Origin of the sequence: Nocardia sp. NPDC052001 (assembly GCF_040680615.1) — a bacterium.
GTDB lineage: Bacteria > Actinomycetota > Actinomycetes > Mycobacteriales > Mycobacteriaceae > Nocardia.
This window is the reverse complement of the sequence record NZ_JBFAXC010000011.1, coordinates 114,266-171,936: the sequence shown is the minus strand read 5'-3', so window position 1 is coordinate 171,936 and position 57,671 is coordinate 114,266. Positions and strand designations below refer to the sequence as shown.

The 57,671-nt window shown below is 63.4% G+C and carries 51 protein-coding genes and 1 pseudogene (1 of these 52 cut by a window edge); 22 read left to right on the top strand and 30 right to left on the bottom strand.

Going from position 1 to position 57,671, the window contains the following annotated elements; genetic code table 11:
• From AB0L82_RS35940 to AB0L82_RS35910, 7 genes are all read right to left on the bottom strand, one after another.
• Positions 1-3: the 5' end (the start) of a hypothetical protein gene (locus AB0L82_RS35940; protein WP_364646993.1), read on the bottom strand. 294 nt of this gene lie to the left of the window's left edge; 3 of the gene's 297 nt are visible here — the first part of the coding sequence; it begins with the start codon at positions 1-3; its stop codon lies off the left edge, out of view.
• A gap of 193 nt (positions 4-196) precedes the next feature.
• On the bottom strand, positions 197-1,378 hold the full coding sequence (locus AB0L82_RS35935) for a hypothetical protein (RefSeq protein WP_364646990.1): 1,182 nt from the start codon (positions 1,376-1,378) through the stop codon (positions 197-199).
• Positions 1,379-1,420: 42 nt separating this feature from the next.
• Positions 1,421-2,284 carry a glycosyltransferase family 2 protein gene (locus tag AB0L82_RS35930; protein WP_364646987.1) on the bottom strand — a complete coding sequence of 288 codons (864 nt, stop codon included), beginning with the start codon at positions 2,282-2,284 and terminating at the stop codon, positions 1,421-1,423.
• Positions 2,281-2,898: a hypothetical protein gene (locus tag AB0L82_RS35925; RefSeq protein WP_364646984.1), complete on the bottom strand. Its 618-nt coding sequence runs from the start codon at positions 2,896-2,898 to the stop codon at positions 2,281-2,283. Before AB0L82_RS35925 ends, AB0L82_RS35930 begins: the two co-directional genes overlap by 4 nt.
• A complete protein-coding gene (locus AB0L82_RS35920) occupies positions 2,892-3,443 on the bottom strand; it encodes an ATP-binding protein (protein WP_364646981.1) in 552 nt (183 codons plus the stop codon). The genes AB0L82_RS35925 and AB0L82_RS35920 overlap by 7 nt, the downstream gene beginning before the upstream one ends.
• Positions 3,440-5,902, bottom strand: a complete 2,463-nt coding sequence (locus AB0L82_RS35915) for a PEP/pyruvate-binding domain-containing protein (protein ID WP_364646978.1) — start codon at positions 5,900-5,902, stop codon at positions 3,440-3,442. Before AB0L82_RS35915 ends, AB0L82_RS35920 begins: the two co-directional genes overlap by 4 nt.
• Positions 5,899-6,540, bottom strand: coding sequence for an aspartyl/asparaginyl beta-hydroxylase domain-containing protein (locus AB0L82_RS35910; RefSeq protein WP_364646975.1), 642 nt, complete (start codon positions 6,538-6,540; stop codon positions 5,899-5,901). The genes AB0L82_RS35915 and AB0L82_RS35910 overlap by 4 nt, the downstream gene beginning before the upstream one ends.
• A gap of 188 nt (positions 6,541-6,728) precedes the next feature.
• On the opposite strand from AB0L82_RS35910, the gene AB0L82_RS35905 reads away from it, so the two are divergent.
• Both AB0L82_RS35905 and AB0L82_RS35900 read left to right on the top strand, forming a co-directional pair.
• Positions 6,729-8,135 carry a helix-turn-helix domain-containing protein gene (locus AB0L82_RS35905; RefSeq protein WP_364646972.1) on the top strand — a complete coding sequence of 469 codons (1,407 nt, stop codon included), beginning with the start codon at positions 6,729-6,731 and terminating at the stop codon, positions 8,133-8,135.
• A 4-nt stretch (positions 8,136-8,139) separates the two neighbouring features.
• Positions 8,140-8,673 (top strand): NUDIX hydrolase, encoded by a 534-nt coding sequence (locus AB0L82_RS35900; protein ID WP_364646969.1) that lies wholly within the window; start codon positions 8,140-8,142, stop codon positions 8,671-8,673.
• A gap of 178 nt (positions 8,674-8,851) precedes the next feature.
• Here AB0L82_RS35900 and AB0L82_RS35895 read toward each other — a convergent pair whose 3' ends face one another.
• Positions 8,852-9,259: a DUF4254 domain-containing protein gene (locus AB0L82_RS35895; protein WP_364646966.1), complete on the bottom strand. Its 408-nt coding sequence runs from the start codon at positions 9,257-9,259 to the stop codon at positions 8,852-8,854.
• Between the two features lie 380 nt (positions 9,260-9,639).
• On the opposite strand from AB0L82_RS35895, the gene AB0L82_RS35890 reads away from it, so the two are divergent.
• From AB0L82_RS35890 to AB0L82_RS35880, 3 genes are all read left to right on the top strand, one after another.
• On the top strand, positions 9,640-10,941 hold the full coding sequence (locus tag AB0L82_RS35890; RefSeq protein ID WP_364646963.1) for a hypothetical protein: 1,302 nt from the start codon (positions 9,640-9,642) through the stop codon (positions 10,939-10,941).
• A gap of 14 nt (positions 10,942-10,955) precedes the next feature.
• A complete protein-coding gene (locus AB0L82_RS35885) occupies positions 10,956-11,591 on the top strand; it encodes a 2'-5' RNA ligase family protein (RefSeq protein ID WP_364646960.1) in 636 nt (211 codons plus the stop codon).
• Positions 11,592-11,887: 296 nt separating this feature from the next.
• Positions 11,888-12,454 carry a hypothetical protein gene (locus AB0L82_RS35880; protein ID WP_364646957.1) on the top strand — a complete coding sequence of 189 codons (567 nt, stop codon included), beginning with the start codon at positions 11,888-11,890 and terminating at the stop codon, positions 12,452-12,454.
• 147 nt (positions 12,455-12,601) lie between these two features.
• Here the strand turns inward: AB0L82_RS35880 and AB0L82_RS35875 are convergent, their stop codons facing one another.
• Entirely contained in the window at positions 12,602-12,931 is a 330-nt protein-coding gene (locus AB0L82_RS35875) for a hypothetical protein (protein ID WP_364646954.1), read from the bottom strand.
• A gap of 21 nt (positions 12,932-12,952) precedes the next feature.
• On the opposite strand from AB0L82_RS35875, the gene AB0L82_RS35870 reads away from it, so the two are divergent.
• Entirely contained in the window at positions 12,953-13,162 is a 210-nt protein-coding gene (locus AB0L82_RS35870) for a hypothetical protein (RefSeq protein WP_364646951.1), read from the top strand.
• Positions 13,163-13,220: 58 nt separating this feature from the next.
• Here the strand turns inward: AB0L82_RS35870 and AB0L82_RS35865 are convergent, their stop codons facing one another.
• The gene (locus AB0L82_RS35865) at positions 13,221-13,538 is read right to left on the bottom strand and encodes a hypothetical protein (RefSeq protein WP_364646948.1); all 318 of its coding nucleotides are present in this window, start codon (positions 13,536-13,538) and stop codon (positions 13,221-13,223) included.
• Positions 13,535-13,693, bottom strand: a complete 159-nt coding sequence (locus AB0L82_RS35860) for a hypothetical protein (RefSeq protein ID WP_364646945.1) — start codon at positions 13,691-13,693, stop codon at positions 13,535-13,537. Before AB0L82_RS35860 ends, AB0L82_RS35865 begins: the two co-directional genes overlap by 4 nt.
• 447 nt (positions 13,694-14,140) lie before the next feature.
• Between AB0L82_RS35860 and AB0L82_RS35855 the strand changes: the two genes are divergently transcribed.
• Complete coding sequence (locus AB0L82_RS35855; protein ID WP_364646942.1) at positions 14,141-14,494, top strand: hypothetical protein; 354 nt, start codon at positions 14,141-14,143, stop codon at positions 14,492-14,494.
• A 443-nt stretch (positions 14,495-14,937) separates the two neighbouring features.
• On the opposite strand, the gene AB0L82_RS35850 is transcribed toward AB0L82_RS35855, so the two are convergent.
• Complete coding sequence (locus tag AB0L82_RS35850; RefSeq protein ID WP_364646939.1) at positions 14,938-15,798, bottom strand: hypothetical protein; 861 nt, start codon at positions 15,796-15,798, stop codon at positions 14,938-14,940.
• 330 nt (positions 15,799-16,128) lie between these two features.
• On the opposite strand from AB0L82_RS35850, the gene AB0L82_RS35845 reads away from it, so the two are divergent.
• Positions 16,129-16,410: a hypothetical protein gene (locus tag AB0L82_RS35845; RefSeq protein ID WP_364646936.1), complete on the top strand. Its 282-nt coding sequence runs from the start codon at positions 16,129-16,131 to the stop codon at positions 16,408-16,410.
• Between the two features lie 312 nt (positions 16,411-16,722).
• Here AB0L82_RS35845 and AB0L82_RS35840 read toward each other — a convergent pair whose 3' ends face one another.
• The 5 genes from AB0L82_RS35840 to AB0L82_RS35820 form a co-directional block, all read right to left on the bottom strand.
• Positions 16,723-17,034, bottom strand: a complete 312-nt coding sequence (locus tag AB0L82_RS35840; RefSeq protein ID WP_355126990.1) for a GreA/GreB family elongation factor — start codon at positions 17,032-17,034, stop codon at positions 16,723-16,725.
• A gap of 394 nt (positions 17,035-17,428) precedes the next feature.
• Positions 17,429-18,319, bottom strand: a complete 891-nt coding sequence (locus tag AB0L82_RS35835) for an alpha/beta fold hydrolase (protein ID WP_364646932.1) — start codon at positions 18,317-18,319, stop codon at positions 17,429-17,431.
• A 178-nt stretch (positions 18,320-18,497) separates the two neighbouring features.
• Positions 18,498-18,725 (bottom strand): hypothetical protein, encoded by a 228-nt coding sequence (locus tag AB0L82_RS35830; protein WP_364646929.1) that lies wholly within the window; start codon positions 18,723-18,725, stop codon positions 18,498-18,500.
• Positions 18,726-18,753: 28 nt separating this feature from the next.
• A complete protein-coding gene (locus AB0L82_RS35825) occupies positions 18,754-19,317 on the bottom strand; it encodes a hypothetical protein (protein WP_364646926.1) in 564 nt (187 codons plus the stop codon).
• A 57-nt stretch (positions 19,318-19,374) separates the two neighbouring features.
• Entirely contained in the window at positions 19,375-20,412 is a 1,038-nt protein-coding gene (locus AB0L82_RS35820) for a hypothetical protein (RefSeq protein WP_364646923.1), read from the bottom strand.
• Positions 20,413-20,607: 195 nt separating this feature from the next.
• On the opposite strand from AB0L82_RS35820, the gene AB0L82_RS35815 reads away from it, so the two are divergent.
• Complete coding sequence (locus AB0L82_RS35815; protein ID WP_364646920.1) at positions 20,608-21,486, top strand: winged helix-turn-helix domain-containing protein; 879 nt, start codon at positions 20,608-20,610, stop codon at positions 21,484-21,486.
• Between the two features lie 190 nt (positions 21,487-21,676).
• Here the strand turns inward: AB0L82_RS35815 and AB0L82_RS35810 are convergent.
• From AB0L82_RS35810 to AB0L82_RS35790, 5 genes and pseudogenes are all read right to left on the bottom strand, one after another.
• A pseudogene (locus tag AB0L82_RS35810) lies at positions 21,677-22,010 on the bottom strand (IS3 family transposase); the annotation flags it as partial.
• 605 nt (positions 22,011-22,615) lie between these two features.
• Positions 22,616-23,191, bottom strand: a complete 576-nt coding sequence (locus tag AB0L82_RS35805; protein ID WP_364646917.1) for a hypothetical protein — start codon at positions 23,189-23,191, stop codon at positions 22,616-22,618.
• A gap of 54 nt (positions 23,192-23,245) precedes the next feature.
• The gene (locus AB0L82_RS35800; protein ID WP_364646914.1) at positions 23,246-29,689 is read right to left on the bottom strand and encodes a PA14 domain-containing protein; all 6,444 of its coding nucleotides are present in this window, start codon (positions 29,687-29,689) and stop codon (positions 23,246-23,248) included.
• A 308-nt stretch (positions 29,690-29,997) separates the two neighbouring features.
• Entirely contained in the window at positions 29,998-30,804 is an 807-nt protein-coding gene (locus tag AB0L82_RS35795; protein WP_364646911.1) for a murein transglycosylase, read from the bottom strand.
• A gap of 43 nt (positions 30,805-30,847) precedes the next feature.
• Positions 30,848-32,050 (bottom strand): hypothetical protein, encoded by a 1,203-nt coding sequence (locus tag AB0L82_RS35790; protein ID WP_364646908.1) that lies wholly within the window; start codon positions 32,048-32,050, stop codon positions 30,848-30,850.
• Positions 32,051-33,740: 1,690 nt separating this feature from the next.
• On the opposite strand from AB0L82_RS35790, the gene AB0L82_RS35785 reads away from it, so the two are divergent.
• Positions 33,741-34,502 carry a helix-turn-helix domain-containing protein gene (locus AB0L82_RS35785; protein WP_364647085.1) on the top strand — a complete coding sequence of 254 codons (762 nt, stop codon included), beginning with the start codon at positions 33,741-33,743 and terminating at the stop codon, positions 34,500-34,502.
• Between the two features lie 343 nt (positions 34,503-34,845).
• Positions 34,846-35,196, top strand: a complete 351-nt coding sequence (locus AB0L82_RS35780; RefSeq protein ID WP_364646905.1) for a hypothetical protein — start codon at positions 34,846-34,848, stop codon at positions 35,194-35,196.
• 200 nt (positions 35,197-35,396) lie between these two features.
• Here AB0L82_RS35780 and AB0L82_RS35775 read toward each other — a convergent pair whose 3' ends face one another.
• Positions 35,397-35,543, bottom strand: a complete 147-nt coding sequence (locus AB0L82_RS35775) for a hypothetical protein (RefSeq protein ID WP_364646902.1) — start codon at positions 35,541-35,543, stop codon at positions 35,397-35,399.
• Positions 35,540-36,358, bottom strand: coding sequence for an MBL fold metallo-hydrolase (locus AB0L82_RS35770; RefSeq protein ID WP_364647082.1), 819 nt, complete (start codon positions 36,356-36,358; stop codon positions 35,540-35,542). Before AB0L82_RS35770 ends, AB0L82_RS35775 begins: the two co-directional genes overlap by 4 nt.
• Before the next feature lie 413 nt (positions 36,359-36,771).
• On the opposite strand from AB0L82_RS35770, the gene AB0L82_RS35765 reads away from it, so the two are divergent.
• The 3 genes from AB0L82_RS35765 (at position 36,772) to AB0L82_RS35755 (ending at position 38,831) form a co-directional block, all read left to right on the top strand.
• Positions 36,772-37,728 (top strand): helix-turn-helix domain-containing protein, encoded by a 957-nt coding sequence (locus AB0L82_RS35765; RefSeq protein ID WP_364646899.1) that lies wholly within the window; start codon positions 36,772-36,774, stop codon positions 37,726-37,728.
• A 282-nt stretch (positions 37,729-38,010) separates the two neighbouring features.
• On the top strand, positions 38,011-38,226 hold the full coding sequence (locus tag AB0L82_RS35760; RefSeq protein ID WP_364646896.1) for a hypothetical protein: 216 nt from the start codon (positions 38,011-38,013) through the stop codon (positions 38,224-38,226).
• 326 nt (positions 38,227-38,552) lie between these two features.
• Positions 38,553-38,831 carry a helix-turn-helix transcriptional regulator gene (locus AB0L82_RS35755; RefSeq protein ID WP_364646893.1) on the top strand — a complete coding sequence of 93 codons (279 nt, stop codon included), beginning with the start codon at positions 38,553-38,555 and terminating at the stop codon, positions 38,829-38,831.
• An 888-nt stretch (positions 38,832-39,719) separates the two neighbouring features.
• Here the strand turns inward: AB0L82_RS35755 and AB0L82_RS35750 are convergent.
• From AB0L82_RS35750 to AB0L82_RS35740, 3 genes are all read right to left on the bottom strand, one after another.
• Complete coding sequence (locus tag AB0L82_RS35750; RefSeq protein ID WP_364646890.1) at positions 39,720-41,024, bottom strand: PIN domain-containing protein; 1,305 nt, start codon at positions 41,022-41,024, stop codon at positions 39,720-39,722.
• 836 nt (positions 41,025-41,860) lie between these two features.
• The gene (locus AB0L82_RS35745; RefSeq protein WP_364646887.1) at positions 41,861-42,544 is read right to left on the bottom strand and encodes an IS5 family transposase; all 684 of its coding nucleotides are present in this window, start codon (positions 42,542-42,544) and stop codon (positions 41,861-41,863) included.
• A gap of 88 nt (positions 42,545-42,632) precedes the next feature.
• Positions 42,633-43,544 (bottom strand): hypothetical protein, encoded by a 912-nt coding sequence (locus tag AB0L82_RS35740; RefSeq protein WP_364646884.1) that lies wholly within the window; start codon positions 43,542-43,544, stop codon positions 42,633-42,635.
• 470 nt (positions 43,545-44,014) lie between these two features.
• On the opposite strand from AB0L82_RS35740, the gene AB0L82_RS35735 reads away from it, so the two are divergent.
• From AB0L82_RS35735 to AB0L82_RS35725, 3 genes are all read left to right on the top strand, one after another.
• Positions 44,015-47,107 carry a CHAT domain-containing tetratricopeptide repeat protein gene (locus AB0L82_RS35735; RefSeq protein ID WP_364646881.1) on the top strand — a complete coding sequence of 1,031 codons (3,093 nt, stop codon included), beginning with the start codon at positions 44,015-44,017 and terminating at the stop codon, positions 47,105-47,107.
• Between the two features lie 225 nt (positions 47,108-47,332).
• Positions 47,333-47,761, top strand: a complete 429-nt coding sequence (locus AB0L82_RS35730) for an LppA family lipoprotein (RefSeq protein WP_364647079.1) — start codon at positions 47,333-47,335, stop codon at positions 47,759-47,761.
• A gap of 226 nt (positions 47,762-47,987) precedes the next feature.
• On the top strand, positions 47,988-48,383 hold the full coding sequence (locus AB0L82_RS35725; RefSeq protein ID WP_364646878.1) for a hypothetical protein: 396 nt from the start codon (positions 47,988-47,990) through the stop codon (positions 48,381-48,383).
• 60 nt (positions 48,384-48,443) lie between these two features.
• Here the strand turns inward: AB0L82_RS35725 and AB0L82_RS35720 are convergent, their stop codons facing one another.
• Together AB0L82_RS35720 and AB0L82_RS35715 are read right to left on the bottom strand one after the other, a co-directional pair.
• Complete coding sequence (locus AB0L82_RS35720; protein ID WP_364646875.1) at positions 48,444-48,683, bottom strand: hypothetical protein; 240 nt, start codon at positions 48,681-48,683, stop codon at positions 48,444-48,446.
• 322 nt (positions 48,684-49,005) lie between these two features.
• Entirely contained in the window at positions 49,006-49,332 is a 327-nt protein-coding gene (locus AB0L82_RS35715; protein WP_364646872.1) for a hypothetical protein, read from the bottom strand.
• A gap of 937 nt (positions 49,333-50,269) precedes the next feature.
• On the opposite strand from AB0L82_RS35715, the gene AB0L82_RS35710 reads away from it, so the two are divergent.
• Positions 50,270-50,644: a DUF4189 domain-containing protein gene (locus AB0L82_RS35710; RefSeq protein ID WP_364646869.1), complete on the top strand. Its 375-nt coding sequence runs from the start codon at positions 50,270-50,272 to the stop codon at positions 50,642-50,644.
• Positions 50,645-50,778: 134 nt separating this feature from the next.
• A complete protein-coding gene (locus AB0L82_RS35705; RefSeq protein WP_364646867.1) occupies positions 50,779-51,900 on the top strand; it encodes a serine hydrolase domain-containing protein in 1,122 nt (373 codons plus the stop codon).
• Here the strand turns inward: AB0L82_RS35705 and AB0L82_RS35700 are convergent.
• Positions 51,882-55,799 carry a hypothetical protein gene (locus tag AB0L82_RS35700; RefSeq protein ID WP_364646864.1) on the bottom strand — a complete coding sequence of 1,306 codons (3,918 nt, stop codon included), beginning with the start codon at positions 55,797-55,799 and terminating at the stop codon, positions 51,882-51,884. The genes AB0L82_RS35705 and AB0L82_RS35700 overlap by 19 nt on opposite strands.
• 314 nt (positions 55,800-56,113) lie before the next feature.
• Here AB0L82_RS35700 and AB0L82_RS35695 point away from each other — a divergent pair, with 314 nt between their 5' ends.
• The 3 genes from AB0L82_RS35695 to AB0L82_RS35685 all read left to right on the top strand — a co-directional run bounded on the left by AB0L82_RS35695 (position 56,114) and on the right by AB0L82_RS35685 (position 57,380).
• The gene (locus AB0L82_RS35695; protein ID WP_364646861.1) at positions 56,114-56,317 is read left to right on the top strand and encodes a hypothetical protein; all 204 of its coding nucleotides are present in this window, start codon (positions 56,114-56,116) and stop codon (positions 56,315-56,317) included.
• 4 nt (positions 56,318-56,321) lie between these two features.
• A complete protein-coding gene (locus AB0L82_RS35690) occupies positions 56,322-56,525 on the top strand; it encodes a hypothetical protein (RefSeq protein ID WP_364646858.1) in 204 nt (67 codons plus the stop codon).
• Positions 56,526-56,696: 171 nt separating this feature from the next.
• Entirely contained in the window at positions 56,697-57,380 is a 684-nt protein-coding gene (locus AB0L82_RS35685) for a hypothetical protein (RefSeq protein ID WP_364646856.1), read from the top strand.
• The last annotated feature ends 291 nt before the right edge of the window (positions 57,381-57,671 follow it).

Sequence of the window (57,671 nt, the reverse complement as noted above, 5' to 3'; positions counted from 1 at the left end):
CATGCCGCTGATCATCCTCGATCTCGTGCGGCTTCGTGAGGTCGTCGCGTTCGTGGCTCTGCGATTCGATCACCCAGGGCGGCTATCGCCCCGGTGTCCGGCGGCGTCGCCGGGGTCGTTGTTGTTGCCGAACAATTCTGGCGGGCCGGGAGAGTGCGGAGCGGCCGAGATTTCCTGGCGCGCACCGGTGGGGTCGTCACGGTCGCGGCGGATACGGGTCCGCGGGAGCAGCCAGTTGGCGCAGGTGGGTGTATTTCGAGGTGTAGTCCGCGGTGGCGGTGACGTCATGTGCGATGAGGAAGTGCTGTGTCCAGTCTCTGAGGTGATCGAGTTCGGCGATGATTTCGTGTTCGCAGTCGCGGGCGTCGCCTCGGGAGCGGATGTATTCGATCTCGAGCTGTTGCAGGGGCGCGGGGTATCCGTGGAAGTTACAGCGGTCGGTCATCAGTGAGTAGATGTGCCCGGTGTCGGAGCTTTCGAGCATGTCGTCGAAGCGGATGCGGTCGAAGCTTCCGAGGTAGTGGGCGTGGATCGCGAGGGTGTCGTTGAGATGGGTGTGCATGTGCGCAAGCGTGGCATGTGGTGCGGGCCAATAGGTTTTGTGTTCGGTGCGCCGGAATTGGTCGTGGGTGAAGTGTTTGCGTTTGATGGTGTAGCCACCTGCGGCGCGGGGGATGAATGAGGCGTATCCGCGGTCGGCGGTGGTGGGGCCGGTGACTTCGAACATGTGGTTAGCGAACGACCACAGTTCGAAGTCGTTGCGGTATTCGGCGCGGTAGCGGGCGAGGTCGCCGTGGCCGATGTGGGCTTTGACGTCGCGGGCCAAGCGGTAGATGTCGGTGCCCGGGTCAAGGGTGAATTTGTGCTCATACTCGGTGTCTGGGTCGTGTTTGAAGTACCAGCATTCGTGACTGCCAACGGTTTTCGAGTATCCGGGCAGGGCTTGGAGGGTTCGGTGCACGGTATCGAGTGAGGGGTGCGTGATGTGGCTGGTCGGCTCGGGCACGATGTCGACGCGGTGGAATAGTGCATCGATATCGCCCAGCCGGACCGGCAGATACACCGCCCACCCGGCAGATTCTGGGGCCAGCAACACCAGCGGCATGTCCTCGGGCGCGGTGTGACCGTCGGCGGTCAGGGTGAGTTGGCGGTATGCCAGCGGTTCCGCGGTGGCGGTGAGTGCACGGTGGTGCGGGTCTGTGTGGAGTACGGATCGGCTGTAGCGTAGGTGATTCCAGGTCACAACGCGGGTAGTGCGGCCGCCGGGGGCGGGGACTGCAGCGAGTCGGTGGAGCCCGCGGCGGGGGTTGTCGGTGGTGTGGTCGTAGCGGGTGTGCCACGGCCCGAGAATCAGCCAGCAGGAACGTGTTTCGGGCATGACGAATACACTCCCAGGAAAGCGCAGGTCAGAAGGAGTCGGTCAGGATTTTCCGGTGAAGCGGCGCACGGTGTTGATCGCGACCAGCACGCCGAGGCGGGCCATGAGGAACGCGGTCGCGGCGGGCAGGAGTGCGCGTTTGATGCCGGTGCGGGTGCGGGCGTAGAACAGCACGGCGCTGCGGTGGTGGTGCCAGAGCGATTTGTTGCGGCGGAAGCGGCTGGACCCGCCGCCGTGGTGGGTGACCCATGCCGGCCCGGAAAGCACGGTGGCGTAGCCGAGTTGGTTGAGTCGCCATGCGAGGTCGGCATCTTCGAGGTACATCCAGTAGCGGGTGTCGAATCCGCCCATCTGTTCCCACAGGGGGCGGCGCATCATCAGGCAGCAGCCCGATACCCAGTCCACGATCTGATCGGCGTCGGGGCGGCCGAAGGCTTCGCCGAAGTACTCCTGGCTGGCGGTGTTGCCGGGTCGCAGTACTCCCATGATGGCGTGGCGTGCGGCGATGGTGGTGGAGGGGAAGCGGCGGCCGTTGGGATAGGGTGCGCCGCCGGTCACCATCCGGGTTCCGACGATGCCGATGCCGTCGTCGGCGAGTGTGGCGCGCATTGTTTCCAGGCATTTGGGATCGCCGAGTGCGGCGTCGGGATTGAGCAGGGCGACATAGTCACCGGTGCCCATGGCTGCGGCCTGGTTGATGGCGGCGGCGAATCCGATATTGCGGGTGTTGGCGATGGGCTCGATGCCGAGTTCGCGGGCGACGGTGAGGGTGTCGTCGGTGGAAGCGTTGTCGATGACCAGGATTCGCACCTGGTCGGCCACGGTCTGTTCGCGGATCGAGGCGATGCAGTCGGGCAGCAGGCGAGCGCTGTTGTAGGTGAGAACGATGATGTCGATGCTGCTCATCGGGGCGGTTGTACCTCTCGCTGTGGTGCGGTCTCGACATGGTTCGGTGCGGCGGATCCGGCGGACGGTATCACTTCCCGTCCCGGCCCGAGCCCGCTACCGACGGACAGCAGGGAGCGCACCGCCCCGGGTGAGCCGCTGTAGCGGCCCTGGTAATGGCTGGGGACTCCTTGCATCGGCCAGAACGCGATTTTCCCGATCACCATGTCCGGATATACGCGTACCGCGGCGGCCGCGCGCAGTTCCAGTGTCCACGGAATCACCGCGCCACAGTGTCCCAGTGGTGCTGAGAGTTGGATCCGCAGGCCCAGGCTCGAGACCGAGCGGCAGGCGTGCAGGGTCGCCGCGTAGCGGGCCGCGCCCATAATTTCTCGGGTGCTGGCGAGGTAGAGCGTGCCGGGGTGCAGTACATAGCCGGTGTCGGGAATCGGGGTGGGTGTGACGGGGGCGTCGGTGCGCGCGTCCAGTACACCGTCCGGTGGTGCGGTGTACTGGAGCAGTTCGCGTCCGAGGCGGAATCCGTAGCTGTTGGCGCAGATCTGTCCCTCGTCGAAAGGGTCGATGGTGATGTCGCCGGTGTGCACACCCTCGCGGATCGCCTGGCCGGTCAGCATCGCAGCATCCCGTCGATGAGCTCGTGGACAGCAGCGGCGAGTTCGTCGAGTGCGCCGTCGTTGCAGATCTCGTGGTCGACGTCCACGGTCTCCACTCCGGCGGTGCTGGCATCGGACAGGCTCACATATCCTTGTGCGGCAAGGCGTTTTGCCCGCAGGTCCCCGTGTGTGGAGATGCGCACGGCGGTCCATCCCCGGGCGCGCAGTTCGGGATAGTCGATGTCGTAGGAACGGATGTCGTCGTTGACCAGGGCATCGGCGTGTGTGGCTGCGGCGCGCGCGAGGAAGTCCTCGACCAGGAACATCGGTCGTCGGGCGCGGATCCATCCCGCGGTGGCTTCCAAGAGTTGCTGGTCCTGCTGCCCGGGTGGCAGGGGTTCGCCGAGGCGCGCGTAGAAGCTGTGTTGCAGTTCGTACAGCGGGGCGGCGACTTTGACTACCGCGCAGCTGATCTGGCGCGCGGCCAGAGCGGCGTGGATGAGCCCGGCGGTGGTGGATTTCCCGGCTCCGGAATGCCCGAGCAGGCAGATACGTGGTCCGGTCATGACTGCTCCTGTTTCGGCATCGTGAGGCAGTAGACGAGCCCGTCGTCGAGCATGATCAGCTCGCCGTCGCGGGCGGGGTGCACAGCGGCGGGAATGGTGTTCTCCCGCAGGATGATTCCCAAGTGACACAGCCGCGATCCGGAGTCGAACACGAATCCATCGACGTGTCCGATGAGCGCGGCCAGGATCGCGTAGGGGTGGCGAGCGGAGAGGATCACCTGTTCTCCGTCGCCGTGGATGGCGCGGGCGCGGGCGACCAGTTCGGCGACGGTGCGGTGACCGCTGACGTCTACTCCTCCGCTGACACTGACCGCTGGCGCTACCGAGAGCCGTTCGAGCACGGTGTCCTGCTCCACGCGCAGCACCCGGCCCACGCAGCGTCCCGGGGACAGCATCATCGCCTCGGCGGCCGCGAGCGCGAACGCCTGGCCGTGATCGGCGCCGAACACGGTGTGATCGATGTAGTACAGGGCACCCGCGTCATCGAGGATCCATTCGACCGCTACGGGTCCGGTCAGTCGTTCGAGCTGGTCGGTGAATGCCATCATCTGGGTGAGATTGGTTGTGCCGCCGAACAATTCGGTGACCTCGTCGAGTGTGGTGTCGGTGGTGAATGTGATGTGTCGGCAGGTGGCGGTGCCTCGGTTCATGGCCAGCAGTCCCTGTGGGGAGGTTTCGGCGTAGAACCCGCCGGTGGCCTCATCGCGGCGGGTGATGATGCCCCGGACGCCGGTCACGTACTCACGCACCAGCACCGCGAGCGGTTGCGCGGCGGGCGTGGCGATGCGCAGGCGCTCGAGCTGGGCGGGCAGATCGGTGTAGTGGGTGAAGAGTTGGCGTTCGAAGTCGCCCGCGTCCACGATCACCTGCCGGTTGGACAGCTCGGGATCGAGCACTGGGGCCACCATGGTGCCGAAGTCGATGGCGGCGGGCAGATACAGCACGTATGCGGCTCCGCGAGTGATGCCCAGCTGTGTGGCGATCCGGGCGGCGCGGGCGCGTTTGGTGACGAAGTGCGCGCACGTGGCCGCGATGGGCCCCAACGCCATATCGGAGGGGATCGCAGCGTCGTAGAGCGGGACGACGGCAGGCTCGGTCCGCCGAATAGCCGTGGGAGCGGCGGGGTTCGGTCGGGCCTGCAGCAGGTAGACCGTGTCGGCGGCGTAGGCCCATTCGATATCCACTGCCGGGCAGCGCAAATGGGCGCGTGCCACGTCGATGAGTGCGCGCACGGCCTCTGCGACTGCCTGGGGCAGGGTGCCGGGGAGTTCTGGGGTAGCGATGCCGGCGGCGAGGGCGTCGCCCCGTCCGCGCACTGCCTCGATCTGGATCCGGTCCGGGGCATCGGAATCGAGTCCGGTCATGGCGATTCCGGCGAGATCGGGTTCGATCATCGCTTGGATGATCACGCCCATGCGCGGGGTCGGGGCCAGATCTCCGGCGCGGAGCCGCATTGTGAGGGCGGGCAGGCTGTAATACGAGCGCCAGACCGCGGCCACGGCAGCGGGCACGTCCCCGGCGGCGATGCCGAGCAGGCTGTCGAAGACCCCGGCATGTGATGCCCCGGCGCGGTCCTCCCCGATCGCTGATGATCGCACCGCGAACCGGGTGCTGGGGGCGAACATCTCTTGCAGCCGCAGACTCAGCAGATCTTGTGTGCGGGGGCGGAGTGCGACATCTGCCAGCAGGGCGGTGATCTGGGCGGCGTCGGTGGCGAGGGTGGATCCGACGGTCGCGCGCAGGTCGGTGAATACCGTGTCGATCCGATCGAGCGTCGCGGCGGGCACAGTGTCGACGAATTCGGCGACGGGAACGGTCAGGAAATCCGGAACCGCCGCCGCCCGGGACAGTTGCGCCAAGGTGGCGGCTTTGTCGCCGACTTGGGCGGGGTCCAGGTGCGCGGTGTCGGGGCCTGGGAATCGGGTGCGGGCGATGTCGCGGTCCAGTGTGCGCCAGCATTCGCTGGCGCGGGGGCCACGTGAACCTTGGTATTTGCCGTGGTAACCGGTGATGGTGCCGGTGGGGGCCCACCACATCATCTGCCCGATCTCCATGCCCGGGTATACCCGCACCGGGGCGGTGGGCAGCAGTTGCAGCGTCCATTGGCCTTCGTAGCCGATATCGCCGAGCCCGGAGGACAGATGGATCGACAAGCCGAGGCGGGCCACACTGGAGCGCGCGGAGAATGTGGGCGCGAATGTGTTGCCGCCCAACACTTCTGCGGTTTCAGCCAGGTACAGCTGCCCGGCTTCGAGAACGAGACCCTCGGCGGGGATGCGGATCTCGCGGGTGGGATTGGCGACTCGTGCGTCCAGGGTCTGGCCGGTGTAGACGCACAGCCGCTCACCGAGGGTGAAGTTGTAGGAATTGGGGTTGAGCCGACGTTCGTCGAACGGCTCGATGCGGATCGTGCCGCGCGCACGCTGGCGGCAGATTTCCGCTCCGGTGAGGATAGTCATCGCGCACCGGCCTCGAGCTGGCGCAGCACCATGTGATGCGGGCGTTCGGTGTCGGCGACCGACAGGGTCAGGTGTACTCGATCGGCGATACCGGCGTTGAACGCGGTGTGCTGCAACCGGGTGTCGAACACGCGCAGGCGGCCGTCCGCGGGCACATGGTGCCCGTGCCCGTCTGGGCCGACCAGGAACGCGGTCGGCTCAGTGTGGATGGCCAGATGCGCGCGCATGGTGGCGTCGGCGTGCATTCGGTAGGCCTTGCCGGGACGCATGATCATCAGCCGCATCCGTCCGACAGGCAGTATCGCGCTGACCGCCTTATGCACCACAGCGAAATAGGTGTCGGCGAAATCCTCGTTGAAACAGCTGAATTCACGCTCGAGGTATCTCATCGTCCCCTCGGGAGTGAATTGCGAACACATGCCGTCAGCGAGTGGGTCGGCCGCATCGGGGCGGTGGGTCAGCGAAACGCAAGTGACCGGGTCACCGGCGCGGTCGAACACTCGGGCCTGAGCGCGGTCGATCACCTGCTCGTAGGCCTCGCGCAACAGATTCAGGTCGAATGTGGCATCGGTCGGGCCGTGGTAGAACCTGCCGGTGGCCAGACTGTCATCGACGGTCGAGCGGAACGGAATAGTCACTGTCACCCTCCGGGCGAATCGTGAATGTGCGGAACGCTTTTCACTCTCACAGCCACGCGACCGCAGCTGAATCCCCAGTCAGTTATCCGGTATGCGGTTGAAGTAATACGACCAGCTCACGCACGTCTGGGACCGATAGAATCGGTCGATCACAGCGGTTGCGCGGGATCGGAATCCAAGGCGGGGCAATGGATATCAGCGAGCGTGGACAGTGCCGCATCTGTAATGGGCGGCTGGGCATCGGCACGGTGAAGGATCTGTGCTCACGCTGCTCGCGCACGGACGGCTCCGGCAAGCCGCCGCTGAGCGTGCCGCCGCTGTTCTGGGAGGATCCGGCCATCCGGCAGGCATTGTCCGAACGGCACATGGGCAAGGTCATCGCCGCGTATCGAGCCAATCCCGCCCATAGGAGCCGAGTTCGGCAGACCGACGTGGCCCGGTGGGCTGGCTGCACACAGCCGCGGCTCAGCCACATCGAAAACGGCCCGCCCCTGCAAACTTTGGATCAACTGTGCTTTTGGGCGCGACTGCTGGGCGTCCCGCAGTCGCTGCTGTGGTTTCACCTGCCAGATCGTTCGGGCATCGAGCCCGCTGCTGTCTCACCGATCCGGGGCGGAGCCGGGAGCGGGTTCCGGCTCTTGCGTATCGGTGACACCGGCAAGGGGCACGATCCCGATGTCGCGGCCATGCACGCGTTTCGCTCCTGCGATAGCGAGCTCGGTGGCGGGCACCTCTACCGCGAGGTTGTCACCTATCTGACCAGCGATATCGGGCCGCGCCTGTTCGGAGGCAGTGAGGAAACCTCGCGCGAGGTGTTCACAGCGGCCGCCGGTTTGACCGAGATGGCGGGCTGGATGGCCCATGACGGTGGCAACGACCAGCAGGCGTACCAGCACTTCTCGCGGGCCCGGGATCTGGCCAAGATCGGCGGTGACCGCCAACTCCTGGCGCACGTGTACGCCAGCATGAGCCATCTCGCGCTGCACCAAGTCCAGCCGCGAGAGGCCATGCGCCACGCCTACGAGGGGGAGATGGCATTGCGCAAAGCGCCGGGCAATCCGGAACTGGCCGCGCGTCTGTGGTCGATGCAGGCCCGCGGCTTCGCGGCGCTGGGCCAACGGCGTGAGGCACTCAAGCTGCTCGACCGGGCCGCGAGCACGCTCACCTGTACCGATACATCGTGGACATCGCCGTGGGTGAGTCGATTCGATGAAGGATCGCTCTCGAGCGAAGCGGCCCGGTGCTGGCGCCAGCTCGGGGACCTGCGTCGCGCGCGGGTCCATGTCGAGCAGATTCTTGATGTGCGGCCACCCAAACGCGCGCGCAGCAGGGCATTCGCGCAACTCACCTTGGCGACAATCCTTGCGCAGGAAGGCAATCCGGACCAGGCGCACGCTGTGGGTAGCGCTGTCCTGGATTCCACCAAGCTGGTCGCGTCCTCGGTGGTCATTCGGCATATGGGCGAGCTTCATCAGCGCTTGCAGCCCTATCGCCACACCTCGGCGATCGCGGAGTTCCTCGACCGCCTCGGGACTGATATCCGTGATCGCACGCGCGCGCAACCGTGGTCCTCGACCGGCGTACGGCAACAGTGATGTCATGAACGGTGTGGAACCGCTCTATCGCCGCGACCCCGACGCATGGAATCGCTATCTCGCCGAGGGCAACGCCTCCCAGCCGCGCAAGCGCGTCGGCGCGGACGCGCTTGTCTTCGACCAAGACGGGCGAATTCTGCTGGTGGATCCCAATTACAAGCCGGACTGGGACCTGCCCGGGGGGATGGTGGAGGCCAACGAACCCCCGCCCGCCGCCGTAGCGCGTGAGCTCGTCGAAGAACTCGGGCTATCCCTGCGCGTCGACACCTTGCGAGTGTTGTGCCTGGATTGGGTGTCCCCGCATGGCCCTTGGGACGATTCGCTGATGTTCGTCTTCGATGCCGGCACGCTCGGTCCCGATCAGGTGGCCGCGCTGCGGATCGGTGACCACGAACTCAGCGCCTTCGAGTTCTGTTCGACCGGTGAAGCCCAGAGCCGGTTACGTCCACGCATGTGGCTGCGGGTCCGTGCAGCGCTCGACGCACGGGAAGCTCGGCAGATCGCTTATCTGCAAGACGGGCAACCGTTCACATCATGAATCGGCCAGACAGTAGCCGGAGCGGCCGATCACGGTCGTTCCTTCGGCGGATCAGGACGAAAAGTGTTGGTCGGCGCTCCCCCCCAACTCACCGATCGCCTCCTGGAGGTCCTCGGAGTCGAGGGCTGCGGCACGATAGCGTCGAGCTGCGCCCAGATATCCCAGAGTGAGTGGGCTCTTACAGCAGGTCTTTCGGGGGAATCGGGCCAGTCGCGGTGGGTGGCAATCGTTTCCGCCCCCGGGCGAGGTCGGCGACGAGATCTCGGTAGGCCAGCGAGAGGTCCGCGAAATCACTCCACGTGCGGTGGGTGATTTCGCTGCCACCACCCAATGTCTCGAGGTGGTGCATCGCGAGGTCAGCGGCCGCGGCCAGGCGGTCGATCAGCGCGCCGACGGTCTCGGGGTGCTTCGGTATCGACTCGTCGACGACGGGAGTCCGGCGGGCGACCTGGCGGTCGATCGCCGCGATCAGCACGGAACGGGCCGGATTTTCCGGGAAACCGGGGTGACAGCGTGCGATGCGGTGGACGTCGGTCAGCGCGTGCGCGGCCGCGCATATCGGGTCAGTAATGGTGGTGCTGAACAATGCTGAATACAGGTCCCGCCACGTAGGCAGGGGCCAGGGAGGGCGGTAGCGCGGCATCCCGACCGGGCAGGTGGAGCGGCTCGTGGTGTGAGGCTGGGGGGCGTCGGTATCTGCGGGCGGGGCGCACATGGGTGTCTCTTCCTCCGCGGTGAGGTGAGAGGCACCGGCGCTGCCGGGGGAGGGCGGAAGGCGCGGTGTACCCGAGCAAGGAGTGTTCCGCGCCCATCCCCGGGCGAATGCGAAGGGGGCTCCGAGCAATTCGGCTCAGCGCCGGTGCCGTCTTCGACACTGCCGGTATCGGTAGGGGTAATCCGAGTACGTCAAGGGGTAATTGGGGGTAATTTCCGGCTCACATCGATGCCTGGGCAGGGAGCGGACCTATGGTCGAGGTCGAGTGGGGCACGCGTGAGATTTTCGCGCTGCGGAATGCGTTTCCGATGAGTCGTCCGGAGTTGGCGCGGCGTTTGGGGGTCACCCGGCGCACGGTGCTGGCGTGGGAGAACGGCGAGCGAACCGCGCAGTTGGCGAGCAAGCGGTCGCTCGATGGGCTGCTTGCCGAGGCTCCTGATGATGTGGTGAGCCGGTTCCATTGGCGGCTGCTAAGCGGTATGAACACATCTGACGGTGAGGGTGTGAGTGCACCTCGGGCACGCTCGGACTTCGCCGCCGACACATTATTGGAGTCAGCCAATGAGTCAGCGGCCCTGCTGACGTTGGCGGAAGCGAGCAACGTGGGTGCACTGACGATCCAGGACATGCGCGCTGATCTCCGCACCGCGACCAGTTCATACCTCAAGGAGCCCACCCCGCCGCTGTTCCGGCGCGTGGTCACGGTGCGGGACAAAGCGGTCGGGCTGCTCGGCGGCCGCCAAAAGCCCCGTCACACAGCCGAATTGATGAGTATCGCGGGGTGGGCGATGAGTGTGCTGGGGTGGATCACCACCGATCTGGGAGAGCCCGATATCGCGGACAAGCATCTGCGCAGTGCGTGGGCGTGGGCAGATGACGCCGAGGACGATGACCTGCGGGCGTGGGTGCGTGCCGCCCAGCACACCACCGCGTTCTGGCGTAAGGACTACCGCGCCGCGGCGGACTACGCGCAGGACGGGTTGCGGTATGCCCGAAACGGTAGTGCCGCACTGTTTCTGGCCAGCGCGCACGCCCTGGACTTGACGATGGCCGCGCGCAAGATCGAGGCGTCGGCGGCGTTGGATCGGGCGGTCGAGATCGGTGCCGAACTGCGCGAGGTCCCGCGCACCGATGTGCTGGCGGGCCCGTTCACGTGCTCGCCCGAACGCGCGGGCGGGTTCTGGGCCGATACCTGTTTGGCGCAGGGGGATCCGGCGCGGTCGTTGGAGTTCGCGGACGCTGCGGTCGAGTCCTATACGCGGATTCCGGAGGGGATGCGCAATCTCGGATCCGAGCGGATGGTGCGCTGCCAGCAGATCAAAGCGCATGTCGCGCTGGGCAATCTGGATATGGTCACCGATGAGCTGGGTGTGGTGAGCGCGACCCCGCGCGAGCATCGCGTCGGCCCGCTGGTGCAGCGGGTACGCGAGATCGCGGTCATGGCGCGCGATCACGCCGGTAAGCAGTCGCGCGATGTGCGTCAGATCGTCGATACCGCGGCGGCGTTCGCGCGCGATGCGGAGACCGGATCCGTTCCCGCGCTGACCGATTGAGGAAAGGGTGCGCGATGCTCGAGGAAGACGAACTCACTCGGGATCATTGGTGGTGGCGGCCGGGTTGGTCGCTGGGCCGGTCCTTCTACACCTGGCACATCACCTTCGGCCCGGATTCACCCATCCGGGCGTTGGTGCCGGTGTTCGCGCCGACCGTGTCCGCGATTGCGACCATGGCGCCGGTGACCGCGTCGGGCCTGCACATCACGATTCAGGGCATCGGGTTCACCGATGAAGTCGACGCGGGCGATATCGATCGGATCGTCGCGGCCGCCGAATGCCGGCTCGCCGCACGCGCGGCGTTCACCGTGCGGGTCGGGCCGCCGATCGTGGACAGCGAAACCATCCAACTGCCCATCGCGGACCTGTCACCGCTGGCAGGGATTCGCGATGACCTGCAGGATGCGATCGGACAGGTGTGGGGAAGCGAGCACGTTCCCGAGCGAGGGAACGCGTTCAACCCGCATCTGACCGTGGCCTACTCGACCGGAGCGGCCTCGATCCCCGCTATCCGCAGCCAGTTGGCGGCCGGTGGGGTCGCCCACGTCCAGGCCGAGGACCGCATCGGCGCGGTGTCGCTGATCCGGCTCAACCGGGATCGCGGCGCGTACGAGTGGACCGATGTGACGCGCGCCGAACTGGGGCGGTAGTAGATAGAAACCGTCACGGAGTGGGTTCACGGGTGCGTGCGGGTATCGCCGCAGTTCAGCCGATGGCGGACTGGCCGGGGAAGTGCGGCGGTAGTGCCCGCGGTCGCTGGCAGGCACACTCGGGCTGGTCCAGGGGCGGCCGGTAGTCGACCGCGCCACACTCGACTGGTGGCGAGACATATTCCGAACCTGCGGTATTCGCCGATCTACCGGCCAACGAAGGTCATGTCATGCCTTCGGTATATCTGTCGACTTGGCCCGGAAGTGGATCCGGCACTGGCGACTAGGCTCGAATCATGATCCAGGCGTGTCCCGATGACGAGATCTCCGGCTATATCGGCGGGCCCTACAGCTGGCATCCGGAATACCTCGACGAGCACCTTTTCTGGATCTCCTACCTGGGCGCGTTCTTTCACGACATCGGTGTCCAGGAGCTGCTGATCGGCCCCGACTGGGAAGCCGCCGAAGCCTTCGACAGAGCCGTCTTCGATGCCGAGGACTGGCCGGCATTCACCGTGTCCCTGCCGAGCGGCCGCCGAGTCGACGTCGTCTACCGCACAATTCCCGACGACACGGCCATCGACCTCGTGCTGCACGATCCGACCGCGCCTGGACCCAGGACGGTTGCGAGTACCGAAGATGTTGCAGGCCAAGTCCTTTCGTGGTCCGAAGTAGTATCCATCGAGGAGGCGCACGCCGGATCCAACCGGGGTTTCCACTTGCTGCTGTTACTTCCCATCATCGATCTCGAAGAACTCCCGCAGAACGCAGTAGATGTCATCGCTGAGCTGCTGGAGAAGTTCACTACGGTTGATGAACCTCGTCGGACCGCCGAACGGCTCCTCGCTATCGGACCGGCCTAGCCCTGGCCAGGGGCCCTGCGCCGTGCAGAGCCAGCCCAGATCGGGTGGACTCTAAGGCAAATCCACGCCATTGCCGCTTACGGCGCTGACTGAACCGGTCATCGGGCATGAGGGAGGCGAGTTGCATCCAACGCAACAATGTTGCCCCTACTGCGGCGGCATTCGCCGGGCCCGCTGCTGGCAGGCGCATAACGGCTGGTCCAGGGGTGGTCGGTAGTCGATCACCGCGCACTGGCGGCATCGGGTGAGGCGGTGCCCGCCTCGGACGCCGGGGACCGGACAGCTGATCCAGCCGATGAGTGCGCTGCCGGGGCGGAGCAGGATGTGCCCGTTTTCGCAGCGCGCTAGCTGCGGCTCCACATACCGATCTCCACTCCGGACGAGTTCACCGGGCGGGACCACGACGCCATCGACCATGTAGATCGGCCGGTATCGGCGGCGATTCGAGTCGGCCACGCCCTGCACGATATCGAACATGTGATCGATTAGAGTGCGGGCATGGTGGCAGTGGGTGATCGTGTGTTGCTGGTGGCCGGTGCCGTGCAGGTGTTCACGGTGGTCGAGATTCTCGATGACACGCAGGCTCTCGTGCGTAGCGCCGAGGTGTACACCGGCGAGGATGACGAGAAGGCGAAGGCGTTGTGGGAGGGGGCGCGGTACGCGTTCCCGACTCCGCTGGCGTTGCCGGTGCCCGCTGATGCGGGGTGAGGACGGGCACGGCCCGGACGCGGGGAAGCGTTCGGGCCGTGTCTGGTTCGGTCCCCGGTCAGTCGGGGCGGTTGAGTCCTTGGGCGGTGCGCAGGCGCGCGTCCAGGGCGTCGAGTTCTTCGCTGGTGAGTTCGCCGACCTTCTCGGTGACCCACGGACGGTAGACACGCGTCAGTTCGAGGACATCGGCCCAGCCGTGGCTGGTCAGGGTGGCCAGTACGTGCCCGGGATCGGCCTCGCTGATCGGCACCACATGCAGCCACCGGTAGGGGCTTTCGATGATCATCTGATCGGAGATGATGACGACCAGGTCACGGCGAGGAGAGGGGGTGTTGCCGAGAGTTGGTGCGTGGAGCCAGATTTCGCCTCGGATCATGCGGCGTCGCGTGAGCGGCGCCGGGCGTCGGCTTCGGCCGCCGCGAGGTACTGCTGGGCCGCGAGCGCGGCGGCCAGGTCGGCCTCGGGGTCGACCTTCAGCTGCGCCAGGGACGCGCGGATCGCGTCGGGGCTCAGGTTGGGATCATCGGCCATAGCTCAGGTGTACCAGATCCGCGCGCGAACGGCGATGGGCAACAGCATTCTTACCGGTTCCCGACGCCGCGATGTGCGCGCTGCCGCAGCGGTGCGGGGGCTCTGTCGGACTGGGAGGGGGCGATGTCGTGCCGTTGCCGCCGCGTACTCGCGTTCGTGCGCGCTACCGCGATAGCGATCTGATCGGTTGGGTTGCTCCGGAGGGGTATGTGCCCGAGCGTGTCGACTTCGATCAGCCAGTGGAGCCGGTGACCGTCCGGGAGCCTGACCCGCCCTTTCCTGGTGATTGGGTCGTGGTGTGGTGGAACGGGTGGTTGCGGTGGGAACTGGTGAACGAATTGGAAGTGGTGCTTCCTGCGGATCCGGCTGAGGGCCACTAGTTCCTCGATTGGCCGCCCAAGTCGGTGATTGTGCAGGTCAGGGCGTTTGCTGGTCTGGACTGGTGTCGTGGCGGCGTGGGATGCTGCGGGTGTGGTCGCAGGGCTCGGCGATGTCGGCGAGCCGGAGGAACCCGTCGCGGGGGCGGGCCCTGCCGGATCCTTCCGCATGCCCGATCTACCGGCACGGCGGACTCCGATCACCGATATCCCGCAGTTGGCGGCCGCCGCGCGGGCCCGCGGGCAAACCGATCGGGTGATCATGGTGGACGCACCGGATCCGCCGATCATCCGGACCCCGGGCCGGACCGCGAACCAATGGCTGGCAGGTGGTGATTTCGTTGCGCTTCCGGTGCCGTGCCCGTGGTGTGGCTGGTGGCGGGACGGCGCGTGCGAATGTCCACCGGATCCGCCTCTGCGCTAACCGATTTCGGCTCATATCGGGCTCCGAGGGAACCGCGGTGGGCAGCGGTGCGTCGAATCCGGGTATGGAATGGCAGGAGCGGGCGGCGCTGCGCGCGCAAGGCATCGACCCGGACAGTCTGCGGGAACAGCTTCGGGTCGCCTACATTCGATACCTGTTGTGGCGCAACGGGATACCTCTACCGCCGATCCGGACCGAGCGATCCTGGCTTGGTGGTGCGCCAATACCGGCCGAGTGGACTGGCCGGTGACGGTATGTGCACGATGACCGACCGCCGGCGCCAGAGCACTGCGGGCGGGGATTCGTTCGGCGTATTTCTGGCTACCATTCGTGTGGGGATCAGCAACCGCAACGCCGGGTTCCCATGACGGGCGTTCCTTGCCGTCGTCGGGGGCCGTTCCGTCCCAGGGCGGTCCCCCTTTGGCGGGGTATCTGTGATCGAGTTATGCGGCGGCAAACAGTAGGGACATTTGGATGCCGCGGGGATGGCGGGCGTGCTCGGCGGCCGCGGTGAGTACTTGATCACGCCAGCGCATCGCGTAGCGGGGACAGTTCGAGCAGCTCTTGTGCGCGCATCCGGGCAGGGGAGCGTCGTATAGGGCGGCTTTGGACCAGGCCATCGAATCGGCTGAGCGCAGCAGCGATCCGTACATGCCCAGTCCTTCGGCTTTGACTCCGAAGCCGTGTAGCCGGATGCCGGGGTATTCATCGACGAGCACGGCGAAGATCTCGGCGGCCTCGCGGCTGGCCTGGCGTCGGCACACCGACCCGACCCCGACGACTGGGGCGGCGAGCAGATCGACCCCGCGCGCGAAATACTGTGCGGCGCAACGCAAGTAGTCGCTGACTTGCCAGCCTTGCAGGACCGGGATGAACGGCAGATCCGGCGCGAGCTCACGCAAGGTCAGGAAGTTCTCGACGGTGCGGCGTTGATGCTCGGGCACAGTGAGTTTGGTGCCGACGAAGGTGCGGCCCTCGACCTGTCCGCCGGCCAGGATGGCGGGCTCGCACATCCAATCCTGGGGCGCGGCCCAGGACAGTGACCCGATCTCGTCGCGGTAGCGGCGCACCCGCGCGGCATATTCGGCGGGAGTGGTGGTTTCCCAGCCGCCGTAGTCCGAGAGTTCGGTGAAGCCACCGGAGTCCAGGGCCCATTCGCTGTAGGCGCGGGGCAGGGTGGTGCGTTCGCGGAGTCGCCGGTCCGAAACGAACAGCGGGACAGCGAAATCGGTGAGCCAGTGCGGTTGATGGGTGCCCAGCAGGAAACGCAGCTCGGCGGTAGGCGTGAGGGGGCCAGAGGTCATCGCAGACTCGGTTCTCTGCTGAAACCTCGGCGCAGGGGTGGTGGTGGCGGTATCCGGTCTGGACCGGGTCCGCGAGGGAAAGGTCAGGAATCCGAGGGTGTCGGATTCGTCGTCACCGCGGGGTGGCGACCAGTGCAGCGCACTTCCATCATGATCGTTGAGGGCTGACGTCGGTGCAGGTAGTGGCAACTTTTGGGCGTCATCACGGTCACGAGGTCATGACTGTGGTGTGCGAACAATCGATTTGGCTGGAGCCGCGAAGTCGACAGTCGACCGCGCAGGATCGAGCAGTCGATGCGAATTGTGTTGCCAGCGTGGAGAATCGATCTTGTGTCACGTGCCAGCATCACGCCCGAAGGTCTTGTGCTCGCTCCGATCGCCCTCCTGCTGTACGTCGGGATCGGCCTGTACGGAATCGCAATCGTCTGCGTCGTCCTCGTGGTCGTCGCGATATCCAAGCGGGTCGGTGTGCGAACCGGTCTGCTCAAGCTGGATGCAAAGGGTGAGATCGAGGACTCGTACTGGAAGGCCGTCGTCCCCTGGGCCGTTGGTGGCGTTGCGTTCGCCGCGTTTCTGCTCGTTGTGGGCTTGATCGACGCTATTGCCCGGTAGGGCCCACGCCCGGCCAGGCGTATGAGCGCATTCTCTGGCGTGTTCGGGACAGTGAGACCTGTGGGTGCCGAATGGGTTTCAGTTCGAATCGTCAGTTCAGCGCGTTCGGTCCGGTCGAGATTGATTCCTCGGCGCGTTGATCTTCGACCCTGCCGCGTGGCCGCTTCGAACCGCGCGCCACGCGGCAATAGCGGATATTCCGATCCGCGATGGGTGCACGCCACGACAGTGTCGAGAACCGCTTATTCGATGGTTCCCACAGGCTGAACCCTTACAGGCAGTTGGTCTTGTACTAAGCGATCAAGAAACGAGCTACACGTTGACGACTGCCAGAACCTTTACCTGAAACGGGTTCCTAACACCTTGGACGTCGACCACATCGCCAGCATGAGCACCCGTCACCGCGCGACCCAGCGGGGACTCTTCAGAGACCCAGCCCAGTACGGCGTCTGCGTCATCCGAGCTCACGATCTTGAATCGTTGCTCCGTCCCGTCCGCGGCCACTCGCTCGATCGTGACCCAGGAATTCCGCTTCGCCGCCGGATTCGGCTCCACGACTATGGTCGCCGTCGCAGCATCGATCAAGGCCTGGTCGTCGAACTCGGCGCTTGTCTGCTCGCCCATGCTCATATCCTCACGCTCTACCACCTGCCCGCATATGTGCATACATGCGAGCTGGGAGGCTTAAACCTGTTGTGTTGGAAAGCAATTGTAAAGCCTACGTGCGCCACATAGACGAACAGCTGGAGACAGCAGACACGCCTGCGTGGCCAATGTGACGTTAGCGACGACGATCACGCGCGAGTTCAACAGCTGCGGCGAAAGATCGGGTCCAGTGCCCTCGGGATCGTGAGCCCAACGCGCGCCATTCAGGCATGTGCGCGCGTTGGGAAGCGCTATCGGCCAACCGGTTTGGACGGCCGACCAACGCGCGGGTCGCGGCATTATCGGATGTTCATCAGCTGTCAGCAGCCTGGCGTGGCCGCTCAGGGCAGCGCGCCATGGGTATTGTCGTGCGCTAATTCGGCTGCGCTGCCACCCAGTCGCGGATCGCGGCGACAAACTCCTCGGGCGCGTCGGAGACCACGAAATCGCCTGCACCTTCGACGATCACGGTTTCATGTTCGGGGAAGGCCGCTTCCAGACGTTCGCGTTCCTTGGGACGGAAGCCGATCTGGGCGCTACCCCAGATGATCAATGTCTGCAGCTGTTCAAGAGCGCTGAGCCCTGACGCGACCTCGGCGAAGAAGGCCCGGCTCGCAGTGATCTGGCCAGGGAGTATGGCGGAAGCTTGGCGCCGCTCCGGGGTGTCCAGTGCTCGACGATAGTGGCTCATCTCGGCTGGGGTCGGCTTGCGCAACCGGTGACCCATGGGGATGAGCACATTGACGAGGAAGTTGAGCCGCCTGGTCAGGAAACGCACCGGCGGTCCGCCGATAATGCGGGAGTACCACTCGAAGTGGAAGTCGCCGTTGACCGGCCAGGCCCAGGTGTTGGCGAGTACCAGCCGATCGAAGGCTGTCAGCCGACCTTGCACGACCGCAAGTCCGATCAGACCGCCCCAGTCCTGCCCGACGAGTGTCACCGCGTCGAGGCCGAGCGCGTCGACGAACGCGGTGACCACGTCTGCGTGCTCCGCGGGCAGGTAACGATAGCCGGTCTTTGGTGTCGACAGCCCGAAGCCGGGATAGTCGAGGGCGACGCACCGGAAGTCGCCGCGCAGTGCGCGAATAACGTCGTGCCAAAAGAACGACCAGGTTGGATTACCGTGCAAGAACAGCAGCGTGGGACCCGTCCCCTCGTCGACGTAATGCACGGTATGTCCATCGATATCGATGAAGCGGCTCACGAACGGGAACAGATCGTCGTCGACCCAGTCGGGCCTTGCATTCCTTGCGATGTTGGCCACTGAGGCCCCTCTCGGCTCAGTCTGCTTTCCGGATTTTCACATGCCGACGGAGCGCGCTACCAGCAAGCGGCCTCGCCCGCGCCCAGGGGATAGATTGTCACACGCTGCCGTGCACCTCGACGGATTCAACGCCCGATATTCGGCATGAGCGGATGTTCATCGGCTTGGGCGACCGACGTCAGTTCATTCGTGCGCGCGCTTCACGGAGATGGAATTCCCGGGATGCCTGATCGTGGGTGTCGTTGCCGAGCATGGTGCGTTTGCGGGTCTCGAACACCACGTCCATGATCTGGCGATCGAGTTCGGGTCGGGGGCGGCCGTGATGCTCGTTCTTGTACCAGTACGTCGATAGAAGTGCTGTCGCAGAATGCTTTTGGGGCACTACGTCCCAGATTGTCAGTTCCAATGCTGTTCTCCCGCTGTGAGATCGGTGCTCACTTCACGATGCGCAGGTGTGGTTCGTGATGTGGCTCGGCCTGTCGGTCGAGCCATGCCAGCGTCTGGTCCCATCCGCTTGCGCGGATCCGTTCGGCCAGCGCGGTGACAACGATCGTGTGACCGCTGGAGCTGGACTTGGCGGTGTATGCCTCGCGGATCATGGCGTACAGGGTGTGCCCGCGGCGCTGCCATACCTCGGGCGCACGATCGGGGTCCTCGGTTGCCGCGAAAGACTGCTCAAGCCACAGCCCCGGAATTGTGTCGAATGCGCTGTTCGGGTCGGTATCGAGCCACAGCAGCAGCGCGGTGGCCTCGGCTTGGTCGGTGTGCGCGCGATCGAAGCGGATGTTCTCGACCGGCGGCAGGTCCGGGAAGCGGGCGGCGTATTCGCGTGCCAGGGCGCGCATGGTGCCGATGGTCGGGCCGTCGGTCCATTCCAGGCGCCACCCGCCGCTATAGCGCTCGGTGCGTGGGCCGTCGTATGAGTGGCGCACCGGGCGGCCGATGCGGTCGCCCAGGACCTGGGCCAGCGCGGCGGCCTGACGGGAACGAGTGGTCATGATGTGCTTTCGGTCAGTGGGGGAGCGGCGGTCTCGGGGTAGAGCGCAGGCTGTTCATCAGGGCTTCTGGTCCTCGGAAGGTGCTGCGGGGGAGTGGGTTTGGGAGTCGGTCGGGGTGTCGCGGATCAGGCGCAGTGAGGCGGGGCGGCCCTGGTGTGCGAGGGTGATGACTTCGTATTCGCCGGTGGGGCCGCCGGGGCGGGGCGGTAGGGCAAACCCGACGCGTTGGCCGAGGGTGTTGAGGGCGTAGCCGCGCTGCCCGGCCAGTGGTCCGTCGAGGTACACCGCGTCGACGGTGTCGATTCGCGGCGCGGTGGCCGGGGCGCTCGATTGTGCTGCTGCCGAACGGATCTGGGTGTCGAGGGATTCGGCGTAGGTGCGGCTGCGGCGGGCCCGGTGCCAGGCCTCGGCGGCCGCGGGGCCCTCGGGCAGGGCAGCGGCCAGGGCGGCGTCGACGGCGGCTTGGCGCTGCTCGAGGGGCAGCAGCAGATCCAGGGGCAGACCGGCGTCGTCGGTGCCGGGGGCGCCCGGCGTGGCCGGGCAGTCGCTGAGCAGGATCTGGCGCAGAACGCTCAGGTGCACCGATTCGGTCGCCGGGTCCATCCGGTCGAGGCGGTCGGTGACCGGGTGCGGGCCGTGGTCGAGATCGCCGGGTTCGGTGTGGCGGGTGACCCATTGGTCCAGGCGGGCGGCGCGCTCGGCGACGGTGTCGTCCCGGTCGGGGCCGCCCATCACGTTGTGCCGCAGCCACTTTCGCCGCTGGGTCTTCCATTCGGTTTCGGCGGGTGACCAGCGGCCGTGGGCGGTGGAGTCCGAGACGGGCGGGTCGGCGATCTCGCCGAGTCGTCGCCAGCTGACGTAGTTCTGCCGCTCGGTGACCACCACCGCCTCGACCAGGCGGCCCACGAGCGCCTGCAGCGCGAGGGCGTCGGCGAGCCGGTACCCGGAGGTGGACTCTCCGCGCGGACCGGTGGGCACCATGCGCCGGGCGAAGTCGGATACCTCGCGGGCGAGCTCTCCGAGTTCGAGATCGGCGTGACTGCGCTCGGTGTAGGGAGAGGACTCGGCCACGTCCGGGGACGGCGTATCAGTCATGGCTGTCAGACTATCTCGGATGTCGATCTGAGCATCCGGGTTTTCCGGATGATTCCGTATCGTTCGGAATTCCTGAGCGCCGTTAATCCTGCTTATCGGAATTCAGAACCTACCACTATGTTCATATATATGTTGACTGTGTTATGCGTAGGATGAGTTGGCGCACAACAGTGTTACCTCTGATTGGAGTTCAGTATGGCTGCCCGTAACGAGATTCTCTATCGTGCCCTGCGAGCCCGGATCGCCTTGCGATATGCGGTCGGGGACAAGCTGCCCTCGATCTCCGAGATCCAGAACGAGTACGGGATTCCCAGTGCCACCACCGTCCGGCAGGCACAGCAGCGACTGGTCGAGGACGGCATCCTCGAAACCCGTCAGGGACTCGGTGCCTACGTCGTGCGGGTTCCGCAGTCGCCGAATGTCGATTTGACCGCCGAACTCACCCGCCTCCACGGTGAGATCGCGGTCCTGATCGAAGCCACTCGAACCTCCTCGCGCACAGTCACTTACGACTTCAACGACCCTGACCGGCCGCACACCTACTACGTCCTTACCGCGGCCTTGAGCCTCTGGGCCGACCGCACCCGCGCCGAAGCTGCCACCGGCCCCGCCAATGCCGAGGAATTGCGCGCGCTGGCCGACTTTGCCGACGAACTGCGCTCCTGGGCCGAGCCTGCACTGCTTCCTGTTCGGAACGCGGCAACTACCATTGCCGCTGAGGAACCCGCCGCCACTGCCCAGGAACGGGGCAGCGGACTGTATGCCAGCCCCGACGATGCCGAGCGTGACGATCTCCGTCGTCGGCTCGTGGCTCGTGCCTGGAAGGTACGCGAAGAGGGTTGGGAGGCATACCAACTCGTTTGGAGCGCTGGAGAGGTCGCCGGCATCGCGCTGATCCTCGAGGACCGCCCGATCCTCGCCGCAGCGGGGGAGAGCGAGAGCACCGTGCTGAGGCGGTACGCCTACGACCTGTTCGGGGTACACGGCGGTCAGCGCGAGGAAGCCGACGGTTTCCCCGAGACCTACGAGTGGTTCGAACACGCCCGCGCAGACCTCAAGGGCCGCAGGGCCTAGCGAGATGTCGTGATACCTGGGAACTCGATCGTCCTCGAGATGGTTCCTGCCCACCCAGACAGACCGACCTGGCCCAGCCCTCGGTCGTCCGTACGGTCTCTATCGCACGAACAACGGTGGCGCCTCCAAAATCCGTCAATCCTTGCCCGACCATGACGGTGCCGACGACCATGGTCATCGGCACCGCCCACCGGGCTTCTCGGCGTCGACGGTGGTAGGTGCGTTCGATGCAGGTGGCGATCACGATCCGCCACTGTTCGCGGGTGTGCCAGTGGTATCGGTCGAGCAGTTTGGGTTGTGGCAGGCTGAAGAAGCTCTCCATGGCGGCGTTGTCGCCAGCCGCGCCGACCCGGCCCATGGATCCGGCCCTGCGATGGCGATTGCGTGTGTGGATAAATTCTCTTGAGCGAAACTGACTTCTGCGGTCGATGTACAGAACGAGTCGGTGACTTCACAGCCCCCGGGGCGTCGACATTGTTCATCGCGGTGACCGCGAGCCGGGACTTCACCCGCGAATCGAACGACGCGTCGGCCCGATACGCGTGCGCGAGTTCGCCGACGGTCACTCGTTCTGCCAGCCACCGGAGAAGGCTGGCGAGCGAGCTGCAGCACCGACGCGCCACCGTCACGGGAATCCTCTCGGCGGCAATCTCTTTCACGAGCGAGTAGAGCCTTTTCCCGGTATCGGCGCCTGCGACAGATACGCTGCGGAGCGGCGCAGGACCTCGTTCTCCTGCTCGAGCATCGCGCAACCGACTCGCTGCGGGTTCCGGGGCTTGTTCCCGTCTTTCAATATCCGATTGACGCATCACTTTCGACACCATCATCGAATGAACTCCGAAATCAGCCGCGATCTGCTTGAGAGTGGCCCCGTCGTCGCGGTTGCGGGCGACCCGTGCACGTCCGTCACGGAACTTTTTCGGATACCGCTTGGGCACTTGCCGAACAGGGGCAATGCCCGAGGACCCTGATCGATCCTCGGGCATTGCCCCTGTTCGGCAGGTGCCGAAATGCGTGCCAGCGTGTCGCTCTCGCAGCTATTTGGCAGCGTCGCCATCGCCGTACTGTTGAGTTGAACAGGTCTCCATTATCGAATGGAAGTTCGCTGGGGAATAGGGGTGGGATGATTTCAGTCGGCCGTGAGAGCGCTTGGCGATTCGCCGCTATAGGGTATCCATCGATAGCCTGGCCTAAAGACGCTGTACTTGTCGTTCAGGCCGAGTTCGTCGTATAGGGCGTCGGCGATGACGAGACCATCAACAGTGCCCTGGTGTAGTTCATCTGACCAGTCACTCTTCAATTCCGTGGGGTCTAGAAGCATTTCTGGTTCCCAGCCGACCTTGGCGGTGATGTAGCCGTCGAGGTTTGCAAGCAATCGATACATCTGGTGGGCAAGTTCGGTCAGTTCTGCGGCAGTAAGTTTGATCCTTGGGATGCCGTGGTCTCCTACGGCACCGTATCCAACCCCAATGGGCATTATCGACAACCCAGTGTAGGGGCCCAACTCAATTACTACGGGAGGCTGCAAGGTGATGCTGTGCCTGCCTGCCTGCAGCGTAGTCGGCATGATCTCGCGGGCAGTGCGTGCAGCCGCGCCCGCCGCATCGACCTTGTCACCGAAATTTATCGCCAGTTCGAAGATAATCGCCATGACGCCGCACTCCTCTTCCTCGTTGCCCCACCTTAACTCGAACAGCGGCGCCATGCCTGCCGTCTGCCTCTGGCGGCTAGAGCGAAGCCGACGGCAGGAGCGCCTCATTTATTTGTCGCCCTTTTTGTTACGGTCAACCACTACCCAGTCCATGCTGTCTACCAAACCCTGCATTTCATCTAGCGTCATATCTCTCGTCGGATAGATTGTAAGGTGACCCGGCGGCGCGTGACCGCCATGTTTCTCGTCATCCGCAATAATTCCCAAACCAGCCGGCAACGAACGGTTGGGCGATATTATCTTGCCATTGAGGCCTTGGTTCTTTACCGCTTCAACGGATTCGAATGCAGATTTTCCTTGCACGTTGTGGGCATTTAGGTCCGTGACTGACGGAGGGTGCACCATCCCATTGGAATCTACGTCAATGTCTCCACGATCGCCGACTTTGGGGCGGATCTTGGTGTTGCCGGCGACGTAGATTCCGCACGTATCGCATTCGGGCCCGCGGGCGCCATTGGGCGGTGGTGTCCCAGTGTTAGAAGTTCCTGTCTTATTCTGATTTGGGCCGTCGTCCGTAAGATCCTCAACGAGCGCCTCGGCACCTTCGATGATTTGAATGACACATTCCGGGCAATTTCCGGTCACATCAAGGTTGTTGACGGGGTCGGCATTGACGTAGTCGTAGTCGTTGGCCGAGCCGGCCGCTACGGGGTCGGTCTGCAGGAACCGGCCAAGAGTGGGCAGATAGGTGCGTACGCCCATCTCAAGCGTTTGCTGGCTGGCGAGGTGTTCGATGGGAATCGTGTGCTCGCCCAAGTAGCCCAGGTCCATACCACCCTGCATGGTGGCGGGGATCGGAATGTCACCTATTGCGCCGGTGGCCGGGTCGATATCTTGGCCGTAGGGGTCGTAGATGTGCAGGGTTCCGGTACGGACGGCGTTGCGGTCGGCGGTGAACAGGACGCTGCCGTGAATGCTCGGATATGACCAGTTCGCTACCGGGGATTGCCCGTAGGTCTTCGTCAGTAGGACTCCGGCGGGCAGTTTTACGACCCGCTGCAGCAGATTGCCGGTTCCGTTGAGCACGAATTCCGGATTGCTTTCCGATGGGCTCGCGTAGGCGTATCGGGTGGTTCCGTTCCCTGTTGAGGCGCCCTGGACGATGCGGGCTACCAATCGGTCGTTGGCGTCGCGGGTGTACGCCACATTCGTGCCCGCAGCGGTGGTGCTGGATATGTGTCGGCGGGTGGAGTCGTATCCGAGGGTGTCCGTCCCTACCTTGGTCGCATTGCCATACCCGTCGTAGACGAACGACAGCGCGTTGTCTCCGTTAGTGGACAACAGTCGGTCGGTGTTGTCGTAGCAGTAGTGGGTGACCGCCGGAGCTGAGCCGTCACGGATATCGGTGAATCCAGTGCGGTTGGTGTCGTTTCCCGCCGTCGCATTTGGGCCACATCCACCTGCGGCGTCGAAGGAGTACGTGAGCTGGTGATGTGGCACGGTGGCGGCAACCAAACGTCCTACGCTGTCATAGGTGTAGGAGTCAGCGAAGGTGGTACCGGGATTGGCTGTGTCGGTGAGGTTTTCGTCGGTGATGCGACCATGCCAGGACCGAGTGACCGCGTCGGTTACCGACGAGTTCGATGCCTTCCATGTTCTGGCGGTGATCGCTCCTGTGTCGTCGCGAGTAATGGAGTCCAGTCGCGACCCGTTGCCGTAAGCGACGTTTTGCAGTTCTCCTGCGTTGTCGTTGTGGGGTGTGGCGACGGTGGTGCCGTCCAGTCCGACAGTGAGAAGTCGCGAGGCGTCGTCCCAGGTGTAGTTCAAAGTGCTGGTGATGCCCTTGATGGTGGATGCGATACTGCTCACTCGTCCTGCGGCGTCATAGACGGTCGCTGTTACGACACCGTTGGCGTCGGTGTAGGACACGCCTCGGCCCAGAATGTCGACCGCGGTCGTGATCGTGCCGCTGGCGTCGGTGACCGATGTTGTCAGCGGGTCATTATTGACGCTGTAGTTGTAGGTGACTGTCCGTGCTGGCTGGGCACCCATCGCTGGAAAGCTCTTGCGGGTCAGTCGGCTTCGGGCGTCGTAGCTGGCGCATGACCAGGGCTCGGAATTGACCCGCGATGCCACGACCCTGCCGCTCGCGTCGTATACCGTTTCGGCTGTATTGGCTTGTCCGGCAGCGTTCTTGGCAGCGGTCGTGATTTTTGGCAGGCCCGCCTGATTCACCGCCGGTGACGCGGCATCGCATGGATTCGACCGGGTCTCCGTGACGCCGTAATAGGTTGTCGTGCTCCGCTTGTCGGGGTTGGAGATGTCGCCGGATGGCAGGGCGGTCGAGGTGAGGCGCATGTATCCGTTGCCGGGGCTTTCGTATCCAAGGCGCCTGGTCAACGAAGCACCATCGGGATCCGATGTCTTGGCGACTACCAGCCCGTAGACAGGGTCGATACCACTCGCCGGATCCGAGAAGGTGGTTGCCGTTTTGGTTGATCCCGCCCGTTGGGTGTTACCACGGGAGGTGTCGTAGTCGATCTTGCTGGTTACCAATCCATACCGTGGCCTCAGGACCTGGCCTGGAGTGGTCACCGTACCGGCACCGGGTGGTGTCCAGGTGAAGTTCAGTGCACCGGTGTTGCCGCTGTGGTTGTAGTACTCGACCCTGATTCGGTGCCAACTACCGGCGGCGGCGTTGTTGTAACTGCCGGTCACGGCAGTGCTGGCTTTGTCTGTCCAGCTGTCCACGACAAGTACGTCGTCGAGCCACATACGGACACCGTCGACAGTGGTGAAGCCCACGCCGTAGGCGCCGACCGCTGGGAACTGAATTTCTCCGGTGAACCGGCCTGACCAGCCGCCGGTGTTGGCCACTGGCGGTGTGGGGCCCCAGTTCGCGGCCAGTGAACCATCGGGGGTACCGATACCGGTCTGCCAGATCTTGGGAACACCCGACAGCGATGGATTGTCGTAGAACGCCGTCTGTAATCCGGCTATCCCTTCGTCGTAGCCGTTACGGGTGTGGGGAACCGATGCCGCGCACGCTGCGGTCGGTGTCAGGCCGTTGAAACACGACGCCGGTGCCGGACCATAGAGATCAACCGGGCGATCGGCATAGTCATACACTGTCGTAGAGCGGCGCCCTGCCGGGTCGATGTCCGCTGTCACTTTGTCCTTGGCGTTCCACTCGGTCGAGCGAGTGACGCCATCCGCGTTGGTATCGGTGAGGCCTCGGCCAGCATCGTCCCAGGTGACCTTGCGGTAGAACCCACCCTGCGGGCTCAATCCAGCCACGTTGACAGCCGCCTGATGACCAGGGAAGTCGTACGCGTAGGAGCGTTGGGCTCGGGTTGCTAGGGGGGAATTTGTCGGCGGCAAGGAGACCGCTGTTGTCCTGAACTTCTTCTCTTTCTCCGAGTCAGCGTTGCCGGGGATATCGGCGGCCAAGAGGTAGCTGAGGGCTGTCTCGACCCCGGAGGTGAGGGAGAATGGCCCCTGGGCCGCGATCCAGTCGTTGACTAGCGGAGTGCGGATCTTGGCCAGTGGGCCATGTGGACCGTCGCGGTCTTCGATCGCGTCGGTGGTCGTGCAGATAGCAGGTTTGCCAGGTGTCGGGTTGGGGTGACAGACCTTCTGCTCCAGGATCTTCAGGTAGGCGAAGTCTGTTACCTCCCCACCCGGGTTCTCGATCCGCAGCAGGGTCAACCGGTCGTACCAGAGGCGGGTTTGGCTACCATCCCAGTAGACGATCCGGCACAGTTTGCCCTGTGGCGCGCTTGTGGCTCCGGCGGGTTTAGACGTGCCGCCGTAGCAGGAGTCGCTGTTATCGGTGTTGTAGTACAGAGTTTGGGCGCGCCCCGAGACTGGATCCTGGATCTTGGTCAGCCGCGGCGTCGTACCTGAGTAAACATATTGCAGCGCAGCGGGTTTCTTGCTGTCCAGCACTGTGGAAACCGCCGCGAGTGTGCCGTCGTTGTTGAACACTGACACCACACCGTTCTCGGTCACCGAGATCTGGCCGGCGGCGTCGAAGGCAAGTACTCCGTCTTCGTCCGGTGGTGGCGCGTAGCCGCCGGGGGTGCGGGCCCATGCGTGTACACCGCCCGCGGTGTCGGTCAGCACCACCGCGCTGTCGAGCAGTTCCGCGTGGGTGTAACCGCTGCCCGGAGTACCTAGCGTCCATCCGGGCGGCAGCGGGGAGGCATCCTGTGTATACAACGAATCGGTGGTCACCAGCTGAGGGCGGGCCGGGTCGGTCTGCACCCACAGCTGCATCAGCGCGGGATCCAGCGTCTTGTGGTAGAGCTCCACCTTCAGCGCGACTCTTTGGTTCTGCTTCAGGGTGACTTTGTTCGACCAACCGGCCAATCCGAGCTGAAACGGATCAGCGTTGAAACGGTCAGCGTGGTCGTAGACCAGCGTGTTTCCCACCCAGATCTTCGCGCCATCGATATTCACTCCCGTGAACTGGTAGTCAGCGGCGTTGTCGGCTTGGAAATAGCCTTCCCATCGAACCACGAAAAAGTCCGGAGCCAGGGCCGGTGGGCGTGTGCGGGATTCCAAGGCACCTGGATCCAAATTCCCATTCGAATTCCCGAGTGGATTCGACCAATTCAGATTTACCTGCGACTCGCCGCGAACCAGCACGGGCGCATTGCCGGGAGTGCCGTTGTGTTGGGGATCGTTGAAATACGATGCCCGCATACCGTGTCCTTCACCGGACTGGGAGTTGTATGCGAATTTCACTCCCGCACTACCACCGACAGCAGTGAAGCCGGGTCCGCTGACTTCGGTATGGGCGTTGCCGTTGACCAGATTCACCCTCACCGAGCCTGCATCATCGGTCGGCACCGGACCCGGATCGCCGATTCGCTGGTCAACCCTGAAGTGACGCACCCAGTGCGCCGGGGTCAACGTTGCCCCGCCTTTGATGGTCGTGTCGACCGTCCATGTGTAGACCCCGCCGTCGTGCAGCACGTATTTCGGTACAGTCCATGTCGGGGTATCTAGGCATCCCGAATCCACCACGCTGCCAGACCGGCCATCGACCCCTGTGGAAACCTTGAAGCAATATTGCGTGGCGTCCCCGGAGGGGTTTGTCACGGCGGTGGTCTGCAGGGTGGGTGTGAGAGTTGTGAGCACTGCATCGTCGACCGGCCCTGCGGGTGCCGACTCCGGCGCGGCGGTGCCGTAGTCAATAACCAGCTGAACTTTGAGCTGCTTGTACGACAGAACACTCGTTTCGTTGCCGGTCAGCATCAGCCACGCATTGCTGTCGTTCGAACTGACCGCGGCCGCGATGAAATCGGTCAACGCTTTGGACTGCATCGAGCCGGTATCACCGATCGGTCCGGAGGCCAATGTGTCACCGATTGCTGTGTATCCCAGTGGGTTGGTCGCCTTGGAGATGGTCGAGGTGAACGTGTTCGCGGTGCCGGTCGATCCGGTCCGTTGGATGTCCAGCCGTGCACCCACTACTGTCTTGCCTGCGACCGGGGTGAAGTCGAAGCGGAATCCGGATCGCCACAACAGGTTCTGACCGTTCGGGAGTGAGTTGCCGACTGCGATACCGCAGGTGTTCTGACATGTCGCTGCGCCGTCGGAGCGATATGCGAATGACGTCGGCTGGGTGCCGAAACCGTAGGTGTAGGTCGGGTCCACGGTGATCGGGAAGACCCGCTTCTTATCGATCAGCCAGCCCTTGTCGACAGATACGGTCAACGACCACGAATCACCCTTGCGCGCAAGGGAGTACTTTCCTCCTGTGTGCGCGGCGGTCTTGGCTTTGTCTTTGCTGTCCTTGTTCGCGGAGTCGAAGACCTCGATCGCGGGCAGTGCCGCGACCACTACGTGCTGCGCGTTGGTGATGAGCACGTGGTCACCCTCGAGCGACGGGGTCAGGCCATCGCCCAGCCCCAACGTAAACGCCCATCGGCCTTCGCCAATGGCCTTGGCGTTCTTGACGATCAACGCTTCCTTGACCGCTCCGACCTCGACTGTGTACTGCAGGTCGATGCCGGTCAGCGCCTCGGGGTAGGTGACGGTGGAGTCTTTGACGGCCCGCTTGACCTTCTTGGCACCGTCGAGTGCCAGTGTCACCGGTGCCTGGCCGGAATCGACTTCGAGGAGTTTTGCGTCGTCCGCGGTGGGAGCGAACTGGGCATGCGCGCCATCGCGGGCCGCGCCCGCTTTCGCGTTAGGCTTATCCACCACACGGGTGTCCATGGGTGTCCAGCCACCGTGTCCATCGGCCACGCTCAACGGCGTTTGCGACAGCACCACCGAGTGGGAGCCATTCTTGTTGACGTACTCGACAGAGTCGTCCGAGCGACCCGATTCCTTCGACGTGGCGGGGTCGAACGAGGTTTGGCCGGCACCGATCAACGGTTTGAAGTCGCCCTGCTGCGGTTTGTCCTCGGGCTTGTCATTCAGCGGTGTCGCACTGCTGACCGGTTTGAGCAGCGGTAGATAGCGGGCGCCGTCGATCGCGTGTTTATCAGCTGCTGTCGGTGTGACCATGACATGCACGGTCTGTGCCGTCAATGCCACTACGAGTATCCCGGCCACGGCAAATAGCCATTTTCGGGCTCGCGTGTTTTTCCACACGCTTCGCAATAAATTGGTAATCATGTCTCCGCACAAAGGGATCGGCCCCGCACTGCGGGGCTGGTCAAATAGTGAAATTGAGCCAAGTGTTATGAGTCGGAATTAATTCATGGAGTTAGCCCGAGATTTCGAGACTCCTCGTTGCCGTACCCAACGAATAAGAGGCCGGTCAGCGAGCGCGACATATAAGGGATTGAGTACTCAGTGATTCGGTCCGCTTTCATTCAGCCGGGATCCCCAGACAGGGGCGGTCAGTGGTCGTATCCCAGTGCGGCGCTGCGTACTTGGTCGACGTAGGTGTTGGAGTGGTTGTATGCGAAAATCGCTTGCCGCCAGCCACGCGCGGTGGACAGGTCTCCACCTGATGCGCAGAGGTAGCGCCCTGCCGCGAGTGCGGCGTCGTCGATGTTGTCCGGGTTGCCCGTCAGTTCGGCAGAGCCGAGCGGCTTATCGTGCTCTATGGCCGTTGCCAGGGTGTGGTAGTCCGCGCTGGCGCGTGCACCCCATCGATTCCAGGTGTCGGGGATGAACTGAAATGGGCCCATTGCTCGCGCGTATACCGGCCGTTCTGCGCCGACAGAGGCTGTCGGATCGATGATCACCGCATTGCCACCGGTACCGTTCAGGGCTACGCCGCGGATGGGTGGACGAACTTGCCCGTCCGCTGCGATGCTCGCACTACCGAAGCGGGCGTGATTGCTTTCGATTCTCGCGATGCCCGCGAGGGTGGTCCACCCGAGATGACAACCTGGCCGTGCCTTGGCCATGACGACGGTCGCGTATCCGTAGGCCTGCAGCGCACGCACTGGAATACCGTGCTTGTCGGCACGCGCTCTGGCCCAGTCTTGTAGCTGATCGAACTTGTTATCCACCGAGTCCAGCCGGATCGAAGGAACTGTGCCGCCGGAACCAGGGGGTGCCGGGTCGGGCGCGCGATGTGTCAGGGCCCCGCAGCCCAGGACTGTCAGGGCCGTCAGCACAACCGCCAGAACCAGGGCTCGCCCGGTGGCCATCGTCTGCGAGCGGAGGAGCGAGCCAAGGTGGGATTTCGCCATCATTTCTCGAAATTCACTGTCGCAACCGATCTTTCAGGTTGACCACTCACCTGCAGGAGCGAGGTGTGGTGGGTTTGGCTGAGGTTGTGGTTGGTTTCGATGTCGCGGGTGGTGTGGTGGTTGTCGACGGGCGCGGCGATGTCGTCGGTGGGTGCGAGAGTGTCGGCAGCGACGAGGACGGTGACGTGGTCGTCTTCGATGGGCGCGGTGGAGTACTGCATCGCGCCGTCTCTGACGGTGTTGGCGTAGGTGTGACGGTGGTCGTGGTCACCGGTGGCGCTGTGGTGCTAGGTGCGGTTGTGGTCGCCGGCGGAGTCGTCCCGGGTGTGGTCGTAGCCGCTGGGGGTGGTGTGGTGCGGGTGTCGGGAGTCGGGACGTACACGGTCACGGTGGTCGGCGGCGGAACCTGGTTGAGGCCTGTCCACGGCGGGAGTTGGATCGAGACGCTGCCGCTGACTGATACCGAGGGCTGATCGGTCGTCGTGGTGATGGGTGTCGTCGTGGTCTCGGTGGTGGTGGTCTCAGTGACCGACGTGTCCACGGATGAGGGAGGTGTATCTGTGGACGGCACGCCAGTACCGAGGTCAGGCTGCGTCGGAGGCAGGGCTGGGTCGGTGGAGGCGATATCGGTCGGGACGGGTACATCGGAAGGAGTCGTGGAGGTACTCGATAGATCCGTGGTCGCGAATGACCCGAACTGTGTGGTCAGCTCGTCGGTGGTGGCCGAGGGCGAATCCTCGGAGGCTGTGGTGTTGCCGACCCGGTCGTCGCCCTTGGACTGAACCGCAACGACGCCGCCGATGACAAGGGATAGGAGTGCGGCAATAGCACCGATGCGCGGCAGCTGCTTCCGCCAGTCCTGCCCTGCGGCAAAGGCGACCACCTTCGGCCACAGCGCCGCCACGAACGACCGGGTTTGCTCGTCATCGATCGGATCACTGGGCTCGATCTCGCTGGATGAGGGTTGGCCCGGATTGGTGAGATCGTGTGGGAGGACGATGACCTCGGTCAACGCATCCATGTACGCGTCGTCGGCATCGAACCAGTCGGCAGCCGAGTCATCGAACGCACCGAGCGGGCCGGCGATGAACTCCGTGGGTGCCTGCGAGCCGACACTGTCCTCCGCAGTGACGGGAACGACCACGTAATCCTCGGTCGGGGGCATAGCAATTCCGGCGCTGTCCGCGGGCACGAGTTCAGCTCCGCTGGACCCGGCGTGTGGGTCGTCGTGGTCGGGTTCGATGTTCATGCCTCTTCACCAGGTGTCCGGTAGTTTCTCCGCGACGGTCCGCGAGCCGAATGCATTGGTCGGCAACGGATTTCACAGCGATCAAGGAACGGAGATCGTCGACGTTTCGGAGGGCCGGCAACCGGAAGGTTGTCCCCACGACGCCGAAAACCTCGGCCGATATCAGGAGCCGGTCAGAGCTCCCCGGAAGACACGACCGAGCAGGTCCGCCGCCGACCCGGCGCCAAGCAATCCGCCCGACGAACCGCCGTTGAAGGACGGCCCCGTGAACGACGAACCGCCGGTAGACGAACCTCCACTGGACGATCCGGACTGGCCCGAAGTCGGAGCCGTGGGGTCTGTCTGCTCCGAGTTGTTCGAGTTTGCGTCGGTCGACTGGAGCTGGGGACCGTTTACGCTCACCGTTGTCACGCCAGTCGGCTCCGCTGCCGCGGCCAATGGCGGCACCGCAAAGGCGCCGATCAGGACCGCTGCGACTGCACCGCGGTGGATGGCACTGAACTTACCCATTGAGAAACCTTCCGTGATGAATCCGACCAGGACGACGAGCCGTCCACACTCCATGCGCCGGGCACTGCCGTAATTGCGGATCTAAAAATTTGCAGTGCGGAATTCCACTGCACAAGAGAAGTCGAACACTTACCAATGCGCCGCATTCCCGACGGCAACGTGTGCTATTGAACGCCGCTGATACCTCTCACCGAGGTCGTCACGGTTCGATCCCGAAAACCGAGATTCTGGCGTCGAGATGCTTGGGTACATCGCGTCCTCAGCCCTTTCACAGGATCACGTCATGAGCAGAACTCTGCAACGCGAATAGGCAGGGCGCAAGTCAGGCGAGATCGCAGGGCAAAGAACTCGAATAGCGTGGTGAATCTTTAGCAAGCCGCAGATGTAGGCAAACTAATTGCCGCTTGATCTGGTCATATTGCCACGAAACGAACCGAGGATCGAGCGCACATGGAAAGCAGCCTGATGCCGCATTTCGTTTAGGCGAACCGGCAGCAACAGCGAATGGCGGGCGGTAGCACAACCAGACCGAAAAGCATAAGATTGATGCCAAAATCAATGGTCAGAGGACTTTTCAAGCCAGTTGGCAAGGTCAAGGGATCCCATCGGTTAGCACACAAGTGACACTTCTTGTCACAGTCACATCCGGCCGCCATTCACCGGTCCACCGGAAACAACAGAAACCGACAAATCGGACATCGAACGCGGGGAGGAAGCTCTTCGATTAGATTTCCGCGTCGCGGATACACCAAAGGACCCGGACAACTTGTCCGGGTTAGCCCCTACTGATGGGCGCAAATTAAACTCCGTCGACGTTGAGTCTCATGCGCTAACGAATGAAGGCCACATCGAGCCAATGTCGATTGTGATAAGCGCCACAGTGCTTTTTACGAATCTTATGCGTATATCTTTCTCATTGAAGTTGAATAGCGTCGCCATGAATTCGCCACGGGGGGCACAGACATATGACAGGGTCGACTATTCGACAGCCCCTCATCGACGTCAGGCTCCGCATGAGTTGTGAGAGAGGCTGGCCGTGCAGATTGCCGTACCGTTGGTCGCCGACCCCGATCCGAGATCGAGACCGATTGCCCCAGAACGTCTGCGCAGAGCCGAAGCGTCGAAGCGGCGCCGTGGTAGCGGCCAGACCTCGTGGGTGTGTGATCGACCCGAGGTCGGGATGTATCTGCGGCGTCGGAGAGAGGCGCTGGGACTGACGCAAGAAGAGGTCGCAGTCGCAGCCGTGACAACGTTGTCATCGTTGCGGAAATGGGAGGCAGGTTTGCGTAATCCGAGTCCGGAGAGCCTGGCGGCCTGGTGCCGTGCGCTCGACCTGCCGGATTGGCTACAGCGCAAAGTAGCCTCGCTGGTCCTCGCGGACCTGGACACGCTGCAGGTAGGCACCTGGCCGGCCACACTGTCCGACGATGACCTGGACCATCTGGAGATGACCACCGCGCCTGCCTACTACATAGGCTTCCCGAACCTGGACATCCTGGCGGCCAACGATGCGGCCAGGCGGGGTGTGCCGAGTTTGGTACCCGCAGACCCGTCATCTGATCGACCAACCAATCTAGTCGAGTGGATCATGACCCAGCCTGCCCGCGATCTTCTCGCGAACTGGGAGAATGTTGCCACCCGACTGGTATTCCTGCTGCGCGTGATGGGCCCTGGGCTGGTGTCGCAGCAGCGGCTCGATGAGATCTTCAACTTCGGCTACGCGCAGGCACCGCGCGAGTTCACGCGCTTCTTCCGCACCGATCTCACCAAGGCGCAAACCAGCGATGACCTTGTGCTGGTGCGCAACCCACACACCGGGGAAGCAGATCAATACACGTATCGGTTCCTGCGCCCGGTACAGACGATGCGCCCGTACGAACAGCTCCAGTTGGCCAAACGTCGTAAGCCGCACGCCCTCAACGACAATACGGCGTCGATGTGAGATCGAGGATGGACAACTCATAGCTCTGAACCCGCTGGCAGAACTGAACTACGCGATGCCATAATCGAAATCCTCATTCGATCACCAATCTTGCTGCGACACTGTGGCTCTCGAGTCTCACGTCAGAGTCCGATCGGCAGTAGGGTCGGTTGAATGAGTGAGGGACTCGACAAGCCTTGTGCCCGTGTGGGAGTCATGGGGACGACACCGCCGATCTCATACCGCTACCGTGCACCAACAGTGCCCGAGCATTGTCGCCCGGGAGGCGAATCCATCCTGTCCAGATCAGAACCGTCGAACGATCTGACGTTTTGACACCTGCACCCGCACAAGGATTTCCACGATGCCAGACGACGACCTACCCAAGTACTTCGATCGCGATGGCCATCGCATCAGTTACGAAACCTACGGGCGACTGCGCCTGGACCGCGGCTACCGCAGCGTCGCGGAAACCATCGAACACCGGTACCGAGTTTCCACGATTTGGCTCGGCAAAGACCCTCGCCCAGACCTCTGCTCGGATCCGGGCAACGGCCCACGCCTGTTCGAAACCCTGATCTTCACCCCCCAGGGCATCGTCAACAGCGTGATCCACACACCCTACCTGTGCTGGTACCCCACCGAGCTCGAAGCACTCGCGGGTCACTACGAGGCACTGAGATGGCTGCGCGTTCGACGCGCGGTTGCGAACTAGTCTGGCACGCCGCATCCCGGAAACTTTGCGCCCGAACATCATTCAAAACCAGCCGACACCTGATCAGGACTGTATTACAGCTCTAAGCTTGGAATTTAACCTCTACTGGCGTGCCGGGCGGTCGGTCTTTGAACACACGTGTGGTCCCGACGCACCCCCCTTCGGCGCGTCAGGACCACACGGCGGAGTCACCGCCAGCGTCATTGCTGGCGGTGACGGCCTGACTCTTCTGAATCAGGCAGCTCTTGTTCGTCCTCGTGCTCCTCGGCCGGACGGCGTATCAGGATCCCGCCGAGCACAAGCAGCACCGACGAGATCACCAGGATTTCCCACCACACCGCGCTCACAGCAGGCCCGCCACCGCCGGCGAGAGCAGGTATGGGGTCAGCTCCGCCAAGGAATGCGAGTTCACCACCTCCACCCGGTGCCCGTGATCGCGTTTGAGCCACAGCAGACGGGACTGAGTTTCGACCCGCAACAGCGGATCGTCGCACCCGAACCATTCGAACAGCGCGATCCCGGGGGTGCGGCGCGGACCTCGCACGTCCATCTGTTCTGCCAGGTAGTAGGCGTCTCCGGCGTGCAAAGTCCACGTGTCGTCGCCGTTCTCCACGGCGACCCCGGTATGCCCGGCCGAATGCCCCGGCAACGACACCACCCACACCCCAGGCACTGCCTCCAGCGGCACCGCCGGAAACCCGAACCAGTCCTGTCCGCCGATCGCCGGGATATCGAACAACTGCCATCGCGGGTGGTGTTCGAACTGGACGGGCCGATACCGGCCCCTGTCTCCGGCATTGCGCGGAGTCGCTTGCGCCTGGAACTCGCGTCGATTCACCCATACCCGTGCATCCGGGAAGTCGACCAAACCCCCTGCGTGATCCATATCCAGGTGTGTGAGGACCACGTCCGTCACCGCCGCCGGATCCAGGCCCAATCGGCGGATCTGCTCGACCGCGGTCAGCGCGGGGTCGGCCTCCGGAGCGAACACGAACGACCACCCCCCACCGAGCCATGCGTTGCGCTGAGTAACCGCCCGCTGCCCCGGGCCCGCATCGATGAGAGTCAGCGTTCCGTCACCGTTCTTCCTCAAGATGACGTGGCAGGTCAGCGGAGCACGTAATCCGTGGCTGCGACCGTCGATCAGTCCCCCGCCGAGCATCTGGAGACGACCGCAGTCAAGATGATGGATTTCAGAATAAAGACTCGGCACAGCAATATCCTTTGTTACAAGCATGTAAGCGACGTGGCAGGTCCGAAGGATCCGACCCCGACACCCCCACCGGGTAAAAGATTCAACCTCCCGGCATTCGACGAGAGCTTTACCGAATCATGAGACTCCCCAAGGCCGCCGTCAACGACTTCTGCCCGGACATCTTGTCCGAGAATGCGCATCGTTCGTGCTGGTAAAGGGACCCGGACAATCTGTCCGGGTCGATTCCGCGCTACCGGTGTAAAGGAGGCTCCGGGTTTCATGGTTAGATCAAGATCCAATCACGATCGCGACAGCCCGACCCGCAACCGTCATTGCCACCAGCGCAACGGCTGTCGTGCAGCTCCATAAGCAAGGATCCAGTGTCACAACCGTCAGACTCCAGCGGCGCCAACGCTGGCTGGGAGCTCAGCTCCATCGACCCCGCCCTCTGGCCTGAACGCATCCGTCGCCAAGTCATGGGCGGCTACCTGCAGCGACGCCGCACCGAGCTCGGGTTCACCCAGGCGTATGTCGCCTCTCGCCTGCAAACCAAAGAAGATACCTATTCGCGGTGGGAACGAGGCACCCGATTCCCCGACACGGCGACTCTCGAGCAAATCTTCGACGTGCTGGAGCTTCCGTTCTGGGCAATGCGTAAAATTCAATCATTGGTATTCACCAGAGCCCACCGGTTGCGGCTCGGCGAATGGCCACCCAAACTGACCGAAGACGATTTCGATCATTTGGAAGCAATCGATGCCCCGGCATACCTGCATCTGATGCCTCAATACGACATGGTTGCCCGAAACTTCCGTGCCGCGGAAATATTGCCCGACTTCGTGCCCGCACCATTCACCGCGGACCGTCCTGTGAATGTGATCGCCTGGCAGTTAAGGGCGATGACCGATGGTGATCGCAGGATCGTGAATATCGAAGACGTTCTGTCCCGTCTCGTGTGGCTACTCAAGACGATGGGACTGGGAATCGTCGAACCCACTCGGATGGCGCAGATCCGCAGCGAATGCATCGCCATCAACCGGGACCTGTTCGAAGACCTCTGGCGCACCGGCGTTCCCGAGGAGAAGATCTACGACCCCGAGGTCATCATGCTCGATCCCGACACCGGGAAACCTCGCCACTTCACCATGCGGTGCAAACACGACATACACCCACCCAAGGAGTACGAAACCTACGTGATGGCCGAGATCGGGCTCGCGCGCGGGGTAGGGGTCGACCGCGACCTCCGAGGTCTCGGCTGGAACATCCACCCCGCCGAGAGCGCCGACAACGTGGTCAGTCTCAACGCACACTCACAGGAGACTCTGCGTGGATGGTGATCGCCGCATCGAACAGTGCGGCCCTGACATATACCGGACATCCGCGAGCTGAGCCGCCGTGACGATATTCCCACGCCGAGTACGGCAAATCATCGCCTCGGCGTATACGGTGAAAGTTGTTGCCCTACAGTATTTCTAGCGGTTGTACAGCCCAGACACAATGGGCTGTACAACCTCTGGTGAGAGGTTGATTCCCGCGTGACGAGGACAGACGACGACCACAGCGCCGGCCCATGCCCCTCATGGTGCGTCCAAGCAGGCAAAATCGACGCGGAACCGCACGTGCACACCGGATTCCGGTCAACAGTCACCGCCACCTTCTCCCAAGACCTGTCGATGTACCTCACCACCGCCGAAGGCGTCGACCAGCTCCAGATCTCCTTCGGCGGCTACTACGCCGCCGGCATGACCATCGCCCAGGCCGAACGCTTCTCGCGCGACCTGGCCCGATTGGTCGAACAAGCACGCGCCGCTGACAGTCGACACCGCAAGGATTAGCTTGCCACCCACGTCTGCCCAGACATAAAGAACTACGGGCATCGATCCAATTGATAATCGGACTGTGCCGTGACCACAGCCAAGCAGAACCGTTGACCTTCAAGATGATTCGCGAAGAACTCGGCGAGCAAAGGCAACGATGCTTCCTTGTAGACGTGGTTCCATACACGCGCTGAGCCCAGATCGCAATTGCCAGAACACAGGTCGAGCGCTGGTAATCCCCCGGTGATCCCTCTGTATGATCGAATTCTAGTCGAGGGCGAATGCCCATGTGGGGCATGGCATCCGGGGCGTATATGACGGTAACCCATGCGAAAATCTCAAGCATGTTCGACGATGTACCTTCCCGATCCATGCCGTTTGTGGTGCGGGAGCAAGTCAAGGCACTCACGGCCGTGATTGCCTTGCAACTGTCCCTGAGCCGAGAATTGGCAGGGCTGGACGTGAGCGAGGCAGCGATCCAAATCGGTGTGACGGTGCCGCGACTCCTGGAATTCGAGGCAGGCCGGCAATCCCCGACCTGGGTACAGATGTACCGCCTGTGCAACGTGTATGGAGTGGACGCGCGCGATCTACTAGCGACGTCTCGGACTGCCATGCCCTAAAGCCCTTGGCTTGTGATCAACCTCGGACTGATGTTTGGCCAGTTCGACGGGGGTGGTGCCGATCTTGTGGTGTGCGGGGCGGGTGTACGCCTGGCCGGTGGCCAGGATGCGACCGACCTCGGGTCGGGCTGCGCAGCAATGGTTTCGCGGCCCCGGAAGGTCGTCCGGGGCCCGGCGAGGTGGGGTTCGGTGCAGCGGCAGGGGAGCCAGCCTGCGCGCGCAGGTGCCGAAACCCCCGGCGGCAGCCGGATCGCGCAGCTGCGGCCGGGTCCAGCCGAGTGTCTGTTTGAAATACGCGAGCGTCCAGAACAATACCGCCGCCTCGCAATTCGGCTGCGGCGGCGAATTTATGCCACAGGATGGTCCGGAGTGGGGACGTGGCCTGAACCTCGCCGGATTTCGCCCAATCGAGATACGCGCGCCCTCCTGGGCAATCCACGCGGCCGCTGCGCCGTTGACCAACCATTTCCACCGGCCACCCGGGCCCACCGTGCAGGTACAGCACGGGCCTGCCGTGCGGGTTCCCGGTTGTCTCCCAATAGAGTTCGTGTCTCTGGCGTGCCGCAAACGTCCCGCGGGCATGGGGAGGCCTTGACGTACAGGTCCTGCCGATACCCCTGTGTCCGGTGGCGACCGGGCGCGGGGCCCGACGACGAGCGCCGTTATATCAACCCGACCTCAGGAGGCGCTGGGGTTAGTACTGGATCGAGACGGCCATTCCAAGCATGTTCGTGCAGGCCTGAATCCGATTGCAGGGGCTCAGATTTCGCGACGATTCGGAAAGGTCAACGCTCGCTGGAGGCGCGAATGGCTGATGGCCGGTACGTCCGTTACCTGCGCAAACACCACATGGGGACTCGAACACCAATGTCCGAACTTGATCGCTGTTCAGCGGAACTCAGGCGGTAGCGTCTTCCAAGCGTTCTCGGCCATCCGCTGCAAGTCTTCGGGAGGCAGCGGCTTCTGTGCTTGCTCGGCGATACGCTGCAGGGACTCCGAACGGATGATCTGCTCGGCGAACGCACGATTCTGGGCATTGGCATACGGCGCGCTCACGGTGCCGAGCGGCCGATCCCAAAAGGGATCTGGGAACTTGGTATTCGACGCGCGTTCGGCAGAACGCCTTGCCCACCGTGCACGCATGGGGTCGTCGGGCAACGCCTCGGCGGAGGTCACAGCAATATCCACGACTTCGTTGCCCAATGAGACTGTAATGTCGCCGAACACCCGGAGCGTCTTGGTGATCTCACCGGTGGTGAGATCAGTCCGGACGAACGAGATATCGACTTCGACATTGACAGCGAATCGCGCAGTCCACCCCGCGTCTGCCCGGAGGGCACCTTCGCTGAACTCCCATCCGCCGTGCTGCCCTTGAGTTCCGGTGATCGCCGCCGCGGCGGCCGCGAGAGGCAGAGCTACTTGCTCCGGATCGACATCCACCCCGTGAGCTGCCGACATCAGCCGCTCTGCAAGCGAGTCCCGGTCTATGCGATCGGCCCGGGTCCTGAGCTCGGATTCCGGGATGGGAGCAAACCGGGCCGCGATGTGTTGTTCCAACCGCTTCAAACTGACCACATAGTTCACTCGTCCCAGCAAACCGCGTCCGTCGAGATCCTCACGCAGATCCTGGTGGAACAGAATCGGGCAATCATCACGCTCGCCAGTATTTTCACCTGTCCAACTTCCCGGCTTAGGACCGAAGTCTTCATGGTTATCGCTGACGAACCACACCTCGGCATCGGACCGTTTCTGTGCGATGTCCAGGGCAGTGAGCCAGATCAGGGTGTCGCGAAAACCATCTTTGTCTTTACGGTATGGAGCGCGCTGCACGGCGGCGCGGCGGGCAAGGTCCATCAGATCGGCCGGCGGCGGCGCGACGATGGACGCACCAATCTCGCCGAGGCGATCACGCAGCGATTGCTCGTATCCCTCTGAGCGCCTGTCGATCTCGGTGAGCATCGAGTTCAGCGTATCGCCCAAACCAAACTCGCCGACCTTGGCCTTGGCCAGGGAGTCGCGTTGCTTGTTCCACTCCCGTTTGACAACGTTGACTGACTCCATGACCACAACCTCAGGGATTGCGAATTCCACACCCCAAGCGGCCTGGTTCTTGATTAGAGACAACCACTCCTCACGCCGGAGGCTCGGAGAATCGCTGATGATGTTGGAGTCGACCACGACGACGATTGCCACATCCGCCATTGTCACTCACAACCCGGTATCGACCCACTCTGGCAGCTTCCAAACCGATGTCGTGACCGTCGGCCGCGAAATCGACGCAGGCCATCGCAAACTGGTCAACTTCTGCTCGGCAGTGGAGGTCGTAGGGTGGCAAGTAAACCGGTGAGCAATGGGGGCTAAATTGTCACAGTGACAAAATTCGTGGGTGAGCGTATTTGCTAGGCGCCGGAACGGCCGTTGGGCAGATTGCCAATGCCGCACAGCGCTGGTTGCCCTGGATTGGCCGTCCCGGCGCTCTGACGGCCTATAGCCTGCCCGGATGCAATGAGAAGTGCGGCGGTCCGATCCAAACAAGCACGATTGTAGAACGAGCCTGTGAACAGGCAATACGCATGTTCTTCTGGATCGGACATCCAGCAATTCAGCACCCTGTCGATCGAAATACTTAGTTTTATAAGCACCGATAACCAGCGTTATGACAAGTTACAGATTTTAGGACACTCCCCCGAGCTCACCGACGCCAATAATCGTCCAGCCCAGCCTGTTCAGCCGCGGCACCTGCCGCCCAGGTCAAGCCACTGTTTGGCCCACGATCTCGGTCGCCAATTTCACAGATATCGTCCGCCATAACCGAATTGCACTGTCCGAAATCTCCTGTACGCCAATAGTGTTTACCGCTCCATGCAATCGGTACACACAAAGTGACCGCCGCTTTCACCAAGTAGCGTTGCAATACTGTGCTGTTTCTATGCCCTGAGGGTCGGGCTGTGCGTAGCGAGATGCCCTGCGGTTCGGGCTGTTGGTAGCGACGTACCTCATCGACCAGATCAAGGCGGCTCCGAACGTTTCTATGCCCTGCGGTTCGGGCTGTGCGTACAGGGACTGGCTCCCGATGGAATGCGTTGTCTCGTTGAAAACTCGGACCGCGCGTGGTCGTCTGCATAAAGTAGAGTGGAGAGTGGCGAAGAAATTGAGATCCGCGCAATCGCCAGATCGCGCAATCCAGGCGCCAGATGCAGTTTGGTGCCCCACCCACCACGCGAGCGACCCAGGGCATGATCCGCGGGCTCGCTCCGATATCCGCCCGGCGATTCGATCTGCGCGCCGGGGTCGCGGCGCGCACCGGCAGCATGCTGATGAGCACGCGCGATAGTGGAGTCCACGCTCACCTGCCACCGGATGCGGCCCGCCGCATCGGCGAAGGCCTGCAACATCTTCAGGATGAAAGCCCAGTTCCCGGCCCGTTGCCAACGCCGGAACAACCCGTAGATCGTCTGCCATGCCCCGTATCGCGCGGGCACGTCCCGCCATGGTGTCCCGGTCCGGGTCCGCCATCTGATTCCGTCTATGAGCTGCCGCTTCGTCCACCTCGGTGGACGACCCGGCTTCTTCCCGCGAGGCAGCAACGGCACCAACCGTGCCCATTGGGCATCGGTCAGGTCCGCACGCCCCGCGCCCGCTACGCTGGCCACGAGGTCTCCGGTATGAAGTTCCGCTTGGTCGCTGAACCGTCTACCGGAGACCTCACCCATTACGCAACGCGGACAAAGACTTTCGGCGAACTGAAGGGCGCGCGCCGCGGAGCGGCGCACACAACTTCAACTACTTATGAAACACGCCCTAGCGCCCTTTTCGGATGAGGGCGGTGAGTTGTTTACCTTCAGCCAAAGTGAGTGGACCGGTGCGGTTTGGTTCGGCAACCCCAAGCGCAGTAGCAAGGGCACGACCATGAATATCCAAGGCGGCTTCAGATAGGTTCGTGACGTCTGCGATCGCGGCCCGGGCTTGCACCCAGCCGGTTACACCGATCGCGAAAGCTATGAATGCTGCCGGCCACCACAGGACGGCCAAGAGCAAGTAGGGCCACGCCCACGTACCGGTGGCTACTGCAGCAGCGAAAGCGGCGTTGGCGGTACCGATTTCGGTCCGCGCGAAGTCTGGGAGAACGAGCCAAAGGCGTGGCCAGCCGAAGCCCAGGTCCAGTCCGTAGCGATTGACAGCGACAGACTCAAGGGCGTGAATACGATCGCCCATCCAGGTGGGCCGACCGGGTTCTGCGAGGGAGAGGCGGTTGACCCGCTCAGCGGCGCTGTCGATCTGCTGTTGCTGCTCAGGGGTACGAGAGGCGAACGGATAGGTCAGTTGCAACGTCCGCCGCTGGTCCACGCGTGTTCGCCAGAGGCGACGGCGCCTATCGACCAACCGACGACGAACACGCATCAGCGCTTGCGGCCACAGTCCCAACCACAGCGTGCGGGTTACTCCGGACAGCGCCTGCACCATCAACCCGACACCGGCGGCAGCTAGCAGCATCGCGGCCAGCGCTATAGCCTGACTTCCCGGGGGCTGCCGCACTATCCACGCCGTGGTCTCGGACCCGAGCCTGCGTAGCTGGTCGAGGTCTAGTCCGTGCTGATGACCCAACCGGCCCCCGATCGCCGCGGTGGCCAGAAACAGCGCACCAGGGATCACCAACAGGGTGATCCATCGTTCAGCGAGTTTCTTAGCCAGTTCCTGGAAGAAGGTGCCCACCGGTGGCTACTGTCGACGCATCGGGGTACCAGTCAACACACAGGACGGTACAGGCCCAGCCGGCACCGTCGCGGCGACGTGATCGCAGGCGCGATCAGGACAACCAAATATTTCTTCATCAGCCCGGCCGGAACCGAACCCGGGAAGTCCACTAGAAATCATCTGCCGAGTCTCTTCCGGACTGGTGCCGAGTAGTTGGGCTATCAGAGCCAGCACCGGTCGCCGTGCACCTGCCTCAATCTCTATCTGCGCCAGCAACTGTCGGCGAGGTTCCGACCAGTGAGCACACTCTGCCCGGAGTGCTTCCAGCCCGCCGCACAGCATCGTCAGAATCGCCCGCTCGGGATCCGCCACCGGAAACCTCTCCCCCGCATGATTTCTCATCGCCCCAGTAGTAGCGGCGACGGCGTGACCAACGTCAACCGTACCCACAATATTGTTCCATCAAACTCTGCGCACACTGAAAGTGTTTGGCGACCAACCAGTTCGGGGGATGCATGTGGTTCGATGAGCCAAATGGGCGAAAACTAGCTACCTCACTCGACAAGCATCCCGACTACGCGATCCACCTGGCCAATCTCAGCATCGCCTACGGTTCGCAATACGAACGTACAGGCGCCGCAATCGATCTGGACTACGCGATCAGTTACGGTGGACAAGCTGTGGCCGCCACACCCCTTGGCCACCCGTACCGCGCGATCTATCTGAACAACCTCGGACACGTCTGCCGGTTGCGGTTCGAACGTGCCGGAGTAGCAGCAGATCTCCACCACGCGATCGCCGTGCTGGATCACGCGGTCGCCGCGGCACCTTCTGGGCACCCCGTTCAGGCAGCAGCCTTGTCCAACCTCGGTCTTGCCTACCAGCGGCGGTTTGAACTCGCTGGTGCCATGGCTGATCTGGACAACGCGATCAGGATGTGCCAGCAGTCGGTCGACACCACACCCACCGACCACCCCTACCGGGCAAAATACTTGTCCAACCTCGGTCTTGCCCAGCTATGGCGGTTCGAACGGACCGCAGTCACGACAGACTTGGACTCCGCAATCGTGTTACTGGAGCAAGCGGTGGCAATCGACCACTTCAACCCTGCACCGATCTTGTCCAACCTCGGGATCGCCTACCAGCGGCGATTCGAACGCGCCCACGTCAAGGCTGACCTGGATCGCGCAATCGAAGTATTGACGACAGCAGTAGACGCCACATCCACCCAGCAACCCAACTACGCGATGTACGTGTCCAACCTCGGGCTTACCTACCAATCGCGATTTCAACGCACAGGAGTCACCGCCGATCTGGACCGCGCGATCAGCATCTTTGGGCAGGCCGTAGCTAGCGCACCCGCCGACCATCCCGACCGCGCGATGTATCTGGCCAACCTCGGCATCGCGCACCGGCTACGTGCCGGACTGGCAGATGATCTTGACCACGCCGTCGGTGTATTGGAGATGGCGGCAGACACCACACCTGCCGACCATCCCAACCGCGCGATGCACCTGGGCAACCTCGGCATCACCTACTTGTCGCGGTTCGAGCGCACCGGCGCAGCTGGCGATCTGGACCGAGCGATCGACATAACCGAGCAAGCGGTAGTGGCGACACCTGCCGACCATCCCAACCGTGCGATGTACCTGGGCAACCTTGGCATCATCCACTGTTCACGGTTCGAGCACACAGGTGAAGCGACCGATCTGGACCACGCAATCCACATCGGCCAGCAGGCGGTGGACGCCACACCCACCGACCACCCCAACCGTGCGAGGCACCTGTCCAATCTCGGCACCGCCTACCGGTTGCGATTTGTATACGTCACCGATGCAACATCCGATCTGGACCGCGCAATCGACACTGCCGAGCAAGCGGTAGACGCCACATCCACCGACCATCCCAGCCGCGCGAAGTATCTGGCCAATCTCAGCATCGCCTACCTGTTGCGACTGAGTTCAGACAGGCACGGTGCGGACCGCATGACTGTGTCGATGCTTGCCACAGGGCTCGCGATGGCGGGCAGTGCACCGGTGGCTGACCAAGTGCGGGCCGGGCATGTAATTGGGCTACTGGCGCAGGCGGTGAATGACCATGCTCTTGCGGTGGAGGTGCTGGATGCGGCGGTCGCACTGGTCCCATTGGTGGCGCTGCGGGAGCTGGGGTGGGAGGACCAAGAATACGGTCTTGGTCTGCACTATGGCCTTGTCTCAGAAGCTGTGGCCGCGCACTGCGCGATCGGCGACCCTACCGGTGCCGTGGAAGTCGCCGAGCTGGGTCGGGGTGTGCTCCTGGCTGCGCAACTGGATATTCGCACCGACCTCACCGACCTCGACCGAGCCCTCCCTCATCTCGCTGCACCACTGCGACGGGTTCGTGAGCTGCTCAATACTCCGCACGCCACAGTGGACCAACTAGCGATCAGCTCGCCTGGTCGGAACGATGACCGCAAACGCCACGGGGCCGTACACGACGAACTACTCACCCAGATCCGCCAACACCGTGGCTTCGACCGGTTCCTGCTACCACCTAGGCTGATTGACCTGCAGCCCAAACTCGCTGGTGGCACGGTAATCATGATCAACAGTGGGCGACAGCGTAGCGATGCTATCGTCCTCATCGAGGACGCTGCCCCTTTGCTCATACAGCTGCCCGACCTGGCTCGCGGTGATGTCGACACTCATGCCCAGGCTTTCCTAGAAGCCAGCTATGACGGCGGCCTCGCTGGAATCCTGCGTCGACAGCGCATCATCTCCGAAACCCTCACCTGGCTGTGGGAGACGATCGTGCACCCGATCCTTAACGCCGCACCCCTGCACCACAGCGACGGATCGCTGCCACGGGTGTGGTGGCAACCCACCGGCCTGCTGGGTTTGTTTCCCCTCCACGCCGCTGGCCAACCCGGCCAACCTGGAGCTCTTGACGCCGTCATCTCGTCCTACATCCCCACCCTGCGCGCTCTCACACACTTCCGTACCCGTCCCCCAGCAACTGCTCGTCGGCAACTCACCGTCGCTCTGCATCACACCCCCGGCTTACCGGATCTCTCAGGCACCGTTGCCGAGGCCGCCACCCTGCACACTCAGCACCCCGATATGCCTCTGCTGCTCAACGAGACCGCCAGCACCGACCGTGTTCTTGCCGCCCTCCCGCGCGCCACCTGGGCGCACTTCTCCTGCCACGCTGGGATCGATTTCACCGCCCCTTCCCGCAGCGGATTACATCTGCATGACGGCACCTTGGCACTGCCGCAGATCAGTCGACTTCAGCTCCCGCACGCCGAGCTCGCCTATCTCTCGGCGTGCTCCACGGCCCACCCAGGCAGCCGGCATATCGATGAATCCCTCCACCCCGCCTCAGCGTTCCATCTTGCCGGATTCCGCCATGTCATCGCTAGCCTCTGGCCCCTTGCCGATCACATCGCTGCCACCGCGGCAACAACTTTCTACCAACACCTCCCTCCAACTCCGACTGCCGACCACGCCGCAACGGCCCTGCACCGCACCACCTGCGCCCTCCGCGCCCAATACCCCTCACGACCAGATCTGTGGGGGGCCCTCATCCACAGTGGTCCATAGGAAGCCCGAAGTCGCAGGCAGCAGCGACCTACATCGGTCGTCAATCCCCAAAGTTCCCGGTCGAACCGGCGGCAACGGCCAGCTCCGCACGTCCGACTGGAATACCGCGATGGTGGTCGCCGGTCTCCCAGATCAGGTGGTTAAGAAACTATGACCCTGAGCATCTCTCGGATGAGTATCGTCGCGCGCTCACGGCCGCGGTGGTCACGATGACGACAGGATGTAATTCCGTGGACGACAACCCGTACAAGAAGACCGGCGATACCGAAACAGCGCAAGCCGCACAGGAACTCCAGTCCCCCGCCCACCCTCGAAGACACCCAGGCTCGCGTGACTCGCGCGGTAGAAGATCTTGCCGCCTACGCCAATTCGCTGGTCCCGGGGATGACATGGACGTGGACGCGTACCGAGCGGCAGCCGCGGGCATGTGATGCCCCCTACGATCAGACCGCCGGCAAAAGACTCGACCTGCCCAACTACATCACCGAAGGCGGTGACCCCACCCACGGTGGCATCCCCGACGCGGTCTGGCCGCAGGTCCGCGACAAAGCCCGCCAGCTCGCCGCCGATCTCGCTGCAACGCACAGCGATCCGCTCCCGACCGCCGAGAAGCCCGGTGATCGATGGCGCGCTGCCACTGAAGTGGGCAGGTGATCCAAGTCTGACGCGGATTCAAAGGCTCCACTGCCGCAACACTTTTAGCCGATAACATAGATTATGTCAAGTAGCCGCCGAGGTTGATCTGAGCGCGCACATAGCCGGCTGTCGATGACATTCCGCAGCGTCGCCAGCCCGACGAAGGAGTCTTCCCGTGTGATGCCAGCGAGACTCCCACCCGATGGCGGTATCGGGTGGGGCTGCGATGTGATGGTGTATTGCCGTGGTGAAGGATTTGGCGGAGTGCCGCGATGTGTATGACCTGCTCGTCTGCAACGTGCGGCCTCGGCCTGGGATGTGGGCGCGAGGCGGGTCGTTGCAGGAACTGGAAGCGATCCTGTTCGGCTATTCGGTTGCGCTCGAGGTGCATTCGATGCCCGAAGAGTTCGCGTTCGGCGCGCGGGGAGCGTTCACACAGTGGTTGGAATCGACATACGGGTGGGGTATGTCCTTGGGCTGGGCTGTTGCCATCGAGCAGCATCTTCAGGATGGGGAAACACCGATGGACGCGTTCTTCCGGCTGCTCGACGAATATCGAGCGACCAGCAACAAGTCCGCCGACCACACTGGGCCATTCACCCGCGCGAACGTTCGTGTCGTCGCCGGCCTGCGGCGGTGAGCAGACGCCCCGACTGCCGAGTCAGCCCACACGAAGGCCGTGACGTCCGCTCACTCGTAGTCAGCTGTAGTTGCTATCGCCTTTGATCGTGTATTCGATCCAGGTACTGCCGCCGAAGTCGCGGCATTCGCGATACAACACGCCGTCGGCGGCTCCCGGGTACTGGTACCAGTAGGTGCAGAACAACGTCGCGCCATGGTCGGAGCGAATCGCGACAGAGGCCGAAGCCGAAGGTGCCGCGCTCGCATTAGCCGCAGGCGCCACTGCGAGAACTGCTGCGGCACAAGCCGCGACCGTCAAGCCGATTCCATAGCGACGGGAACGCTGCGCACCGGAGATGGTGCTCGATCTGAGTGAGCTGGGGGAACAGGAGGATTTCACGATGAACTCCGATCTGGAATTTTTGATTCGACACGGGATTGATTCCCTTGATCGACCATCCACGCCCACAGGTGGGCTTCACACACCCCCGGGGACGTATAGCGTAAAAGCCGCAGGTCAGGGAGATTTCCTGCACATGAAATGCATTCCGGAACGGAACTGTCGATGTCCGGTAGTTCGATAGTTCATGACGAGGAGCCCGATGACATCACCGGCAGATTCGACACGTCTTGGTCGAGCGCTACCCGCCGATGAGCAACTCGTCCAGCCAGATGTGCCTACCGAAGGTCATCTCGAAGGACCAGTTCTCATCGCTGTCGACGTGGACCGGTGCGTGGCCGACCGCGTCGAGCGGGGCGTGCAATTGCGGGTACGGCGCGGTGCGGGCCCGTTCCACGATGCCGGGCTGACGCCACCGTTCGATTGCGGCGGAGGCGAGATTGACCCCGGCTCGCCACAACCGATCCTTGGCATCGGGGTATAGAGCGTGTGCGCCGCTCATGATGACCTGCGCGTCGTCGGCGACCACGGTGTAATCCACTATCAGCTCATCGCGGGCCACAGCCATATGAGCCCCCGCGGGCAAACGGCCCTTGGTCACCGCAGCACGTGTCGCCGCACTTCCTCCGATCAGTCCGCCCGGCCGCCCAACAATCGGCAGTGGCATCGATGCACGCGCTTCGGGGTATTGCATCACCGTGGTATCGATGAACCGACCGGATTCTGGCAGATACACCACGCAATGCCCGCTGTAATCGCCCATCTGGACCCGATGCGGCGAAACTTTCGTGACGCCCGGCGCTTGTGTGATGAATACACCTGCGACGCATGCATTCACGACTGTCGGTGCTCGGCATGCTCGGGTTGGTGCGTATGCGAGACTCCCCCGGATCAGGCAACGTACCGTCGCTACTGACACTCCGCCGGATCGACTTCTTCGCCCGATGGTGCGGCGGTGCCGCCTGTTCGGGCAATGGACAGTGAGCCCACCAGCAACACCATCGTCACCATGAACGTCATGACCGCGATTATTCGGGCAATTGCCCAGTGCCCGCACTGGTTCAGCGACGCTCGCACTCGGGTGCTGCCCGCCATCGCCGTTGCCTCAAGCGAAGTCCTTGTCGGGCTCCGCGAAGCGAACTGCGCTCCGCTGACGGGCAATGCCACTCACGCCTGGCGCAACCTTCGAGATGGTCGGCGACGGCGTCGTCGATCCGTCACGTCTCGCGATGAGCGCGGCACCTCGTGTACGCGATCACCGGTTTGCCACTGCCGGCGCGCAGCATCTTGGTGTCCCCTAGCAGCGAATAGAATTACCGTCGATTTCCGGAACGGAATTCGATTCGCTGCTTTGACCTGCGAAATCCTTTGGTCCGATCAGTGGCCTGTTGGTAGCGGTTCGACTATTGCTAGGAGCCGCCTGTTGACAGGACGAGCTCTTCACGAAGTCCGCTAACCGACAGCGGAGCCAGTGAACCCTTTCGATCGTGAGTCGAGGAACAACAATGAAGCTCATCAAGACTTTGGCGCTGTCCGTTTTCGCTTCAGGTGTGGCGATGACGGCAGCCATGACACCTGCTGCATATGCATCAGGCTCGTATTACGGGGCCATCGCCGTTGATCGCAGTACCGGAGAGACGTACGTCGCCATCGACGTGTGGGGAGGCGCTTACGGAGCGCAGTTCGCCGCGCTCAAGCAGTGCGGTGAAAGGAGCTCGTGTGCCGCGATACAGTCCTTCTCCCAGTGCGGTGCAGTGGCCTACTCCCCTGGTGCACAGAACTGGACCTGGGGCGCTGGGTCGGATCTGCAGGCCGCCGAAGGCCAGGCCTTGCATTACACCGACTCGATTCTTAAACGGGAGGCCTGCAACACCTACTAGTAGGCAGCCACAGTCATCGACAAACATTTGACATGATCCGTTGTCCGCCAAGACAACACGGGCACGCCACGCATCAGGCACCGTAGGATGCGTGGCGCGGCGATTGCAATGATGATGTGGGAGCGAGTATTTCGATGCGGGCAGCGCGAGGATCGGTAGCAGCGGTCACGGTGGCGGTGATGATCTGTGCGGGCGGTGCGGCGCATGGTCAGGTCCCGGCGGTCGATGTCGATCCCCTGCAGGCGTTGACCCAGGTCGGTGTCGATGGGCGTTACCCCGGGCTCATCGGCGCCGTCCGTGTCGACGACGAGAATCGTTACGCTCGAATGGGTTTCGGTGACTTGTGGGCGCGGATTCCCGCCGATACGTCGGCGCAGTTCCGGATCGGCAGCATCACAAAGACGTTCGTCGCCACGGTGATGCTGCAACTCGAAGGCGAGGGCAAGCTCTCACTCGACGACACCGTCGAGCACTGGCTGCCGGGCCTGGTGCCGGGAGGGGACCTGATCACGGTGCGTCAATTGCTCAACCACACCGCAGGGCTCAATGAATACACCAACGATCCTGCTGTGCAGGCCGCGATCCTCACCGATATCGACACCGGACAGTCTTTCACACCACGGCAATTGGTGGATATCGCGCTGGCTATGCCGTCCCTGGCTGCCCCAGGAGAACGATTCATCTACACCAACACCGCCTACATCCTCGCTGGAATGGTCATCACCGCGGTCACCGGCCACACCCCCGGGACTGAGGTAGCCGACCGTATCGTCGCGCCACTTCGTCTGCAGCACACCAGCTTCCCGGTCCAGGATCGGCAGTTGCACGGTAACTGGCTGCACGGATACATGTACGGGCGTGATGTGTCATTCGTGGATCCGGGGATCGGAGGTGCGGCGTTCGCGATGGTCTCGACTCTCGATGACCTCATGGTGTTCACCACCGCGCTGGTGACTGGGCGATTGTTGCCGCCCGCGCAGATGCGGGAAATGTCCATGATGGTTCCGTTGCACAAGCCAGGCAACGGGTATGGGTTGGGGATCGAAATACTCACGACCGACTGCGGTCCGGTGTGGGTCACGCTCGGTGGCGTCCTGGGCTATGCGAGCGGGGTGCTCGTGAGCATCGACGGCACCCGCCAACTTGCCTTCGCCGCCAACGAATATCGGCTCGACCTCAACCTGGAACCGGATCCATCACTGCTGCTGGCAGCGGAATCCAGTTACTGCCAACTCGGTCAGCACGGTGGCTTGTAAGCGAGCCCGCGCACGTGGACTCGCCATGCCGCCTCGGTCAGGATCGCGTGGGTGGTGTCGCAGATACGCTGCTTGGCGCGGTTTTCGTCCAGGTCCCATACGGCCAGTTCGCCGTTGCGGGCGCCGATCAGGTAGCCGCCCGATGCACTGAAGTGGACCTCCCACAAACCGGTGCCGGGGGGAGCGATCGAATGTCCGATCGGTGTGGCGTGCGCGCGGTCGGTGAAGTCCCACACCCGAACTGTCGAGTCCGCGCTCGAGGTCACCAGCAGCGAATCGTCCGGGCTGATGGCCAAGGTCTGCACCGTCAACCCGTGGGTGTTGATGGGGTCTCCGAGTGTCCTCGGGTTGGCGAGGTCGTGAATGTCCCACGCCTGCAGGGATTCTCCGGCCAACGTGACCATGGTGCGGCCATCGGTGGTCGCCCGCACGTCGGAGAACTGCCGCGCTGGATCACCGGGGATTGTGGCTCGTAGGGCTGGATGAGCGGGATCGGACATATCCCACAACCGCAGGACATAGATTTTGCTGCCGTCGGCGGCGCGGTCTGCGCTCAACGCGACCTGTCGTCCGGGTCCGGCGTCGTTGACTGCGGCATAGGCCTTTCCGGTTCCGGGTGGGGATGGGGAGGGCCAAGTACCCAGCGGGAAGGTTGCGGCCAGCTCGATCGGATGAGCACGATCGGCCATGTCCCACATATGAATCATGGGGGTGGGGCCGGGTTCAACGGCGAGCATCAGCTTCTGGTCGATGGTGAATCCGCCGCCGAACATGTTGGGAATGTCGCTGATGGTGTGGATCCGGGTGGGATCGCTGACATCGAGTATCAGGGTGCGTGGCGGGGTGGCGCCGACGGTCATCGCGATCAGGGTGCCGTCCGGGCTGATACTGGGCCGGTAGACATAGCGGGGATCCAAACCGCTGCCGAGCGCGTCGCTCAGAAGGCGCGGGTTGGTGCGATCGGCGATATCCCACAGCGAGGTTTTGCCGCTGACGAGGCTCGTGACCAACCGGCCGGTCGTGCTGATGTCGAAGGGTGCGCTCCACCCCCAGTTGCCAGCGATGGCCGCGGGCGGCAGCGACCACACTCGGACCGACCCGAGCACACCGCCGATCACCAGGGTGTTTCCGCCGGGTCCGAACACCATGGCCGCGGCGCTGTCTTGGCAGTCGAGCAGTCGATTGACCATCGGACAAGGCGCGGACTGGATGAGCAGGGGCTGCCCGAGCTGCACGGGGTGGCTGGGGTCCGCGACGCTCCACACCGTCGCACCGTGGTGGTCACCGGCAGCCAAGGATTGGCCGTCGGGGCCGAAGGCCAGCGACCGCAACTCGGATTGGCGCGCGACGGTGAACTCGGTGCCGATCGGGGTGGGATGAGCTGGATTGGCGAGGTTCCACAACGATACGACTGCGTTGTCGACGCCCAGCGAATCGACTTGATCTTGCCCGCTGCCGATCGCGAGCGTGGTGCCCGAGTGCGGATCCAGAACCATGGCCCGAATCGGCGCCTTCGCCGAATTCAACGGCACACCCAACGGTTTCGGCGTACGAGGATCGGCGAGAGAGTAGAACCGGACTGTCGTGGCGGAAGCGACAGCGAACCATGCTCCCGACGCCGCTACCTGCAAGGCGACCGTCGCCTCCCCCGACACGTCCGTCTCTCCCAACAGAATTGGGTCGGACTGAACACTGGTGTCCCACACCTGTGTTGAGCCGTCCGCGTTGCTCACCAGCAAGTATCCGGTGGTCGAGGCGAACGCGAGCCGCGTGATCCCTGGGCGGGTGCGCTGCGCGAGTTGGTGCGGGTGCTCCGGATCGGACACGCCCCACACCCCGAGGGTGGAGTCGGTTGCCACCACAAGCGTCGCGGTGGTCGGACTGAACACGAGCGCCACCACAGGCCCAGACATGGTCAGCGGGTTGCCGACCGCCACCGGTCGCGTCGCGTCGGCGATCGACCACAGGGCGACCGTGTGGTCCGCGCCAGCGGAGGCGAGCAGCCTGCCGGTGGGTTGATAGGCGAGCGCGGTCACCTCGCCGTCGTGCGCGCCGATCGGTTGCGCCAGCGGCATGTTCTGAGTCGCGAGCAGCCGCGAGCGCACCTCGAGGTCAGTAGAGCTCAGATCTCGTGCGACCAGGTCGAGTTGGGCGGACAAAGACGGGTCACTCGTACGCAACCCGTCGGCCTCGGCCAGCACCGCGGCCAAGGCCGCGTCGCGTTCGCGGGCGTCTTTGAGTCGCGTCTGTCCGATCGCTGCGATACCCGCCAGCAGGACACCGACCAGCAGGACCGCCAGACCGGCCCGTGTTCCGGTGGCCCATCGCCGCGATCGGGTTGCTGCCTGGTGAGAGCGTGTGAGGAACTCCGAGCCGGTCGGGCTGGGGCGCAGCTGATCAGCCACGGTTCTCGCGGTGCTCAACCGGCCGCCTCGGTACAGCAATTCTGGATCACGTTGGGCGGCAGCCCAATCCGTGGCATCGGTTTCCAGGCGCTGCAGGATCAAGTAGCCGACCCGGTCTTCGTCGATCCAGGCACGCAGCCGTGGCCACGCATCCAGGACTATCTCGTGGGTGAGGGTGACACCGTCGGTGTCGATGGTGATCAGCCGTGCCCGCGCCAGCACTTCCATCGCGGCTATTGCGGCGTCGGGGTCGTCGGTGCGGGCGAGCAGATCAGCTGTGTGGAGACGTCGGCGGGTATCGCGGGCATCTTGCCCTACCGCGATCATGCTCAGCAGCATCGTCTTCGCGGCCTCGCGTTGATCGGGAGCCAGTGCGGCCCAGGCGAGTTCGGCGGTATGCCGTACCGACCCGACCACTCCGCCGGCATGGCGATAGGCCTGCCGGGTGAGCTGGTTCTTGTCCCGGTCCTGCCATGTCGCTTCCATGACGTGGGACAACAGCGGCAGCGCCCCGGGCCCGTCCGCCCCGGTGTGGCGGCCGAGATCGTGCAGCTCGCTGATAGCCAGGTCCGCGAGTCCCGCTTCCAAGGTTAATCCCGAGGTTTCCGCGGGTTTGGTGATCGCCGCGCGAAGATCGGCAGCACTCATCGGTTCCAACACCATCGCGCGGTGCGCCAATGCAGCCGCCAGAACCGGATAGTCCAGGCAGCGGGAAAAGAAGTCTGCGCGCAAACCGAGGATCACGGTCACTCCCGCACGAGTGCGTTGCTGGATGTCGTTCACATACTCAGCACGTTGCTCTTCGCTGGCGTCTCCGGTGAACAGTTCCTCGAACTGGTCGATAACCAGTACCCGGGCATTGACCACGGCGTCGAACGCGGCTCTCACACCTGCAACGAGATCGACTCCCGATGCTCGTGTGGCAGTCGCGACCGGTTCACCGAGGGCCGGAATCAGGCCTGCTGCCAGCAGCGATGACTTGCCCGCTCCCGACGCACCTGTCAGGACCACAACGCCGCCGCCCTGCGTGGCGGTGGTCAGGACAAGCTCGCGTAGCTGATCGACCGCTTCATCACGTCCGAAGAACAGCCTCGTATCGCTCGACCGATAGGGTTGTAGCCCTCGGTAGGGACAATCCGGTCCCGAAACCCATTGCTGGGCCTGCACCCACAACTGCCGCCATTGGTTCATCGACAACAAGTCCGATGCCGCGCCCGGGCGTGCGCTCGCTCGCTTCCTCAGTTCGATCAGTACTGGACTCACGCTGTCGAAGGTCGAGGGCAGAACCGCCCCCTTGCGCCAGTCGCTGATCCGTTGCAGCCGTATAAGTTTCGCACCGTGCCCGTCTCTGGCCCGAACGAGCTTATTCGCGTCCGTGGTGACCTCTTTGAGTGTCGGGTTCCCCGCCGCGAGCCACAGTCCCCGGAGTTGGAAAGAGAATTCATCGCGAGGTAACCGCGCTGCTGGTTGCTGGTCCCCAGCGTTCTCGGGCACAGCCCTCCCCCCACGCTTTTCGATTGTGCGGCAACCCATTCACCACAGGACCCAAAACTATCATCCGAGCAACAGCGCGGAGTCAATCTTGCTGCGAGACTGAGGCACTCGTTCCGTGCCGAATGTGCAGAAGGCCAGTGACGGGACCCCGTGATTCGGTCCACCTGATATGGCCCCCTGGAACAGGTCCATGGTTGTGAGAGCTGAGGCAGAGCGGCCACCGTGGGGTACACGCGAACGGACAAGCGCTGCCCGTTCTAGCCCAGCAGTCTCGACCAATCCCCCACCGTCGCACGCGCACAAGGATTTTCACGATGCCCGACAAGGACCTAACCGAATATTTCGATCGTGACGGCCACGCCATCGCCCAGGACGGTTATGAGCTCTTGCACCTGGTCCGTGGATATCGCAGCGTCGCCGAGTACGTCGATGACAACTACCGTATCTCGACCCGCTGGCTCGGCAAAGATCCACGTCTGGCGGTCGGAGTGTGTGAGCACACACGCGCGACTATTTGAAGCCATGATCTTCACTCCGTTTGGAATCGTCGACAACCTGATCTACACGCCGTACCAGGTTTGGTACTTCACCGAACTCGATGCGCACGTCGTCCATCATCGGGGGGCTACCATCGATCGAGATGCAACTCGTCATGAAAGCGCCAGCAAGCCTGACCCTGTGATTTCGTCACAAGTGTCGGCCACGCGGAGCGCTCTGAATCTGTGACGAGACCCCGGATTCAGTCCACATCACCCTGCGAGCGCGGTCACCTCGCCGTCGTGCGCGCGTACACGAGGTGCCGCGCTCATCGCGAGGAGGTTGCATCGGTTGTGGCGGGCCGTGTTCGGCGCGCCCGATGTGCCCGCTACGAGGCAGCAACCGCTTGGGGAGGAGAAGTTGCTGTTCGCTCGCGCTCTGCTCGCCTGCCACCGCGAGCAGTTCGGCACCGAGGCCCGGTCTGCGTTCGTGGTGACATTGCGTGGCCGCTACGACCTCGAGGTCACGGAAATGCTCGAAGATCTCCGCACGCTGGGCGTCGATGCTGTGACGGTCGACGCCCGCTCGGTCCGTCGATCCGCAGGCGCAGTTGTCGACGATCGTGGCCGTCGTGCGGATCTGGTCTACGCGAGCCTGGATCAACTCGACCTCATCCACGATCCAGACCTCACCACCTATTTCGACGCCATGACTTCGGGCAATGCCTATTTCGTGAATCCTCTACTGTCCCAGTGCATCATCGGGGACAAGCGGGCCCTCTCGGTTATGGCAGATCCGGTATTCGGTGACCACTTCGACTCCGCAGAGCGCAATTTCATCGAAAGGCATGTGCCGTGGACCCGCCTCGTAGATTCGACCGACACCAAGCTGCTCGAGACGCTTGATGCCGATCGGGAAGGATTCGTGCTCAAACCGGCGAACCGCCTCTGCGGTGAAGGTGTCGTCGTTGGACCCGCGACCACCCAGTCCGATTGGCGCACCGCGCTCTCAGCAGCCGCCGCGGCCGGTACCTACCTCGCGCAGAAGTACTGCCCGATGCCCGCCCTCGGCGGTGACCCCCATCGCGGGGCTTCCAGTCGCTGAAACGCTGGAACCTCAAACCCTTCGCATCAGGTGCCCGGGCTGGCCCCATCAGCTAGTTCGCTGCAGCGGCGACCCGCTACAGCGGCAGTTTCCCGGCCAGCAACCACAGCTCGGTGCGCCTGCGTGCGAACAACTCCCGGGGCGAACCAGCTCCCGACGGCACGGCTACAAACACTCCCACACACTCAACCGGAGGGACCTGTTCGCTTGTGCAGCACACTGTTTCAATCCCCGAGCCGACAGTACGCGCACGGCCCCGGCCCGGCCGCAGATTCGATCCGGTCATCAGCC

Bases quoted from the DNA above. Each gene is read 5' to 3' on its own strand.
- AB0L82_RS35935 (WP_364646990.1), bottom strand. From the start codon at position 1,378: ATGCCCGAAACACGTTCCTGCTGGCTGATTCTCGGGCCGTGGCACACC.
- AB0L82_RS35930 (WP_364646987.1), bottom strand. From the start codon at position 2,284: ATGAGCAGCATCGACATCATCGTTCTCACCTACAACAGCGCTCGCCTG.
- AB0L82_RS35925 (WP_364646984.1), bottom strand. From the start codon at position 2,898: ATGCTGACCGGCCAGGCGATCCGCGAGGGTGTGCACACCGGCGACATC.
- AB0L82_RS35920 (WP_364646981.1), bottom strand. From the start codon at position 3,443: ATGACCGGACCACGTATCTGCCTGCTCGGGCATTCCGGAGCCGGGAAA.
- AB0L82_RS35915 (WP_364646978.1), bottom strand. From the start codon at position 5,902: ATGACTATCCTCACCGGAGCGGAAATCTGCCGCCAGCGTGCGCGCGGC.
- AB0L82_RS35905 (WP_364646972.1), top strand. From the start codon at position 6,729: ATGGATATCAGCGAGCGTGGACAGTGCCGCATCTGTAATGGGCGGCTG.
- AB0L82_RS35900 (WP_364646969.1), top strand. From the start codon at position 8,140: ATGAACGGTGTGGAACCGCTCTATCGCCGCGACCCCGACGCATGGAAT.
- AB0L82_RS35890 (WP_364646963.1), top strand. From the start codon at position 9,640: ATGGTCGAGGTCGAGTGGGGCACGCGTGAGATTTTCGCGCTGCGGAAT.
- AB0L82_RS35885 (WP_364646960.1), top strand. From the start codon at position 10,956: ATGCTCGAGGAAGACGAACTCACTCGGGATCATTGGTGGTGGCGGCCG.
- AB0L82_RS35880 (WP_364646957.1), top strand. From the start codon at position 11,888: ATGATCCAGGCGTGTCCCGATGACGAGATCTCCGGCTATATCGGCGGG.
- AB0L82_RS35875 (WP_364646954.1), bottom strand. From the start codon at position 12,931: ATGTTCGATATCGTGCAGGGCGTGGCCGACTCGAATCGCCGCCGATAC.
- AB0L82_RS35870 (WP_364646951.1), top strand. From the start codon at position 12,953: ATGGTGGCAGTGGGTGATCGTGTGTTGCTGGTGGCCGGTGCCGTGCAG.
- AB0L82_RS35865 (WP_364646948.1), bottom strand. From the start codon at position 13,538: ATGATCCGAGGCGAAATCTGGCTCCACGCACCAACTCTCGGCAACACC.
- AB0L82_RS35860 (WP_364646945.1), bottom strand. From the start codon at position 13,693: ATGGCCGATGATCCCAACCTGAGCCCCGACGCGATCCGCGCGTCCCTG.
- AB0L82_RS35850 (WP_364646939.1), bottom strand. From the start codon at position 15,798: ATGACCTCTGGCCCCCTCACGCCTACCGCCGAGCTGCGTTTCCTGCTG.
- AB0L82_RS35840 (WP_355126990.1), bottom strand. From the start codon at position 17,034: ATGGGCGAGCAGACAAGCGCCGAGTTCGACGACCAGGCCTTGATCGAT.
- AB0L82_RS35825 (WP_364646926.1), bottom strand. From the start codon at position 19,317: ATGACCACTCGTTCCCGTCAGGCCGCCGCGCTGGCCCAGGTCCTGGGC.
- AB0L82_RS35820 (WP_364646923.1), bottom strand. From the start codon at position 20,412: ATGACTGATACGCCGTCCCCGGACGTGGCCGAGTCCTCTCCCTACACC.
- AB0L82_RS35815 (WP_364646920.1), top strand. From the start codon at position 20,608: ATGGCTGCCCGTAACGAGATTCTCTATCGTGCCCTGCGAGCCCGGATC.
- AB0L82_RS35805 (WP_364646917.1), bottom strand. From the start codon at position 23,191: ATGGCGCCGCTGTTCGAGTTAAGGTGGGGCAACGAGGAAGAGGAGTGC.
- AB0L82_RS35795 (WP_364646911.1), bottom strand. From the start codon at position 30,804: ATGATGGCGAAATCCCACCTTGGCTCGCTCCTCCGCTCGCAGACGATG.
- AB0L82_RS35790 (WP_364646908.1), bottom strand. From the start codon at position 32,050: ATGAACATCGAACCCGACCACGACGACCCACACGCCGGGTCCAGCGGA.
- AB0L82_RS35785 (WP_364647085.1), top strand. From the start codon at position 33,741: ATGTATCTGCGGCGTCGGAGAGAGGCGCTGGGACTGACGCAAGAAGAG.
- AB0L82_RS35780 (WP_364646905.1), top strand. From the start codon at position 34,846: ATGCCAGACGACGACCTACCCAAGTACTTCGATCGCGATGGCCATCGC.
- AB0L82_RS35770 (WP_364647082.1), bottom strand. From the start codon at position 36,358: ATGCTCGGCGGGGGACTGATCGACGGTCGCAGCCACGGATTACGTGCT.
- AB0L82_RS35755 (WP_364646893.1), top strand. From the start codon at position 38,553: ATGTTCGACGATGTACCTTCCCGATCCATGCCGTTTGTGGTGCGGGAG.
- AB0L82_RS35745 (WP_364646887.1), bottom strand. From the start codon at position 42,544: ATGGGTGAGGTCTCCGGTAGACGGTTCAGCGACCAAGCGGAACTTCAT.
- AB0L82_RS35715 (WP_364646872.1), bottom strand. From the start codon at position 49,332: ATGGCTGTGGCCCGCGATGAGCTGATAGTGGATTACACCGTGGTCGCC.
- AB0L82_RS35710 (WP_364646869.1), top strand. From the start codon at position 50,270: ATGAAGCTCATCAAGACTTTGGCGCTGTCCGTTTTCGCTTCAGGTGTG.
- AB0L82_RS35705 (WP_364646867.1), top strand. From the start codon at position 50,779: ATGCGGGCAGCGCGAGGATCGGTAGCAGCGGTCACGGTGGCGGTGATG.
- AB0L82_RS35695 (WP_364646861.1), top strand. From the start codon at position 56,114: ATGCCCGACAAGGACCTAACCGAATATTTCGATCGTGACGGCCACGCC.
- AB0L82_RS35690 (WP_364646858.1), top strand. From the start codon at position 56,322: ATGATCTTCACTCCGTTTGGAATCGTCGACAACCTGATCTACACGCCG.